This window comes from Oscillospiraceae bacterium MB08-C2-2, assembly GCA_035621215.1.
In the GTDB taxonomy this organism is placed as follows: Bacteria; Bacillota; Clostridia; order Oscillospirales; family Ruminococcaceae; genus WRAV01.
The window spans coordinates 1,556,757-1,614,427 of record CP141729.1; the positions used below are offsets into that span (position 1 = coordinate 1,556,757).

Here is a 57,671-nt window from a genome sequence, read left to right on the forward strand (position 1 = left end):
TTGCAGCGCCGTATCCCCGCAAATCAGCAAAACGGAAGGCTCCTGTTCATCGGCAAAAACAGCAAAAGGTAGCCCAGCCCATAGGAGCTGAACCACCACCAAAGCGGCCGCTAATATTTTAAGCCTTTTCACAGGGGTTTACCTCCTGCCTGGTTTTGGGGAAAGAACGAGCTGCCAAGCAAAGGCCTCTGTTCTATTTCCCATTTTACGAAAAATTCAGTTTGCTTCCGTGATCCCACCACCGGAATCATCCCCGCCGTATTTCCGCAAGAGCCAGCAGGGCAGTGAGATTATCAAAGGAATAGGCCTGTTCGGTAACTGGGTCTGCAAAGCCGCCGTAAACCGCACTTTTAGGGTCGGTAACCTGAAAGGTCAGCATTCGCTCCAAGGCCGCCTCTGTAAGTTTTTCCCTACCGGTCTCTTGACCCAGCAAAACACACAGAGCATAGACAGCCGTGGATTCCATCTGCGTGGCTGGTTGCCCATCCGGGGTATAGCGGCCATAAAGAGGCCCTGACGCCAGCTTCTGCTCCAGCCAATCCAGTGTTTGCTCCCGAACGGCCCCCACCTGCGCCAGATGAAGCACCGTCAGCAGGCCTTCCGCCATGTGTAGCTCACCCTGCTCATAGATCTTTTCCCCTATCCGGCAGCGCAGGCTGTAAAAGGGGAATTCATCCCCCAGATAGCCTTCACGCACCAGCTTTTCCATACTGGAACGGGGCTTTTTCCACGAGGAATCCTCCTCAGCCAGAAGCTCCATTGTGAATAAATCCGCATAGCAAAGGGTGCTTTGCTCACTGGCGGCCTTATACTGCTCATCGTAAAAATCCCGCACAATGCCACCCTGCACGTTGGTTTGATAAAATCTGCGGCCATACTCCTGCGCCAGCTGGGTGAATTCAGGCCGGGAAAAGGCCTGGCCCCCCTCCAGCAGCCCTCGGATGATGCGCAGATCATCCACCGCTGCATTGACCGGGAAGGCTTCCCCCTTTTCTCCCAGACGGTAAGAAAGCAAGGTCCCGGAATCTAGATGGTTCTGCACAAAGGAAAGTGTCTCTTCAAAGGCGGCCTGACGGCCAACCCGGCTGTAATACAGCAGCAGCAGCCCTTGTGATTCACTGAGCACCTCACGACCCCCAGCCAGCTCACCATTGGAGGCAATGGGCTGGAAGGTGGTATACACGCCGCCTTCTGCCATCATATGGTTTTCCACAAAAGCAAGGCAGAGAGCTTCTGGGCTGCCGGGAGCTGCCTCACCGGCCGGAGAAAGAATAAGCGAAGCATCAACCGCCGGTTGACCGCAGCCTGCCACCAACAGGCAGAGCAAAGCCAGAGAAACCGCAAGCCCGCTGGGGCGGTGCTTTTTCACTATATATTTCCTCCTCCCACCAATACAGCTTCCTTCTCTGCCACAACAACCTGAGGCTTGGCCTTGCTCTTGGCAGTTCGCCGGGCAATCCAAGGAATCAGCACAGAAGCAAGCAAAACATACAGAGTAAAATCCGAAGCTACGTTATACAGAAAAATATGCTTGGATAAATCCGCATCACCGGCGCCTACAATGGAGGTGCCGATCTGGGAAAAGCCCATAAGGATAGCACAGGCCAAAACCGTGGTTCTCCACCGCTTGGTGAAGCTGACACCGATGGCAACCGCCACCCAAAGAATCATAAAGCCCACGGTATGGGGAGTAAACGCTTCTTTTAGGCTGCTGTGAAGAGTAAAAAACTGTGTTTGGGCTGCGGCTGCCTTTCCGGCATTCCGTTGGTAATTACCAATCACCGCCGGGCGGATCGCGTTGGCACTTTGTGCGGAATAATCCAGCATTTGCAGAAGCTGGCCGGGGTGTGTTATGTAATAAGCTGAAATGGAGACAAATCCATAATGGGAATAAAACCGCTCCTTCAGCTCTTTACTTTCCACATCCGCAGCCGGGTAACGTTCAAAATAAATGGTCTGATCCACAAGGGAATATTGAGGGTCCATATCGAACTCCTCCAAAACCGTCTCCGGGTTCTCGGAGGTCATCATCACCCCACGAGTCATGGCATGGTACTGATTGATATAAACAAACTCCTGGGGAATCAGCGCATATACGGCCCAGCCGGTAAAACACAAAAGAACCGCTCCAAATGCTGCTACTTTCGAAAAAAGATTTTTCCGCAGCCAGCTGCCGCCTTTTTCCTGGGAGAGCTTGTATCCACTGTGCCCCAGAGCCATCAACAGGCTGAGAATACCCAAAAGAAAACCAAGGGGAGCATTTTGCTGCTTGGCCGAGGTCAGCACAACACCGCTGACCAGAAACACACCCAGCATTAAATAAGGGTTATAGCGCTTCTGCTCCAACAGCAGGGCGCTTGCCATAGCGGTCAGAAAGCTGACCAAAACCAGCCCCTCCGCATAAAAGGAATTGAAATACACAGCATAACCTGTATCAGCAAAAAAGTATACGGCTAATGCCGCTATGATGTAGCCATCCCGCTTTTTCTGCCCCCAAGAAGCCCAATCCACCAGCATGTAAATGGCTAAAAGTGCCCACAGAGCCATGGGCAAAGCCAAAAAACGGATATCAAAAACATTGTCCCCGCCAGTCAATAAATTATCCAGCGCCATGGCACCTTTAATGAAGGGGGTCTGGGAGGAAAGAAGGCTTTCGCCCGATTCGTTGAAATATTCATAGCGGCCAAAGGTCTGGCTGAAATAGTTAAAATACGCATCATCCTGATGCTGATCCAGCTTATAGAGCCCGTTGCCATGAATCATACGAAAAAAATCGCCGTTATCCGCCATGCCCATAGGCCAAGCAAACAGAGCCAGAGCAAGGATAACCGCAGCCACCAGAACCGCTGCTGCCGCCGGAGAAGGAAGAACACTTTTAAACTTGCTCACGCATCTACCTCATTTTTAAAATTTAAAATATTAAAAAAATTGTAGAAAAATGTCGAATCTCTAGTGCTTCACTATTATATCTTACTTTCGAAAATAAAGCATCCACCAAAGTACACTTGATTGGTCTTTGATTTTTTTAATCTTTTGTATGAAATACTGGTTTTACTTTTTTTGTTTTTATAAAAGGATTTTTACATCATATAAAGTTGACAAACCAAACCTAAAATGGTACTTTTTTGAAAAAAGTATATATGAGGTTCAGTTAATATTTTAAAGGAGCTGATTTCCATTTTTCCCCTAAAGACCATGCTTGTGTTTGGCACACGGCCAGATGCAATCAAAATGGCCCCCCTGGTGACTGCCTGCCGCCAAAACCCCGCAATTGAAACAATTGTATGCATTACCGGCCAGCATAGGCAAATGCTGCATGAAGTCTTAGATAAATTTGGAATTTTGCCAGATTATGACCTAAACATTATGCAGCCCGGCCAAACGCTCACACAGATCACCTCCCGCATCCTGACCGGCTTGGACGATGTATTCCAAAAAGTTCGCCCAGATGTGGTGCTGGTGCATGGCGATACTTCCACCGCCCTTTCCGCCGGGTTAGAGGCTTTTTATCATCAGATTCCGGTGGGGCATGTGGAGGCCGGGCTGCGCACCGGCAACCCCTGCTCCCCTTTCCCGGAAGAAATGAACCGCGTGCTTTTGGGCAACCTTGCCTGCCTTCATTTTGCCCCCACAGACCGCAATCGGGAGAATCTTCTGCGGCAGAATGTACCGGGCAAAATCTTTGTTACCGGCAACACAGCCATTGATGTTCTGCGTTATACCGTTTCTCCCGGTTATGTTTTTTCTCAGCCTATACTCAACCAGCTGGATTACAGCCGCCCCACCATTTTGCTCACTGCGCACCGCCGCGAGAATCTTGGGGAGGGGATGGAGAGTATTTTTGCTGCTGTGAGGCGGTTGGGGCAGGATTTTCCCGAAATTCAGTTTATTCTGCCGGTGCACCTTAACCCTGCCGTAGTGAATTTGGTGGAAAAAGAATTGGGCAGCTGCGATTTTATCCACCGCACTCAGCCGCTGGATGTGTTTGATATGCACAACCTGATCAGCCGCTGCTATATGCTGATGACCGATTCCGGCGGCTTGCAGGAGGAGGCCCCCTCCCTGAAAAAGCCGGTTCTGGTTCTGCGGGAAGAAACCGAGCGTATGGAGGCCATTGAAGCAGGAACCGCCATTCTGGCCGGAATCGGTGAGGAATCCGTCTATGCCTGCGCTGCACGCCTGCTGACCGATCCACAGGCTTATTCAAGAATGTCCGGCGCCGTCAATCCCTTTGGAGATGGACATGCCGCCGAAAAAATTGTCGCCGCTTTGCTGGAGGCGTGTGTTTCGAGACACACCCGGAAGCAATAAGAAACATGGCTTTGCAATCTTAAAAAAGAGCTTTCATCGAAGTGTTTGCTTCAATGAAAGCTCTTTTTGCCTATGGGGAATACGTTGCCAGAGAATCTTAGATACCCGCTGCGGCTCCGGGTATTTTTTTGTTTTTATCCCTTCGAATGTGCACTTCTCCCACGATCAACAGCAACAGCGGTATAATAAGCTGGAAGGGCAAGGCATAGTACCCGTAGTAATCCAGAAACAGGAACATATCCATGGTGTTCTCATAAAGAATGCTGCACAGCGCAAGAGACAATATACCCACAGGCAAAACCACCGTTTTGTAATCTTTCAGGTTAAACAAATGGCTAACCCCCTCCGAAGTGGCCCGCAAGCAAACGGATATCTTTACAATACCCGCCAGCAGCATATTGGAAGAAATAGCCCCTTCCAGTCTTGCCAGAAAATCCCCTATTTCCATGACACGTGCCGTGATATAAGAAGGAAAAAAGCTGATGGTCATTACACCACGGCCCACCAAAACAATATTCCTAAAAAACACCAGCAGAAAAACAACAGAACACATGGCCAACACACGGAAATACACCTTGTATGTTTTTCCCTTGGGGATTGCATGACCGATATACAAAAAAATGATAGTTTCTCCATATGGATAAGAAAAAGTCTCAAAGCCAGTTTGTGCAATTTGTGCCGGAGAGTGCTCCATAATAGGCAAAATATCATCAAACCGCATTTTTCCAATGGAGGCGCTAAAGGTTATAAAAACCACAAACAACACGAAAAACACCATGATAATCGACCATTTCCCAATGGTATGAATTCCGCTTCTGGCCAGATAAACCGTTGTCAGGATCAGCAGGATCATAATGGGGAGCTGAGGGGTTTCCGGCAGAGAAGATATTTCGACAAACTCTGTCAGATTGCGCAGAACCAAAGCTGAAAGATGAAGAGAATACCAAATAAAAAGAACAGAAACGGCCTTCCCTCCTATTTTGCCTAACAACAGCTCCAAAATTTGAAAAATATTCTTTTCCGGAAAGAGCTGTAAGATGCGGGCATATAACCAAAAAACAGGAATGGCAATAAAGGTTGCCACTAAAATCACCAGCCAAGTATCCTGTACCATCTTGGTGCTGATGCCCATAATCACACTGCTCCCTATATTAAACAGCATAATAACAAAGATCGCTTGATTTAAAGAGAGTTTTTCACTTTGCATGGTTTCATCCTTTCTGATCCCTTTATCGGTCACTTGAGGCGGGTAATAGGCGAAACAGCATCAAAAAAAGCAACAATGAGATCCGATGGAGAAGGTATATCAACCTCCAGAGAATCCAACACCAATATGCTAAGGCCAACCAGCATAATCGTGGCGTAAATAATTTTATGGCGCTTGTCGGTCTTTTTCAACACTGTAAGGCTATCGTATAAAGCGGCGGCCAAAACCAGAAGCAGAATGATGATAATCAGTGAAATCCCACCTTACTTGTTGAATGAAGAGTTTATGATATTCACCTTGGAAGCAACCTTCACCTCCACGGTGGGGTAAATTTCTTCCCACTGGGGAGCAAGCTCATGCCAAAGGGGAAGATCGCCTTTATAGATCATTTCGCCAAAACCCAGCACATCGGTATTCAGTTTGTGCTGCAGGATATCGGCCACTTCTTTGATGTTGCTTTCAATTTTCCGTGCAGCAGCGCTCTTTATTTGCTCAACGACCTGTTTATCCATCACATCCAGATGGCTGCGGTTTTCATCAATTGACACATTGGTTTCTGTCTCAATATACACGGTAATAAGACCCTGCTCGTAGGAGTAGGATTTTTTTGTGTTGTTTTTAAAAATTTCAAGTGTCAGGTCATCCCCGGGCATTTCATCCGACAAAGAAAGTGTGATTACGCCCCGATTGAGTGTATCCTCGGCAAACAGCAGCCCTCTGGATTGCTGCGGGGTTAAGAAGCCTACCAAACGGCTGCCCTTTATCACAGCCGACCCATTAATCTCGTTGATTTCGCCTTCGTCGCTCTTAACCTTGCGAAGCACGGGAAGAACCGCCGACTGGCGGGGAGAATTCAATGCATTGTAAATCTCATACAGCTGGCTATGGGTTGACAGCCCGGTGACATCCCGGTCTTCACGAATAATATCGTGGGCTATGGAACTCATGATACCGTTCATTTTATCCGGACCTTTTAATATTTCCGCTGCTGTTTCCTCCTGCGAAATGGCAACACACAGGGTCTCCCGGCACTCCGCATCTCGCAGGAACCAATCCAATATCGAGGAAATATCCATCTCCATTGCCAGATCCTTGCTGAGAACCAGAACTTGGGAACAGCCGAAAAACAGCTTATCCGCTTCTTTGTTTTTTGCATTTCGGGCCGTATCCATCAGCGTTTTCCCCTGCGAACGGATAATTCGGCTCTGGATATCACTGCTCATGTCGGAGGAAGATTTATTGGCTACCTCATAGCTGATATCAAAGAGATTGTTTTGCTTATCAAAATCAATGGCAATGCCAACCACAAGATTCAACTGATCAAGGCTTCTATAGTTCCAGCATCCGCTTAGAGACAATGTAAGCAACAGGCTAAGCAGAACAATGAGCAATCGCTTAGCCATTGCCGTCACCTCTCGATTGCCGGGTTCGGTTTTTCGTAATCTCTCGGGGGCGCTCAATCATAAACGGCCACGGTGCGCGGATAAAAATATCCTTAACATGCTGAAAATGAAAACCGCCCTCAATGGTGACCTGTTCAACTCCAAATGAGGTCAGGTTGGTGATGTGAATAATAATGACGGAAAACGCAATGGTAAAGCCAAAGAACCCAAACAGTGAAGTCAGAAACAAAAAGAAAAAACGCCACAAAAGGATGGGTGCGTTGAGCTTGGGTACCAAAAGCCCTGTGATGCCCGTGGCCGCTACAATAATAATCATGGGTGCAGCAACCAAACTGGCTTCTACCGCCGCCTGCCCGATTACCAGCGCACCCACAATGCTCAGTGCCTGACCGATGTTGGAGGGCATACGAATGCCTGTTTCACGCAATATATCAAACACCAGCAGCATCACCACAGCCTCCAAGGCGGCGGGCAGCGGCACCTTTTGGCGTTCCAGAGCAATGCGGATCAACAGCTCAAGGGGCATCATCTCCTGATGAAACGCCACAATGGCAATATAAAAGGAGGGGATGGTAATGGTAAGCAAAAAGGCACAGAATCGCAGTATGCGGGCAAAAGAGGTGTAATAATAGCTTAGGTAATAATCTTCACTGCTCTGAAAATTCTCAATGAACAAATAAGGGATAGTCAGCACCATGGGCGATCCATCCACAAATATGGCAATGCGCCCCTCCAGCAGCTTACCCACCACAGTATCTGGCCGCTCGGTATAGCCTGTTGTACGAAAAGCGCTCCAGCGTTTATCCCGAATCAGCTCCGTGATATAGTTGGAATCCAACACACCGTCAATATCAATGTTATCCAGCATTTGCAGAATGTTTTGAACAATCCCTTTATCTGCCAAACTATCAAAATAGCATACATACACAGAGGTCTTGGTGCGCTTACCCAACACCAGCCTTTTTGTTTTCAGATCGTTGGTATGCAGGCGGCGGATAATCTGGGAAATATTCTGTATCAGACATTCTGTAAACCCTTCCCGAGGCCCTACCAGCACCTTTTCATTATCCGGCTCGCTGATGGCGCGCACGACAAAGTGTTTGGTATTCAGCACAAACGCCTGATCACAGCCCTCGGCAAAAAGGACTGTATTGCCGCACATAACCCCTTCTACCACATCCTTATAGCAGCCTGCTGTTTTGGTTTCGCCAACCTGTATGACTCTCTGCAAAAGTGTCTCCGGGGATACACGGATATCATCCGGAACATGGCACATGAGGGGCCTTATAATATTGCTGTTAATGATTTCCGCATCGACAGAACCTTCACAAAACACAAGAAAACACCGCAGAGGTGTTTTTCCCCCGCTTTCAACTTGCCTATACTGAATAATATCCATACCACTGAAAAGCTGATGGCTGATGGAAATATTATCATCCAGCGAAGCGCATACCTGCTTTTCTTCCAGAGGGGCATTCCACTGGTTCACTTTTTCCTCTATAATCTGTTCTTTTTCTTTGGATGATTTTTTAAATAATTTGAACATGGATTCTCCTTTGAAAGTGAGTTTTGCATTTTACCCATAAAAAAACTAGTCATTGAGTCAAATTGATCTAACGACTTTAGTGTGGTGCAATTTCCCTCTATTATTCCCATGAGTATGAAGAATAAGTGCCCTGAAACCTGTATTTTTTATTGGAATTCTTAAGATTTAAAAGGGGTTTTCCAGGCAAAAAATCAATTGAATATTTCAAATATACAATTTAACAGCTATGGCAATAATGGCTAAGCTGAAGCAAGAATACTATTGAACAGAAGAGGCCGCTATATAGCAAAAAGCCCGCTTTAGAAGAAATTCTAAAGCGGGCTTCTTTTGTGTAAACCGGATATCCCCTTGATACACAACCCAAACTGAGGCTGTTCTTTCGCTGCCGAGGGCCCAGCAAGGTGGATCAATCAAGCAATGACAGTATACGATCCGGTTCATTTGCAAACAAGCCCACAATCGGAATATCAATGTTGTTTTGCCCCAGCATTTTTTGCAGCTCTTCTATAAAAACACCGGGGTGGTTTACCAACCGCACACTGGAAAGCACCTGATCGAGATCACATCGTCCTGAGAAATCGCCGCCCCAACCCTTGCCAGTGCAGGTGTATTTCACACCACAGCTGGGGCTGCCGTCGATGCCTACAATCCCCAAAACACAAAACTTGTCAGGATGAGCCAGATATTCCTGAAGCTGATAAAGAAAGCTTTGCAGGCTTTCACATACCCGCTGGCGGAAAAAAGGGTTGTCAAATTGGTCGCTGACATGTCCCCAACGAATAGCACCATACATCAAAAATTCCGGGCAAGGCAGCTGAACAAACTGAATTCCCTTATCCAAAGCCTTTTTGACAAATAAAAGCCGCAGGGCTTCTTCGCTTTCAATCTCTTCCTGATTATACAGCTCCACCTTAGAAGCTGTGTTTAGAATACAATGGCTGACAAAAATAATCTTTTTCATCCCTAAGCCCCTTTTACAGTTCCATAATTTGTGATTTTCGTTATAAATTCAGCTTACCGTTTTTTATTATTGTATCATTTTCAGTGTTATTTTGAAATATATTAGTAAAGAAGAAGCAACAAATAGTTGGTATGTTTTTTATTAATGTATACAAATTTTAAAATTGGTACCAATAAATTATTGACTTATACCAAATTTAGTGACTATAATTGCATTAACAAGAAAAGTTCCAAAACCGAAAGGGAATGAATCTTATGCAGGAAATACACCCATCCAGCTCAAAGGCGCGGCTTCCGCGTTATATTGCCGTATACAACGCATTATGCGAAATGATCAAGCCGATGCAGCCCGGCGAAAAACTGCCCACAGAGGATGAGCTTATTCACCGGTTTGATGTTTCCCGCAACACGGTTCGGCAGGCTATCCAGCTGATGCAGGAGGATAGACTGGTCTATAAGAAGCAGGGCGCCGGTACCTTTGTAACACGTCAGCCCTTTATGAAAGGCAGCAGTGTTAACAACTATGCCCCTGTGGAAGAGCTTCTGCGCCGCCAGAACATTGACTTCCAGCTGGAGCAAACACATGTGACCTTGCAGGATGTAGATGATTTGGAAAGTGAAATCTTAGGTTTACCAAAAGGTTCCCCCATTTATGTATTTGAGCGAATTTATACCAACACCTCACCGAAAGGTGCTGTTTATGCTTATCTTTTAGACTTTGTGCCTCCCAAAACCATTGCAGCTGCGCCTACGGATGCGGGCGTGAATGAACTGGTTCGTACAGTGGATGAAATGGGCCGCTCGGCCAACTGCATTGTCAGTGCCACCTCGGCGGGCAAGCTCTATGCCGGGATTTTCAAGGAGCCTCCCAGCACCGCACTTTTGCTTTTGCAGCAAATCGTACACGGTGAACGGGAAGAGCTATTGTTTTTCAATAAAACCTACATAAATTCACAGGTATTTGAACTGGCTGTTCAGCTATACCGCAACTGAGTCATTTAAAATTTTTACCTTGTTTTATTCGCACTGCGCCCGGGCTCGTGCGTGTAAAAATAAAAAATGCACATAATTTATTTGAGGGGTGATTGTATGAACAATATTAAAAAAGATTTTAGCCTAATGACGATTCTTTTAATCCCGGTTGCCATTGCACTCAATGTAGTGGGCGGACAAATCGCAGCCGCATTGGCGCTTCCCCTTTATATTGATTCAATCGGCACTATTATGGCCGGTATTCTGGCTGGGCCATGGGTTGGGCTTGTCACTGGTGTTCTGAGCAATGTAATCAACGGTATTTTCCAACCTAACTTTTTCCCCTTTGCCATTGTGAGCGGGATCATCGGTTTGGTATCCGGCTTTCTCTCCCGCAAGGAAATGTTTACCAAGTGGTGGAAAATCGTTGTTTCCATCCTGTGTGTCACACTGGTGGGTGTCATCGTCGGTTCCCCCATTGTTATGTATGTTTACGGCGGAATCACCGGAACGGGCAGCACGTATATCACCGCTTTGATGATGGCTGCGGGGCAAAATATGCTGACCTCTGTCTTTACTTCTCAGGTATTCACTGAAATCGCCGATAAGGGCCTTTCCATTGTTCTTGCTTACATTATTATTCGAGCCATGAGCGACCGCATTCTAGTCAAATATCCGTGTGGGGCACAGTTCATGAAGCATCAGGCAAAGGTTGCCGTTTCTGCCCCATCAGGTGTTGCTCCCACAGCCATTAACGCAGAAAAACTGGATCTTTCGGATGACCAACAATAGCTGTTTGCGCCAGTAGCTTTAGGAGCGCGATGGGTCAGTTGCCGTAAAGGGTAACTGGCCAATCGCTTATCTCCTTATGGGCTGATTAAAGTTTCAATGGAGGGTCACATGGAAACCGCCAGAAGTTATTCCCATAAATTTTTACATAGACTTTACCCCACCACAAAGCTGATTTATCTGCTCCTGTTTTCTGTGCTGGTGCTGTTGGTGCCTGCATGGCAGTATGAATATGCACTGTTTGCCTTAATGGCTTTATTGGCTGCGGCCGGCTCCCACCTGGGAACCTTTTTAAAAAAGGTATGCCATTCGGTGCTGCTGCTGATGGTGTTGATTTTTGTTCTCCAATCGATGTTCCGCTCGGGAACCGATGTGATTTTTTACATCTGGATATTTAGTGTCAAATGGGAAGGCATCCACTTTGCACTGCGCCTTTGCGGTATTCTGCTGGTCATTGCCAGTGCATTCATTCTCTACTTTCAAACAACAGAGGTTCAGGATTTGATATTGGCTCTGGAACAAATGGGTGTATCACCCACTGTTTCTTATGTTATCCTATCCACTCTGCAAATGATTCCCCAGACCAAAAAGCGTTCCGAAGTGATTATGGATGCCCAGCAATCCCGGGGAATTGAAACAAAGGGCAAGCTTTCCACACGTCTCAAAGCCTTTATCCCCATGCTGGCTCCGCTGATATTAAGCTCTTTCTCCGGCATTGAGGAACGGGCTCTTACGCTGGAGGCACGGGCCTTTTCTGCACCATGCAAAAAAACCAACATCCGCACGTTGGTGCACAGCAGACAGGATAAAATCTTGGGGTTTGCTGGCTGGGCTATGATGGTATGTGCGGTGATTGCGAGGGTTTTATTATGGCGTTGATTGAACTGCAGGATTTTAGCTATCAGTATCCGGCAAGCGATGAGTTTTCGCTTAAAAACATTACACTGGATATTCATGCCGGGGATTTTATCGGGATTATCGGCGCCAATGGCAGTGGCAAAACCACTCTTTGCAATGCCATTCGGGGGTTTGTCCCCAGCTTTTATAAAGGGAACAGCTTTGGCAAGGTTCTGCTGGAAGGGAAAGACCTTGCTGAAATTCCGCTGGGGGACTTATCCACCCGCATTGGGTATGTGTTTCAAAATCCTTTTAACCAGATCAGCTATGTAAAAGAAACGGTCTTTGATGAAATATGCTACGGTTTGGAAAATCTGGGTGTAGACCCGGCTGATATGCGCCACCGCACACAAGCCATCATGGAAGAGCTGCGCATCGCACATTTAAGTGAGAAAAACCCTTTCGCCCTTTCAGGCGGGCAGCAGCAGCGTGTGGCACTGGCCTCCATTCTGGTCATGGACCCGGATATTCTGGTGATTGATGAGCCAACCAGCCAGCTGGACCCCTTGGGAACCGAGCAGGTTTTCGATATTTTGGATTTGGTAAAGCATCGTGGCAAAACGGTCATTCTAGTGGAGCATAAAATCGAACACATGGCCCGCTATGCCAACCGTATCGTTGTAATGGAAGATGGCCGGATACTGGCGGAAGGGCCTACCGGCAGCATACTCAGCAGCAAAAAGCTGCTTCAGCATGGCACGCAGATTCCAAGCTATGCACGGCTGGGGCATCTTCTGCGCGAAAATGGGTATGAAGTGGAGAAAATACCCATTACCCACGAGCAAAGCCTTGAGATGCTGCAAGGGATTTTAGCCAAAGGGGCGGTGAACAGTGAAAGTCATTGAATTGCAGGATGTCAGCTTTGCTTACCCCGGCGGATTCGTTGCCGTGGAGCAGGTGAACATGTCCTTCGAAGCCGGTGAATCGGTGGCCATCATCGGCCAAAACGGTGCAGGCAAAACCACCACCGTTAAAATGATGAACAACCTTTACCAGCCTACCTCGGGCACCGTGCTGGTAAACGGCAAGGATACCCGGGAGTTTACAACTGCGCAGATCGCCCGCAAGGTGGGCTATGTTTTCCAGAATCCCGATGATCAGCTGTTCCAATCCAGCGTGGAGGCAGAAATCACCTACGCCCCCCGTGCCAATAAAATCCCGGAGCAGGAGAGCAAAAAATGGATAGACCTCGCCACCGAGCTGTGTGACCTAAAAGACGAGCTGCACACCAACCCCTATAACCTGCCTCTTTCGGTGCGCAAGTTTGTGACCATTGCCTGTGTCATCGCCATGAACCCGGATGTGATTATTCTGGACGAGCCCACTGCCGGGCAGGATTTGCACGGCCTCTCGCTGCTGGCCCAGATGATCCGCCGCCTGCGGGATCTGGGCAAAACGGTGATTACCATCACCCATGATATGGATTTTGTCATTGATAACTTTGAGCGTGTCATTGTGATGGCCAACAAGCATGTTGTGCGGGATGGCGATGTGCGGGAGCTCTTTTGGGATCATGCTGTCATGGAAGCGGCCGCACTGAAGCAGCCCCCCATATGCAGGCTTGCATGGGAACTGAATTTAGGGAAAGGGATTGTCAACCAGCAACAGCTGCTGGAGGCATTAAATAAAAGGTCACTTATCGTATGAAAAAAACAAGTGTGCGCTCGTTCGTTTCAGTGCTTGAGGCTTACGGGATGTACCTGATCACCGGAATTGCCTGCACCTGCATTGGCGCAGCCATTATGGTACTGAAAGAGCATTTTTCCGTTTCTCTGGAACAGGTAGCAGCGCTGGCTTCTGCTTTTGCTTTTGGCCGGGTGATTATGGTGTTTTTCTGCGGCATTATCACCGAAAGATTTGGGGTTCGAACAGCTTTTCGCTTGGGGTTTCTGGCGCTGTCGGTCAACCTGATTTTTATGCCCATCAACACCAATTACTGGGTGGCAATGCTGCTGATGGCCATTGCCGGCGCGGGCATGGGCTTTCAGGATAGCGGATGCCCGGTGGTTCTTTCGGCCCAATTCCCCGGCTCCTACAGCAGTGCCATGAGCGCCGGGCAGGCCTTTTTTGGTGCAGGATGCTTTCTCCCCCCCCTTGCCATGTCCATTTTACTTTCGCTGGGTCTGAGCTGGAAGCTGATGTACACCATCTTCGGCGCACTTGCCTTTGTTTGCTTTGTGGGAACCTTCTTTATGCCGGAAAGCTATCAGAATGCACAGCCAAAGCAAACCTCCAAGCAGCCCCACTCCTCTGTTTCTTTCAAGGGAAATGTTCTTTTCATGGTGTGTCTGTTGGTGGGCATGTTTTTCTATTCCGCCATCGTCAATGTGGTGCACACCTATACAACGGCTTATGTGATGCATTTTGGCGCACCGGAAAATGTTGCAGTCAATGTGCTCACTATGTTCAGCATTGGCGCCATGGTGGGAAGCATTCTTTTCATTCCGATTCTGCGCCGCTTTTCGGCACACAAGATTATGCTGTTTAACAGTGTTGCCACGCTGGTTTTTCTGGGCAGTGCCATTTTAATGGAAAGCCTGACTGTATTCTTTGTGAACTTTACGTTAGCAGGCTTATTCAGTGGGGTGCTCTTTTCGGTGCTGATTACAATTGCAACCGAGGATGCAGGGCCGCACAAAGCACTGGTTGCCAGCATTGTGGGCCTTGTGGGGGGAGCCTCCGATATTTTGACCCCTCTGCTGACTGGGCGCATTGTCAACGCCAGCTCTGTAACAGGGGCATTTCTATACAGCGCAGCCGCCATGGTGATTACAATTATCAGTGCAGCGGCAATGCTGTCGCTGCATAAAAGAACCCAGCATTCCTAAATGGGGAAGTTTTTATTAACCGAGAAGAAAGCAGGTATGTAATATGTCGTATGTACAGTCAAAAGAGGTCTTGAACAGCAAAGGCCAGCAGTACCATATCTGCTGCAAAAAAGGCGATGTTGGCCGCTATGTATTGCTGCCGGGGGACCCCTTCCGCACAGATGAGATTGCACGCCATCTGGAAAATGCAAAGCTGGTGGCACACAACCGTGAGCATAAAACCTGGACAGGTACACTCAGCGGAGTGGCTGTTTCGGTTACCAGCACCGGCATGGGCGGCCCCTCCGCCGCTATTGCAATCGAGGAACTGATTCACTGCGGGGCGGATACCTTTATCCGGGTTGGCACCTGCGGGCGCATCTGTGAAGACAGCTGGGATAAAACTTTGGAAGGTGTTGTGCTGACTGGTGCAGTGCGGGATGAAGGAACAACCCGCCAATACATTCCCATCGAATACCCGGCCATTGCCAACCGCACTGTAACAGAAGCTCTGGTGCAGGCGGCCAAAGAATCCGGGGCCAACTTCACCGAGGGCTTGGGCCAATCCAAGGATAGCTTTTATGGCCAGCATGACCCGGACAGCATGCCCTGTGCAGGCGAACTGCATACCCGCTGGCAGGCATGGGAAACCGGCCATGTTATGGCCAGCGAGATGGAAGCTTCCACCCTGTTTGTTCTATCCTCCATCCGGGGGGCCCGGGCAGGCGCTATTATGGCTTATGAATCCATGACCGAGAACACCATCCAGATTGCCTGCAATGCGATGAAAAAGCTTATTGAGCAGGATAATGGGGCCGGGAGGTAAGCTATGGAAAAGTATTTGATCCGTGGCTGTGATCTGGCCAATTTTGAAACTCTTGGCACACGCCGGGTTGACCTTCTGGTGGAGGGTGCTTTTATAACAAAGGTTCAGCCGGATATTGTTCCAGCTGGGGATGAAACCATCATCGAGGCAGGGGGCAAGCTGCTGCTGCCCGGTTTTGCCGATTGCCACAGCCATTTGCTGCAAACCTTCAGCAAGGGCTATCTGGATGATTACCCCATTGTGGAATGGCTGATCCGCATGTTCAAAATCGAAGAGGTCATGACTGAGGAAGATAATTATTACGCTGTGCTGCTGGGCTGTTTGGAAGGGCTGCGTTTCGGCACAACCAATATCAACGAAATGTGCGGCGAGCGCTATCTGGATTCCACCTTGCAGGCCATTCTGGATTCAGGCATTCGGGCAACGGTGGGTATGAGCCATACCGATATCCCGGAAAACGATGTGACACCCTTGTGCACAGTGGAGCAGGCACTTGCTCAATCACAGGCGCTGTACGAGAAATACCACGGTGTGGCAGGCGGGCGCATCCGCACCTCCTGTGCCCCGGCGGGGATGCCGGCCTGTACCAAAGAAATGATGCAGGCCCTAAAACACTTCACCAAAGAGCGGGGTCTGATTTACCACACACACCTTGCAGAAGGCCCGGTGGAAACGGAAAAAATCCGCAAAAACTTCGGCATGGGTGAAGGCGAGGCGCTATACCACTATGGCCTTCTGGATGAGGGCACACTGCTGGCTCACAGCATTTGGCTGGAGGATGACGAGCTTAGCCTCATCGCCAAATCGGGGGCAAACCCGATATACTGCCCCTGCACCAATCTCAAAATAAGCGATGGAATCCCCAAAATAGGCAAAATGCTTGATTTGGGCATCAATGTTTGCATTGGGTGTGATGGTGAAGCCAGCAGTTCCAACCGGGATATGCTGCTGGAGGCCAAGCTGGGTGCGTTCCTGCAAAAGGGTGCCACACTTCGCCCCACTGTGATGGATGCTGGCACTACCTATAAGATGATGACACAAAACGCGGCCCGGGCACTCAAATGCGAGGATACCGGCGTGGTTGAAGCAGGCAAGCGTGCCGATTTTATTCTTGTGGATACAGCAAGTGATATCCGCCTGAGCAACCAAAACACCCGCCTGAGCAATCTTCTGTTTGCGGGCACTGGCGATGCGGTGGACACTGTATTTGTGGATGGCCGACTAATTTTGCAGGATAAGAAGCTGGTTCATTTCAACCAATCCCATGTGCTTCAAAAGTGCGAATCGCTTTTGGAAAAGCTGGATAAAAAAATTCTCACCATTTAGAAAGGGGAAAAAACCATGAAGAAAATACCTGTCATACTGGATGTGGATACAGGCACGGACGATGCGGTTGCCATTCTGTGTGCAGCTCTCAGCCCCAAAATAGACCTGCTGGCACTCACTGTGGCTTCCGGCAATCAGCCGCTGAAGAACACTGTGGATAATACCTTGCGAATTGTGGAGCTTTCCGGCAAGGATATTCCTGTTTATGCAGGCTGCCCAGAGCCGATGGTGCGCAACCTGATGCCGGGCCGTGCACTGGATGTGCGTATGCAGACAGTGGAAAAAACCATAAATGGCGAGCATATCTCGATTCATGAGCCCCATCTCCCCTTGCCCGCCCCTAAAACCAAAGCACAGGAACAGCATGCATGCAGCTATCTGGTAGAGACCCTTCGCAGCACCAAAGAAAAAATCACCATCATCGCCGTTGCCCCCCTAACCAATATCGGCATGGCCCTGCGTATGGCTCCTGAAATTGCCCACAACATTGAAGAACTGGTGATCATGGGCGGTAGTGTTAACGGTGGCAACCGCACACCCGCTGCGGAAGCGAATTTCTTCGATGACCCCGAAGCGGCTCAAATCGTCCTAAAAAGCGGTATACCCATGCGCATTTTCACCTTGGAAGCCACGGAGATCGTGGAATGCGATCACAAGGACGCCAATGAATTCCGCAAGCTTGGCAAGGTGGGTGAATTTGTGGGCGATCTGATCGATGGATTTATTCACCGCTGCACCCTGTTGGATATCTGCCCCAACCAAGCAGTGGCTATTCACGATGCCATTACGGTGTGCGGTGTCATTGATCCCGACATGGTAACCAATCAGCAAAAAAATGCCTGCGACATTTGCCTGAGCGGCTGGGCCGACGGCAAGCTGGTGGTGGATCGCCGCAACTTTGCCTCCGCCAATGAACCAGTCAGCATTGTGTATGACATTGATAAAGTCCGATGCCTGCAGGCTATGAAAAACAGTCTGGAAGGGAAGATATAGGAACCTTAGGTCAGCGCCGTGATCCTTTTATCTTTTTTGCTGATAAAGCCATATAAAACCGCAGCCGCCCTAATCATAAGGGCGGCTGCGGTTTTCTTTATAGCCTGCAAGGGCGTTGTTTCGTGAGCGATCGGGAATAGCAAGCAATGCCGCATAAAATTTTCAACCGTTCTGCATGTACCTGTTGGAAGAATGCCCGATAAGGCTTGTTAGAATCAGCTGATTATACTTTACTGAATCTAGGAAGGAAGGGTTTTGCAATTTATGGGAGAGCATTTGCTATAGCTGCACAATCAGATCGTGCAAAACCTGAATGGCCTTGGAAAAATCCTCGTATGGTGTATATTCCACGGGGCAATGGCTTCTTCCATCTTTGCTCGGCACAAAAATCATGACAGTGTCCAAAGTCTGGCCGATAGCAAGAGAATCGTGGCCTGCGCCGCTGGCCATTTTCTGGTATGTATACCCATGCCGGAGACAGCTGGCTTCCATCACATCCAGCATAGGGCCGCTCAGGCTGACCGGGGTAATGGTCAGCTTGGTATCCACACCGTAGCTTGCTCCAACCAGCTTGGTCTCAAAATCCAACAGCTTCCAGATATTATCCGCCAGCTCACAGATAATGGCATTGTCTGTGGAACGAATGTCAATGCTGAAATCCACCGAGGCCGCCACAACATTCATTGCGCTTGGCTGCGCCTTCATGTATCCCACTGTTGCTACCGTTCCATCGCCCTTTTCTCTAGCCATATCGCCGATGCGGCTAATTACCTTGCAGGCAATGTCAACAGCATCCTGCCGCATATTCATGGGGGTGGTGCCGGCATGATCCGAGCGCCCGTTCACCGTTACCATATACCGCTGAATGCCAACAATGCATTCCACCAGCCCAATTTCCAGCTTTTTTGCATCCAGCACCGGCCCCTGCTCAATGTGCAGCTCGATAAAATGCCCGATCCGTTGATTTGGCCATGCGGCGTTTTTCAGATTCTCCGGCACAAGGCCATACTCTTTCATGGCGTCATAAACGGATATATCGTTCTTATCTGTATAATGCCTGCATTCTTCCACTGTCATTTGCCCCAGCATGCATTTAGAGCCGAAGTAGCCGGTTCCGAACCGGCAGCCTTCTTCATCCATAAAGGCGGCCACTACATAGTCCGCAGCGAGCTGGATTCCCTCGTCACGAAAAATCCGTGCCAGCTCAATGGCACTCACAACGCCCGCAATTCCATCATAATTGCCGCCATTGTATACCGAATCATAGTGAGAACCCGCCATGATGCACGGAAGAGCACGGTCACTCCCCGGAAGAACCCCGAACAGATTGCCCACACAGTCCTCTTCCACCTCAAGGCCGGCATCCGCCATGATCTCCTTCAGATATTCCGCCGCTTCCCGGGTTTCTTTGGTAAAAGGCATCCGGGTGCAGCCTTTTCCCGGCGTTGCGGTAAACTGCTCTAAATGCTGTAGGTTTTCACGGATTCTTTCGGTTGTATTCCTGGATTCCATGCATCTATCCTCTTTCTGTTGTTTTGTTTCATCTGGGGACAAAAAGTGGAAACAGGGTTTGCTTCCTTACCAAAAGGCAGAGAAGCAAAACCACTGTTCCAGCTAAAGAAATTATACCTGTGCTTCTTGGATTGCCTCGCTGTTGTATATGTCCTTATGGAAGGCGCCGCTTACCTTAGAGGCGATCATACCCACCATAATGTCAACATCCACGTTGATGACAGTGCGGAACATACCGGAGAACCAATCGATGGCAATGAGGATGGCTACAGCCTCTGTGGGCAGACCCAGTGTTGCAGCAAAGAAGGTGTAGGTTACAATCATACCGCCCGGCACAACAATGGTTCCCATGCACATGAGGCAGGCCAGCAGAATGGAAAGCCCCAGCTGAGAGGGGGTCAGAGTCATACCGGTGGCCTGGCTCATAAAGAGAATGGCCAGCACATAGCACTGAACAGCACCGGTGCTGTTCATAGACATGGCAACCGGCCCCACAAAATCAGCCACTTTTTTATCCACGCCGAATTTGTTGACCATATCGTCCATTTCGGTGGGCAGGCATATGGCAGAGGAGGTTGTAGCAATGGCCATTAACGAAACCTTAGCAAATTTTTGGGGCAGCCGCAGGGGGCTGACTCCGCAAAAAGCGGCGGTGAAAGAACCGAACAGCACCATTTGAATGACATCGCCAATCAGCAGGCACAGCAGGAATTTGAGCATAGGCAAAATAACGGTGAAGCCTGTTGTTCCCGCAACATCGGCCAGCAGGAAAAAGATACCCACAGGGGCAAGCTTCATCACAACCGTGATCATGCCCATAACAATGCCGTTGGCCTGTTTCAGAATATCCAGCATCAGAGGGTTTTCGGTTTGTCTGGCATAAGCACCTGCACAAACGCCAAACAGAATGGAAAACACAATGCTGGGCACCATATCGCCGGCGGCCATGGCCGAGAAAATATTGGTGGATACAAAGTTGGTCAGCGTTGTTTGAATGCTGGTGTTGGCAACTTCTGCCGTGGATGCCACAGTGCCGATGTTAATGCCGATTCCCGGCTTCACAATCATGCCCAGTGCCAACCCAAGACCTGCCGCGATCAGGGTAAAGACAACTATGCAAACGAATGTGGTGAAGCCCATTTTCCCAGCGCCTTTTCCCTGAATGCCCGCAAGAGAACCGGCAACAGAGGTCATAACCAGCGGCACAACGGACATTTGAATCAAGCGGATGAAAATGGTTCCGATGAATTTGACATTGCCTGCCCACGGCCCCACCAGACTGCCGAAGATCAGACCCCCAATGGTTGCAAGGATGATCCATGTGGTGAGTGATAGTTTTTTCTTCTGAACGCTCATACTCTTCCTCCTCAATTTAAAAAAGAGCAGTCCTATGGCGTTGTGCTCGCCATTGAGACTGCTCTTTTCCTTATTGCAATTATATTATCGTATCCGAGGCCGGATTTCAATGTGCAAACCGTCTTTTGTTGGCGAATAACGATGTGCACTTCCTACACTTTTGCGGTCTGCTCCTCCGGCAGAATTCGTGTGCCGTCCTGCCCCTCCAGTGCGCTCTGCATATGCTCGATGGAGGTGATCAGCGCCTGCCCTCCGCCAGCCTCTACAAACTGCATAGCGGCGCGTATTTTCGGCCCCATGCTTCCCTCCGGGAACTCCCCCCGGCACAGGTATTCCCGGCACTGTGAAACAGTCATGGAATCCAGTTCTTTTTGGTCAGGGGTTCCATAACCAAGGGCCACCTTGGCAACCCCGGTAAGAATTACCAAGATGTCGGCATGCACAGCGCATGCCACCATAGCGGATGCAAAGTCCTTGTCAATCACAGCCTCTACCCCTTGCAGGTCGCCATCCTTGGTGCGGATAACCGGAATCCCGCCTCCGCCCACGGTAATCAGGAGAAAATTCTTCTCCAGCAGGGCCTCAATGGCATCCCTTTCCACCAGCTCTAAGGGCATGGGAGAAGCCACCACCCTGCGGTAGCCACGGTCGCTGTCTTTCCGCATGCAAAAGCCCTTTTCACGGCCAAGCATCTCGGCTTCTTCCTCATTAAAGAAAGGCCCGATAAATTTCGTGGGGTTCTGAAAGGCAGAATCTTTTTCATCCACCACCACCTGCGTCAGCACGGTGGCCACCTTTTTATCAAGGCGGCGCCGGCTCAGCAGATTCATCAACGTCTGGGAAATCATATAGCCTAAGCTGCCTTGCGTTTGTGCGCCGCAGATATCCAACGGATTTTCGGGTACCGTATGCTTGGCAATGTCGTTTTGCAGCACAATGCTCCCCACCTGAGGCCCGTTGCCGTGTGTGAGAATAATCCGGTCACCGGCTTCCACCAAATCCGCGATGATGTTGCAGCAGTGCACAATATTCTGGTGCTGTTCCGCTATCGTTCCCTTTTGTCCGCTCTGGGTGATGGCGTTTCCTCCGATGGCAATCACAACGGTTCTCATCCGCAGGCCTCCTCTGTTTCTTCTTTTTGCGAGCTGTTCTCAAGGGCTATACGGGCTGCGCACACAATGCCGCTGAGGGTATCAATACCCGAGCTGTGTCCCGTTTGGGCCACAGCCTCCACGCCAAAGCCGAGCTGGTGGCCTGAATCCACGCAGTGATGCAGGCGGTGCAGCTTTTCACCGAACTCCCCCGCCAGCGCACAGCGCAAAAAGGCGGCACTGACTGTATTGGTGCGGCCAAGCTCTCCTTCAAATGCAGAGGTCATTTGCCCAAGCCACGCCTTGCCCGGAGCGCCCAGTGACCAAAACACAAACAGCATTCCCACTAAAAAATCATCCCCGGAGGGAGTCAGCCCGGTACCCAGCCCAACCAGCGATTTTAAAGCGGCTGCAAATTTCTCCTGACCCTGCTTGACACCCGCTTGCAGCTCAGTGAGCTTCTCTGCAAGAACCTGCTCCAGTATGCTTCCACAGGGAGCACCCCCCCCCAGCACCAAATCCCCAAAACCGCCACGCTCTTTATAGTGTGGGAGTATCTCCTCGGCGGCACAGCAAATCCGCAGCAGTGCCTCAAGGCGCAGGATAGACGAAAGCCTAGGTTCCCAGCTATTTCCTTTAAAAGAGAGCCTTTGCGTTCCCAGCAAAAGACCATCCTTCAAAAAGCGGGCCTCCTGCCCAGCGGAAATTTGCTCCATCTGCCGGGAATCCCAACCGTCAGTGACCAGAGAAATCGGTGTTGCGGCAACAGCGACGGCATGGAGGGCATAAAGGCGTTGCTCCACCAGCAGGTTTACCACATTGCCATAGCAGGAATGCACCGTTCCCACAGCTTCCCTCTGAAAAAGTGGATATGCCCTTGTTACACAGCGTAGAATTGTCATTTTACTTCATCAAATCCCAGTGTCTTGGCATAGGCCAAAACGGCCTGAGAAAAGCACTCCAGCGGCGGATTGACCGTTCCTGCACCAATTTGCCCCTGCCCCGCTACCTTGTGTGCGATGCCTGTATTGATGACTGGTGTGATGCCGGTTGCCACGACTTTGCGGCTGTCAATGCCCAGACACGCCCCCTTGAAATTCCAAGTCGGGATGGGAAAGGCTTGGTTGTGGGCAAGGCAGATCTCCTGCATACGGTTGCTGATGGCCAATGCATCCTCAAAGCCGCCAGTACCCACAAACCGGGTAACCGCCGGTGCCGCAATCATGGCCATCCCGCCCACGCCAAAGGTTTCGGTAATAGCAGAATCCCCCATATCCGGGTTGGCCATTTCTTCCTCAAAGCCTGTAAAATACAGCCCTTTGGGCGTGTTGACAGGCCCTGTGAACCACCGGCTGCCCATGCCGCTGATGCGCACGCCGAAATCCTTGCCATTGCGGCTCATAACCGTTACCACCGTGCCGCACTCCACTGTGGCGGCATAATCCATCACCGCTTTGGAGGCGGCCATCATGATGTTAAGAAAAAACTGGTCGGTATCTGCCAGAAATTTGATGACACTGTATTTATCCCCATCGGGAATAGCAAGACCTGTAATCACCGGGGCCATTTCTTTCAGGAACACCAGAGAGGCCGCAATGTTCCGTTGGTGGAATTCATCCCCCATGGCAATGGCACGGCTGACCATGGTGCCAATATTCAGGCCGTTTTCCAGCTTCTGCAACGCCATGTGCAGCACAGGCCCCAGCACATCCCGCATAAAGCGCAGCCGCTGGATAACCGGCTCTGAATAAGCACCAAAGCGCAGCACCTGACCGATCCCCTCGTTCATGGTGCAGTAGGCGCTGTTGCCCCCCGCTGTATTGCGCACATGAAGCACTGGCATATTCGCCGAGGTGATACCACCCATAGGCCCCACAAAGCCTGCATGATGGCAGGGCAGAAAGCGAACTCCACCGCTGCGCAAAAGGCTCCACGCTTCTTCCTCGGTTTCGGCCCAGCCCTCGAACAGCGCCGCCCCCACACAGGAGCCCTGCATGGGATGTGTCATCTCCTCCCATGTCATAGGCGGGCCTGCATGCAGAAGGAGCCGCCCGTGGGAAAATACTTCGGCAGCGGTATGTGCGGGAACCACATCTACTAAGCAGGGGACACTCTGTGTGATCTTATCCAAAACCGCCTGATTCGCCTCCGCAACGGTGCGGTAAGGCCCCTCCGAAAACTCGTAGGCATCCAAAAACTCGATGGCTCGGCGCAGGGTTTTATCCCCCCCGGCAAAGGGCTTCCATTCAAAGTGCACCACATCGGCCCCGGCCGCCTTTAAATCCTTGGCAAAGCCTTTAAGCCCCACATTCACAACACCCGGCTTATGGCGCAGCAGCTCCATCATTACTTCAGAGGGCTGTTCCAAAGGAAGAGCCTGTGGAGCGGGTGTGGAAACAGCCTCTGCATAGTCAGCAGGCTGGCAGCCCGCCAGCCCCAGGGCGGCTTCTGCCGCTTCGGTGTTGCCATACAGCACATGTGCCCCGGCATCTGTGAGCAGCTTTCCCTGCTTCTCAAGCTTTTGGCTATCCTGCTCTGTTCCCAGCAGATTCACCACAAAAGCCACATGGTTTTCCTGTGCCTTTTCCTGCCGAATACGGCGGATTGCCTGTGCCAGTTCAAGAGCTGGCTCTTCGCTTGAGCCTTGCCCCAACACAACATCCAACAGTACGACAGCAGGCTGTTCCAGCGGCAAAACCAGCTCCAGAAGCTTTTCACTCCTTGCGGTAGGGTCCATCATAGGATGGGGCTTGCCTTTGGTATACAGATCGTCCCCCAAATCAAGAATGCGGCAATTTTCCGCATACAGCACATAGCCCTCACGGTTCTGTTTGCCATGGAGCTGCATGCTTTTTTCGGCCAGCCAAGCGGCCTCTTTGGCTAGGGTACCGCCTGAGAAAAGCCCCAAAAGCAGCTGATTACTACCAAGGATAGGCTCACTGTTTTCCTCGCTTACAAGCAAGGGGTTTGCCTGTAAACCGGCAAGAGAAACAGCCGCTCGTGCCAACTGCCGGGTTGTTTGGGTATAGTGAACGCCGCCACAGATTTTTGGCTCCTTTTCTCCAAGGAAAAGCACTACGCAGGGCTTTTTCAGTGAAGCAAGGGCTTTTTCCAGCTCCGCCTTCACCGCCTGTGCCGGGGGCTTGGAGATGATGGCAATGACCTTGGTTTCTTCATCCTGCTCCAGCATACTGATGACCGCCTTCATGGTGATGCCACCCACTGCCTCGTGTAAATCACGACCGCCGGTGCCAATGGCGTGGCTGATGCCGCCGCCAAAGCGTTCAATCATAACCGCCGCTTCTTGAATGCCGGTGCCCGCTGCCCCTGCAATGCCGATGCTCCCCCGCCTGCTGCGGTTGGCAAAAGCAAGCGGAACCCCGCTGAGCACCGAGGTTCCGCAGTCGGCTCCCATAACCAGCAGGCCCTTTGCATGCGCCTCCTCTTTGAGTGCACGCTCCTCCTCTTCCGAGACATTGTCGCTGAACAGCATCACATGCATCCCCAGCTTCAGGGCCTCTCTGGCTTCTTCCGCCGCATATTCACCGGGCACGGAAATCAGGGCCACTTTGCCTGCCGGGTTCAAAGCTTTAACAGCCTCCCAGCTTTTCACCACCGGCAGATTTTCCCCCACAGCCGCCTCCTGCTTACCTTTGCCTGCAAGCGCTTCCCGGACAGCCTCAACAATGGCCTCCGCATTGGCGGCATCCTCTGTATCCACCGCTATGACCATATCGTTGGGCATAGCCTTTGCAAGCTCAGCGCAGTCAAAGCCGCCCCTTTTCATAATTTCCAGATTGGCCGCACTGCCCATCATCACGGTTGCCTTGTTCACACCCGGAAAATGCCCCAGCTTTTTGCTCAGGAGCATAAGCTCCACCGAATCCATGTAGCTGTTTTGCTGAATGATTGTATGTATCATTTATATTCCACCTTCTCGGTTTGCTCAGAAGCTTTTTTGTCACCAATGTAAAACAAGAGCGCACTGACTGCCAACAGCACCGCCGCTATATAAAACCCATAGACCTTGCTGCCCATTTGATCCTGCACATAGCCTGTAATACCCGGTGCAAAAACAGAGCCGCTCATACCAAAGAAATTGAAGATACCAAGGCCGGTGGAGCGCACACAATCCGGTATTTTGCCGGAAACATGGGGAACAATCAGCGGGTCAATAGCCTGCTTACCGCACAGGCCATATAAGGCAAGGCAGAGCAGCAGGAGAAAAACCGATGTGAATTTTGTCAGCAGAAGCAGCATCACCCCGGAGGCCAGCTGCAAAAAGAACATCATCGGCACTCTTTTGTGGCTGAAACGATCCAGCAGCTTCCCCAAAAGCAGCGCCCCCGGTATGGATACCGCCGCCACCACACAGGCATAGATGCTGGCGGTGCTGCCCCTCATGCCTCGCTCTGTTTCCAAAAAAGAGGGCAGCCAGGTTACGATCATGTAGTAACCATAGCAGGTGCTGAAATACAAAAAATAAGCAGCCAGCAGCTTGGGGCTGAAAAAGGTTCGCACACTTACCTTCTGTGCACTTTTCTCCTGCCGCTGTGAGCCTCCATTCCTTTTCAAGCCAAAAACAAACAGCAGCGCTACCAGCAGAACACCTGCCGCTGCCGCAAAAACCATATACCGCCAGTGAATACCCAGCCTTTTTACAAGAATACCCCCGGAAAGGTAACCCGCTATCATACCCACCGCACAGCCGCTGTTAATCAGTGCCGTTGCAAAAAACTTATGCTGTGGGGGAACCCGCTCCCCTGACAGGGAAAATGCGCCGCTGTAATAAGTGCCGGTGCCAATTCCAGCCAACACACTGCCAACAAAGATGGTGTGCAGATTGCTTGCCAGCCCGGTTACCACGATGCCCGCAAAAAACAACAGAAAGCCCGGCACCAGCACAGCCTTTTGGCCAACCCGATCCATTAAAATGCCCCCGGGTATCTGGGCAAGAACATAGGCAAAAAAATACATGCTTGAGATCATCCCGATTTGCAGATTGGAATACTGCCCGATGGCGGCCTGTATTTCATCATAAACCGGGGTGAGCATGGTGCGGTAAATCCAAATCATTACCCAGCCCAGACACAGCAGAGCGACAACCGCTTTCCAATCGTTTTTTTCGTTTGTTTTCATGGGGTTATTCTCCTTTGGAACATACGCAAAGGCACTTGCACAGCCATTCTCTTGCAAACGCTTGCTATTTATGCTTTAATGAAACAGAATCAGCCAGATCAATTATTTGTAAGCAAGCGGGGGGAATCCTATGCCAACCGATATTCAATGGCTTTTGCACCACAGCGGACTCAAAAACCTGACCCTGATGACCTGCCCGGATTGTGTGGATACACCTATAGGCAGTGTCAACATCATGGATAATCCGGAAGTGATTCAGTGGATGAAGCCAAATGAGCTGGTGCTCACCACCGGTTATGTTTTTGCGGATAACCAAAGCTTGCAGGCAGACACTCTGCGGGATTTAAAGGCCGTGAACTGCGCCGCTCTCTGCATCAAAACCAAGCGTTTTCTGGAGGTTGTGCCGGAAAATATGCTCAGGCTTTCCGAAGAGCTGGGGCTTCCCATTATTGAGCTTCCACTGAACTACAGCTTCTCCGATGTATCCAAGCTGGTGAACGACCAGCTTTATCAGGAGCAGTTTCAGGATATTTTTAAAGAACAGGTTTTTTACAATTGCCTGTTCAGCGCTTGCTTTGAAAAAAAGCACACCCGGGAAATTCTGGATATTTTCTCCGACTATCTGGGAAAATCGGTTTTTCTCATGAACGAACAATATCAGTGCGAGTGGTTTTCCCTCTTGGAACAGGATTTCAGCCTGTTTGAGCAAAGTGAAACATTGGAAATTTCCTGTGATGCGCTCCCTTCACGGCCGGGTACCGCAAGTGACCTGGAAAGCTACCCCACTTTCCCCTTTAAGCTCAACGATATCGTTCGCAGTGCCGTGGTTCTGCCTTTTCCGGACAATCGCTATTCCCTGTGCATTCTGGCCGATGAGAACGACCCGCTGCCTATGGATACCCTGCGCCATGCTTTGAAAATCATTACCTTTTCCAGTGTGAGCCTGCCGAAATCTTCGGGGGATTTTCACCGGTATTACGATCCTTTTTTTCAGTTCCTCTTAAACGGCTCCAACGACAACGAGCTGGAGGATACCCTCCTGTGCAATCACTATGGCTTTTCATACACCAAGCCCCGCATCTGCCTGCTGCTCTCCCCCCGCAGTGCCGGCGCCGGATCGATCAGCCAGAAAACAGTGGTGTCGGTTACATCTGCGCTGAAAAGCGCTGCCTGCAAATCGGACTCCTATTTTATTGCATGGAATCAAAACTGCATCTGCATTTATCTGTTTGGAGCAAAAGAGACTCTTGGCACTTTTGCACTGCAAACAGCGGATGCTCTGCTCAAGGAAACCGCCGGCCTCTTTTACATCGGCATCAGCCGAACCGGGCAAAAGCTTCAGGAAATCCCGGCCTCTTATCGGGAAGCCTCCTTTATGCTGCTGCTCTCGGCCAAGCTGCCAAACACCACCGTTTTATATTTTGGGGATTACCTGATCTTTTGGCTGCTCTACCAGCTGCCTAAGGAAGAGCAACAGCGTATCTATGAGGATACGGTAAAGCCCATAGCCGATTACGACCAAGCAGCCAACTCCCAACTGATGCTGACACTGCAAACCTATTTTGAATGCAACTACAACTCCACACTGACAGCAAATAAGCTCTACATTCACCGCAACACTTTTTTAAAGCGCATGGCAAAAATCAAAGAGCTGATCTGCGTTTCGTTGGAGGATGCTCATAATCTGGCCTCCATTTACAGCGGCCTGTGCATCTACATCATGAATCAGTAGCCTGCAAAATGGCTTTATTGCTTTTGGGCGGCGTATACCGCCAAGGCGGCGGCCACTGCTTCTCCTGCCGGGATTTTGCAGCCATTTTGGAGCAGCACGGCTTCCAGCGCACCCAAAAGAAGCAGAATATTGCGTTTCTGGCTGGAATAGCCCATATTGCCGATACGCAGGATTTTCCCATCCAAGGGGCCGAAGGAAGTGGCAATTTCGATGCCGAAATCCTGCAAAAGCTGCCCACGGATAGCCGGGCCGCTTGCGCCTTGGGGAATGACAATGGCTGTAACCACCGGCATTTTATGCTGAACATTGCCAAAAATATCCAGCCCCATGGCGGTCAGCCCAGCGCTGAGAGCCTCATCGTTGCGCTTGTGGCGAGCCAAACGCGCCTCCAGCCCTTCGGTCACAATACAGCGCAGTGCTTCGTGAACGGCATACTGCATGCTGGTGGCCTCGGTATGGTGGTTGAGGTGGCGGGGCCCCCAATAATCCTGCAACTGAGCCAAATCCAGATAATTGCTGGGAATAGGCGCAAGCTTGGCGGCTGTATCCGCCTCGGTGCGAATTCCCTTTTCCACCTGTTTGCGCTGGGCGATGATTTTTTCAATGGCGGCATTGTATGTAACCAGTGCCGAACCGGAGGGTGCAGAAATGCATTTTTGTGTACCGGCAACGCACCCGTCTATCTGCCACTGATCCACCTTCACCTCGGCTCCACCAAGGGTTGCAACAACATCCACCAGCAGCAAGGCGCCATAACGCTTGCAGATTTGCCCGATTTCCTCCAATGGCTGCATCATGGAGGTAGAGGTTTCGCCATGGATGATGGCAACCGCTTTGTAGCTGTGTTTTTTAAGTGCCTCTTCAACTTCCTCGGGGGTGAACACCGTGCCCCATTCCCGCTCCAGCAGGGTAATATCGGCGCCGCACCGCTCCAAAATTTCGGCCAGCAGGTAGCCGAACCGGCCGAATGCGGGAATCAGCACCTTATCGCCCGGGCAGATTGCCGCTGTCAGAACTGTTTCCAGACCGCCTCTGGAAGTGGAATCCACCAAAAAGGTCTGGGGATTGCTGGTTTGAAAAACAAGGCGCTCCATTTCCTGTGTTTCTGCCATAAGCGCCAAAAATTCAGGATCAAACTGCCCCAGAATGTGAGCGGACATGGCTCTGAGCACTCTGGGATCGGTTTCCACCGGCCCCGGTGTCATCAAAGTGCGGGGCGAAGGATTAATTTCTTGAAATAACATATGACTACTTCCTTTCTGCTGTATTGCGGGGTCACAGTGCCCATTGAAATGGGGGGTAGCCTGCAACTCTGAAATATCTATCTATACTAATAAACGATATATCCTTTTACCCGTTTGCGCAACGTATGAACCGCCTATTTTTTTGCAATCAAAAGTAGGCGATATGCACACTTTGGTGCAACAAAAGAAAATGAGAAAAGCTCCGGAGTGTTTTGCCGTTTCAGCAAAGCATTCCAGAGCTTTTTTGTGTGTCGGTAATCCTGTTCAGATGCAAGGAAAGGCCCATCAAAAAACAAAGGTCATAACAATCTTTTTACCTACTGAAGGGTTTATTACCCTGCAAAACACCGCCGGAATAATAAGGCTCTGCAAAAGCGCAATATTCATCCTTGTCTATTTGTGTATTTCAAATCAATCCAGCGATTCTCTACATTGTGGTTCAACAATACCTAAAGTATGGCGCAAAATCTCTTCCAACACCATACGGTCATGAAATCCATAGTCCAATACCAAATCCCCCACACCGCCCACTACGATCTGAATGGTGCGCTTAGGGTGCTTTAGTCTTACTTTGCCCTGATGAATACCCCGCTGGATAATCTGCAAAAGAATCTCGCTTGTAACGGAGCCTACCTTTTTGCGAAAACGATGATTGAATAACTCGAGAATATGTTTGGAATTCTTGCCCTGAAACTTGCGCCGCAATTCTTCGTAAGCGATGTAATAAATCCCGATAAATTCTTCAAACTGCCGCGAAAAATCCACTGTTTCCTGAGCGGCAAGTTCTTTGAGCTGCTGCTCAAATCCAGTAATGTTTTTATCAATGACCGCTTCAATCACTTCATCTTTGGATTTAAAATAATAATAAAACAGCCCTTGTGCCACACCCATTTCTTTTACAATGCGGCTAACAGAGGTATCGGAAATACCGTATTCCAAAAACATTTTTTCTGCAACGGTAATAAATTCTTCCTTCCGCTCATCCAATGCCTTGCTGATACGCACGAAGAACCCTCCCACCAAAAATTTTCAGAATGCGCAGATGCCTGCATCCCTCTTTATCCATGCTCACACATGCCGGAATGATGAAAGCCATCCCAGATAGGATCTAATTTTTTGCTGCATATATTCTGAAGCAGCAATCCCAAGCAACAAAACAGCACAAAGTACCCGCCAAGTGCAAAGATATCCTGTTGCAGCGCACCGTAATTCACACCAAACATGGCCTCCCGCATTGCGTTAACAGAGAATGTAAAGGGAATAACGGTATGTATAGCCTGAAAAAAGCCCGGTGTAACCTGTATGGGAAAGGTGCCTCCCGATCCGCCAATTTGAATCACCAACAAAACAATGGCCAGACCTTTTCCAATATAAGAAAATAAGGATACCAGTGTATAAATAATGGTTCCGAATACTATGCTAGCAAAAATGCACAACATTGTAAACAGCAGGGGTTGATCCATAGACACCCGAAGCAGAAAAATATTGCCCAATGCCACCAAAAGTCCCTGCAAGCTCCCCAGCAAAATAAACTCTAAATATTTGCCCATATATTGATGCCGAGGAGGAAGCCCCGGCACATTATTGCTTTTAGTGGAAAGCACTGCACACAAAATAGTAGCGCCAATCCACAAGCAAAGTGTTGTATAAAACGGTGTTAATGAAGCGCCATAGTTTTCAGAGGGAAACAGCTCATTGGTGTTAACCTCTACCGGTTCAGAGAAAAAGTCGCCTTCCACTTCCGGTGGATTGTTCATCATATCCACCAAACGATCAAGGCCAATTTCCTCGTCAATATCATCCAGCTCATTCGAAAGATTTTCTACCTTTTCCGCAGCATCTGGCCAGCGGTCTTTTATCTTTTGCAGATCTTCTGTGGCCCAGCTCCCCTTTTCTTCGGCAAAATCCAGCAGCTTATCAAGGTTTTTAGTGGATCTCTGCAAATAATCCAATGACCATGAAAGATCGGAGGCAAGCTGTGCCGAATCATCAATATAACTCACCACAGTATCGGTGCGCTGGTCATAATCCTCCAAAATAACACCGTTAAGCTGTTTTACGCTATCAAGGGTATTATCCAGACTGCGTTTCGTACGGTTCAGCTTATCGTTATCGGGCAGGCTGGTGACAGAATCCAGCAAGGTTTTAGTGCTACCCAACATTTTACCGAATTTGGACAAAGCCGTTGACAGCGCAGAGGAGCTTTGTTTGTCTATATCACTGATTTGGCTCATAATCTCGGTAAAAGCATTGTTGATGGCCTTAATATCTTTTGCCACACTCAAAGCATTGCCTTTTACATCATCAAGACTTCCGCCTGACTGCAAATCCTGTAAGCTGGCGCCTGTGGCCTGCATATCGGCTGCCAGTTGTGTTGAGAGTGCTTCCAGCCCTATAAAAAGCTCTGTGCTTTTTTGGTAATAAGCATCCAATGTGCCCTGCAGCTTTTCCAGCTGGCGAATGGCCGATTCGGGAACCTTTTCATTATCAGGAGAGCTTTTAGCTGCAGCGATAGCAAACTGCACAGCATTATCCAGCTCCTGATGCAGGGCAATGACCTTGGTTTTAAGGTTTTCCATTTCTACCGCAGCGGCCTGCACTTTGGCAGCTTTTGTGCTAAACTCTGCGGCAAATGTGCTTACAGAGGCCATATCACCTGTTTGGGCAAAAGTTGCACAGAGCGCTGCCATCTCACCCATAGGCTTTGTCATTTCTGTTACTTGCTTAGAGATTTCGACAGCTGCACCTTTGCCAAAGCCGGATTGTATCTGTGTAAGATCCTTCAGGCTGTTTTGCAGATCATTTAAAGGGGAACTAATCTGACTGCCGGCGGATGCAATATCATCCCCAACGTCATCCAGCTCATCCAGCAGATTGCTGGTGTTGCGGCTGAGAGTGGTAATATTATTGACCAGCTCCTCTTCCGCTTTGCGCAAGTCTTTTATTCGCTGGCTCACCTTGGGCAAATCATTGCTGACATTGTTTGCAAAGTCGGAAGACCGGTTCAAGGTTTCACGCAGCTGGTTTAAATCCTGCTGCTTTTGTTCGATTCCGGTTATATATTCGTTGATATCATCCTGCAAAATATCCAAGCGGTCATTTACTACGGGCATGTGGTCGTTAAGCGCATGCAGGGCAAGCTGCACCCGCTTCAGGTCAATGGTGTTGCCCTCGCTGTCGGTTACAGCTTCCCCTAGCTTTGTGAACACCTTTTCTACTGCGGTTTCAACCACCGACTGGGTAATCTCATTTTTAATGGCATTTACACCTGCATCGGTCATTTTAGGCGCAATGGCGTTCAGCTTATAATTGACAAAGTATTGCAGCTCCGGTTTTTGTGGCTGCTCATCAACCAAAGTACAGAGCTTTTCTGAAAAATCAGCGGGAATAATAATAGAGGCATAGATATTTCCATTCTCGGTATCCTTGATCGCATCCGCACGATTCTCATAAAATACCCAGTTGAACTTATCATTGTCTTCCAGATTTTCTATCACGGTTTTGCCGGCTGTAACTTTGGTGGAAAAAATTTTGGAGCCTGAATCTTCGTTAACCACGCCAATTTTTATATTCCCTGTATTGCCATAAGGATCCCAAGATGCTTTGATATTGACCCATGCATAGAGGGACGGTAAGATGACCAGCGCACACAATAAAAAGATCGTGATGCCGCTATGAAAAGTTTTTTTCCAGTCCGCCCGGAGAATCTTCAGGATGTTTGAAACCATTGTGCCCAATCCCTTTCTCTTTGGAGATGATGATGATTAATTGAAACAACAGCTCTAATTTTATCACTGACTGACTATAAGTCAATACTGAATTTCCACTGTTTTTGGTTATTCCACTCCTATTTCTACATAACAACTAAAACTGACTGATTGTCAAAAGATATTTTTGCAAAGTCTCCTGAATTTTGCAATGAAAGAAAGTCTGCTTCTTTGCAATCATGCAAGAACGAGGCTCGAATTATTCGTGCAGGCAGGTTTATCGATTCAAGCCTATCCCTTGGTAATCAGCACAACCTGCAACTTCATAAACAAAGCGACCCTTGAGCCACTGTTGCAGCCCAAGGATCGCTTTGTCTATTTTTGGTTCCTTTTTATTGTGAAAAGGCTTACTTGTTTACAACGTTCACCGGGGTGCCTGCGAGAAACTGGTTCAGATTATCCACAGCAATATCCATCAAGCGGGAACGGGACTCTTTAGGTGCCCAAGAAATATGGGGGGTAATAATGCAGTTAGGCTGTGCAAGCAAAACATTATCTGCCTGAATTGGCTCAGATGAAACAACATCCAGACCGGCGGCATACACCTTGCCGCCCTCAAGAGCAGCTGCCAGATCTGCTTCCACAATCAAAGGGCCTCGGGAATTGTTGAGGATAATTACACCATCTTTCATTTGGGCGATGCTCTTTCTATTAATCATTCCTTCTGTGCTTGGGAACAGCGGGCAATGCAGAGAAATCACATCCGATTGTGCATAAAGCTCATCAAGAGAAACGTATTCTGCAATTGCACGCCCTGTATCGTTGGGATATTCATCATAGGCCAGCACTTTCATGCCCATTGCTTTGGCAATCTGTCCGGTGCACTGCCCGATTCTGCCAAAGCCGATGATTCCCATTGTCTTGCCGGCAAGCTCAATCAACGGATAATCCCAGAAACAGAAGTCAGGGCTTGCTGTCCAGCGGCCCTTCTTGACAGCGGCGTTGTGGTGCCCAATGTGGTGGCATATCTCCAGCAGCAGCGCAATGGCAAACTGTCCCACAGCGGCAGTGCCATAAGTGGGAATGTTGGTCACTGCAATACCATGCTCTTTTGCCGCAGCAGTATCCACAACGTTATAGCCGGTTGCCAAAACACCAATGTATTTAATATTGGGTGCACTGCTGATCACCTTGGCGGAAAGGGGTGTCTTATTGGTGATCACGATTTCTGCATCACCGATTCGAGAAAGTATTTCCGCCTCATCCGAAAGAGGAGTACGGTCATAAACCGTCAGTTCACCAAGCTTTTCGAAGCCTTCCCAGCTTAAATCGCCGGGGTTTTCTGTATATCCATCCAGAATTACAATCTTCATACTTTTCCTCCCGTTTTTATGGGATACGATGTGATTACACCGTGTGAATTCCATTCCTTACAGCCCTTCAAGGCTGCAACAGTTTTGCCTATTGTATCGGCCGCATTCGTCTTCGAGCAACGACCATGCACGGTTGATTACCCGCTTGGTGGCGGCCAGAATAATATCACCGTCTTCATCTTTCCAAGGCTTCACTTCTATAGAGAGCACATAGGGATTTTGTGCATTAAAGAAGCCTTCTTCCTTAAGCACACGGAAGAAATCCAGCAGTTCGGGGGTATCGTTGGCACTGTTGGGATATCCAAAACGGGGGTGCTGGTCGCCATACGCTTCGCAATCGGGTTTGACCACTGCATTGCCAATATGGAAATGGGTAATGTATGGGCGCAGCGTGCGAATCACGAACTGAGACTTCTCATAGGTGGTTGGAAAATGCGAAAGATCCACCATCAGGCCAAAGTTGTTATGTGTGGTGCGCATATCCGCTGCAAACTGTGCCGCATAAGGCGCTGGGCCAATGAGCACTGCCTTATCCATATCGAAATCGAATACTTCCAGCTCAACAATCATGCCCTTGGTCTTGGCATAATCACAGACAGCCCGCGTGGTTTTCAGCAGCTGGGCATATGCCTGATCCTTGCTTTCCGGCTTCCACTTGCCAGCAAGAAAGGCGATACCTTTGGCACCAAGGTATTCGGCTTCGTCCACCGCTTCAATCAACGTGGCCTCTGCCTTAGCTCGACCCTCTTCATCCAAATCATTGGGGTTCAGCCCGGTGCCAAGCAGCCGAGGCTGTGCACCATAGCAAACCTTTAAGTGTGACTGCTCCAGCAGCTTTTTGGTGGCTTCACGGGTAGCATCGTCCTTGATTTGTGTGATTTCTACCGCATCAAAAAAGTCATCACAAGCAATGGTTTTAAGGGAATCCAGCAAGCTATAGTTTGCCGGCGGATGGCTCATCCACTGAATTGTGCCAACCTGAAAATACTTATGTATTGAATCTTTCATTGTATACTCTTCCTTTCTGAAAAGGGTTGAAAGTACTTTCTTATATCATAAAAGCGAAGCGTTATGATATAATTGGCCATCGCCGTCAGGCGGGCCATTAAAATGAGGTATAATAACCGCTTTGCGGTTATTATATCATGACCAAAGTCTTCATAACATCATTGGGGTGCTGATCAATAAACTTAAATGCATCGTCGAATTCTTCAAAGGGATAACGCTGGGTAACAAAATCTTGGACTTTGACGCTGCCCGCGGCCAAAAAGCGGATAGCATCTGCAAAATCTTCTCGGACATACATCATGTGCCCAACAAGAGAGACCTCCCGGCGTTGAATGGTGGGCATTTCGAACTCAACAGGTGCCTTATAGTTGCCCGTAATGATAATTTGCGAGTTGTTCCGGCTGGCCTCCAACGCCGCCATAAAGGAACCCTTGGTGGCTGCACAGTCAATAATAACATCTGCCTTTTGTGCATGGAAAGTATCTTCAATTGCCTTTTTCAGCCCAATTTCCTTTGTATTGATGCAGTGCTCAATCCCGCAGGCTTTCGCATATTCCAGCTTTTGATCCAAAATATCGGTAATCAGAACTTTTGCTGCACCCAGGGCCTGTGCGGCTTGTGCAGTCAGGTTCCCAATGGTTCCCGCTCCAATAACCGCAACGCTTGCTCCCTTATAGTTTGACCGCTTAACAGAGCCAATTCCCACGGCCAGCGGCTCAACCAAGGTAATCAGATCGAAATCCATGTTATCCGGGCATAAGTGCAGATAGCTCTCTTCCACCGCCACATATTCTGCTGCAAATCCATCTGCATGAACGCCTTTCACTCTCAGATTTTCGCAGACATTAAAACGGCCGGTCTCGCAAGGATAGCATTTATGACACACGATCTGAGGCTCTACAGTGACACGCTGACCCACCCGAAACTGGGAAACAGCGGAGCCCACCTTTTCAATAACCGCCGCCACCTCGTGGCCGGGGATCACCGGATAGGTCATATATTTATGCAGGCCATGGTACATCTGAATATCCGAGCCGCATATACCGATGCTTACAACTTTTAGAAGCACTTCATTGGCTTGGATAGACGGCATTTCGGCATCCTGAAATTCAATGGCATAAGGGCCTGTAAAAATTGCTTTTTTCATAATGAACGGCTCACTTTCTCGCTATGGCTTTTTCTACCGCAGCAATTACTGCTGGAACATCCAAACCATATTTAGTCAGCAGCTCGTTATAAGAGCCACATTCCGCATGAAGATCCTGTAGACCTATAAACTCCTGCACTGCATTTGCACCGCCTGCGGATAAAACTTCGGCTACTGCCCCACCCAATCCACCGATAATATTGTGCTCTTCTGCGGTTACAATGGCTCCGGTTTTGGCAGCGGATTCCAGAATCAGCTCCCGGTCTATGGGCTTAATGCTGAACATATCCACCACACGCACTTCAATGCCCTTTTTGGCCAGCTCCTCTGCCGCAGCAACGGCCTGACCCACCATTACACCACAGGCGATGATGGTCGCATCCTTGCCCTCACGCAAAATCATGCCTTTTCCGGTTTCAAACTTTGTGTCAGCGCTGTAAACAGTGGGGGTAGCATCTCTGGAAAGGCGGATATACATGGGTGCATCGACCTCAATTGCGTTTTTAACCAGCCAGTCGGTCTGGTATTCATCCGCAGCTACAAACACCTGAAAATTGGGCAGGGCACGCATAATGGCAATATCTTCTAATGAATGATGGCTCGGGCCATCATACGCATCGGAAATACCGCCGTAAGCACCCATAAATTTAACGTTCAGCTTGGAATAGGAACCAAATGCCCGTGCTCCAATCAATCCGATGGAAGCGAGAAACACAGCAAAGGTATTGACAAAAGGAATCTTCCCTGTGGTGGCAAGACCCGCTGCAATCCCCACCATATCTGCCTCTGCGATTCCAACGTTAAAGAACCGCTCGGGGATCGCTGCGGCAAACAACCCGGATTTTGTGGAGGAACAAACATCCGCATCCAGCACAACCACATTTTTATTCTCTCTTCCATACTTCACAAGCGCTTCGCCATAAACATCTCTAATTGCTTTTCCCATTATTTTTCACCCCTCAGTTCTGCCATTGCAAGCTTATATTCCTCATCACTAATCGGTTTTCCGTGCCAGATGTTTTTGCCTTCCATAAAGGAGATTCCCTTGCCCTTAACTGTTTCTGCAAGGATGATAGACGGTTTGCCTTTTACGGCTTTTGCTTGATCAATGGTGCTGCAAAGCTCTTCCACATCATGCCCATTGCAAGAGAACACTTCAAAGCCAAATGCTTCAAACTTAGCGGCTACATTCCCCATCGGCATAATCTCATCGGAGGTGCCGTCAAGCTGTACATGGTTGTGATCCAGAATGGCAATTAAATTGTCGGTCTTAAACTTAGCAGCAGCCATACAGGCTTCCCATACAGTGCCTTCATTGAGCTCACCGTCACCCAAAATGGCATAGACAGTGGCATCCTCAATACCGGAAAGCTTTAGACCCAGTGCCATACCAACACAAGCCGAAAGGCCAATGCCGAGTGGGCCGGTGGAAAGCTCCACCCCCGGGGTTTCCAGTGCGCAGGGGTGACCTTGCAGGCGGCTGTTAAGCTGGCGCAGTGTTTTCATCTCTTCCACAGGGAAGAAACCTTTTTCCGCCAGCACCCGATAAAGCATGGGGGCGGCGTGTCCTTTAGTCAGCACAATGCGATCTCTATTTTCCCAAAGTGGGTTCTGGGGATCTACCTTTGCCTTTTCAAAATAGAGCGCAGTTAGAATTTCACACACCGATAACGACCCACCGGGGTGACCGGTCTGGATGGAATGAAGCACTTCGATCAGATCGATACGAAATTTCTTGCAAAGTGCGTTCAATTCATCCCTTTTGGCTACAGATAAATTCATGGAAAGGCCTCCTTAAAAATATGTAATACCTTGTATTGAGGGTGTAGACAAAAGTCTACACCCTTTATGGGGGGCATCCAATGCCCCCCATATTCCCCCCGGATTGCGCCGATCCGGCGCAAAAAGTGGGATCCCTGCGTCGAAGTCAATTCGACTGCAGAAGAATTACGCATCAAAACCATAAGGTCTTCAAGCTAAAGGTAGTTCTGTCTACAGTCTGACCTTGTATTATTTGCCCATTGGCAGCAGGAAGAATTTGCAGCCTTGTTTTTTCTCAAAGCGGTCGAATGCTGTTTCCCACTCGGTAAGAGGCAGCTTTGTATCCGCCAGCGGCTCAAGGGTGACTTTCCCTTCACTCAGCAGTTTGAGGGCTGTACGCCAGCTATGATTCCGTGATCCCAAAGAACCGGAGAAATGCAGCTCCTTGTAGCAAACCTTTTCAATATCAAACTCAATCTTTTTACCGGGAAGCCCAATTTGAGTAAAGTAGCCTCGCTTCTTCATTAGATTGAGTGCACTGTTTACAGCAGGTGCTGCTCCTGAGCACTCCAGCACAACATCCGCGCCATAGTTTCCGGAAAGGCCATTGATAACGTCGGCAAGACTTTCCTGCTGGATGTTCACTGTATAGTCTGCACCCAGCTGTTTTGCCATTTCCAGGCGAGGCGCATCGATATCGGTTCCGCTCATGACCACGGTTGCACCATGGGCCTTGGCAACCTGCATAGCCATCAGGCCGATGGCACCGGGGCCTGAAACCAGCACCAAATCACCGGGAACAATTTTGCACAGATCATAAACGGCGTGGCACACACAGGCCAGGGGCTCACACATAGCAGCGGCGGTATCGGATACGTTGTCGGGAATTTTATGCACACGGCCTGCCGGCACCACGGTATAATCCGCAAAGATGCCGTTATACCAGTATCCCAATGTTTTGCGCTCCACACACAGGTTATAAAAGCCCTCACGGCAATAATCGCACACGCCGCAATAGTGGTAAGCTGTTTCAGAAACAACCCGGTCCCCCACCGAAAACCCGGTGACACCCTCGCCCAGCTCCGCAATTTCACCTGAAAACTCATGGCCGGTAACCACCGAGGGATTGACCGGAATGGCAATGTCACTGTGAAAGATATGCAGGTCTGAACCGCAGATGCCTGCCTCGCTCACTTTGATTTTGATCTGACCAGCCTGTGCCGCAGGCTCTGGAATATCTCGGATTTCCATATTACCGGGGCCGGCTGCATATTTTACTAATGCTTTCATATTTCTTCACATCTGAAAAATCAGGTGCGGTTTCCTCCTTAACAATTATTTTTTGCGAATTTGCCAAGATAAGCCTCGATCACCCGTGGATCGTTCCTCAGCTCTGAGGAAGGCCCGCTGAGAATCACTTTGCCGCCATCGATAATATAAGCATAGTGGGAAATCTGCAAGGCAAGCTTTGCATTCTGCTCCACCAGCAAAATCGGCATATTCTGTGTTTTATTAATTTGAACGATTTTCTCAAACAGCTCTGCAACAACAATAGGCGCAAGCCCCATGGAAGGCTCATCAAGCATAAGAACCCGAGGCCGGGCCATAAGCGCACGCCCGATGGCAAGCATTTGCTGTTCGCCCCCTGAAAGGCTCCAGCCAAGCTGATCCTTTCTTTCCAAAAGGCGGGGAAAAAGCTCGTAGACTTCATCCAGTTCCTTTTGATAAGGCTGTCGGCCAAAAAAGCCATGCCAGTTAACAGTGCCTGTCTCGAGATTGTTGCGTACCGAAAGCCCTGGGAAGATGTGACGCCCTTCTGGCACATGGATAATGCGGTTATTGGCAATGTACCGGGGCCTCTTATCGATAATTTCGCCTTTTTCGTGAACCATAATCGAGCCGGTGCGCCGGATCATCCCAGAAATCGATTTAAGGAGTGTGGTTTTGCCTGCACCGTTGGAACCGATCAAGCAGGTGATCTTACCTTTTTCAACGGTCATGTCGATTCCCTTAAGAGCCTCGATAGGGCCATAATAGGCGTGCAGATCTGTAATCTTAAGCATCCATATCCCTCCCCAGATAAGCCTCAATAACAGCCTGATTGGAGGAAACCTGAGCAGGCCCGCCCGTTGCAATGACCTTTCCAAAGCAGAGCACCACAATATCCTCACAGATATTCATAATCATATCCATCGAATGCTCAATAAGCAGCACCCCGATTCCGCATTCCTTTGCCGCATAGTTAAGCAGTGCCATGACATCGTCAATTTCCTTGTTATTCAGGCCTGCCGCCGGCTCATCCACCAGCATGACTTTTGGGTGCGTGAGCAGAGACCTTACAATTTCCAGCTGCTTTCTCTGCCCATAAGCCAGTGCATTGATGTCGTCATCCCAATCAAAGGTAAAATCGGTGAAACGCATCAGATCGCTGAGTTCATGTTCAAAATCGGCTCCCTTTTTACCAAAATAGCTTTTCAGATAGCCAAACTGATTGGCCAGATCAGTTCCCAGAAGCAGATTGTCTCTAATGCTCGAACGCTGTAAAAAACGAGGCGTTTGAAAGGTTCGCCCAATCCCCAAGCGGGCTCTCATATAAGAGGGAACAGAAGAAATATCCTTCTCATCCAGAAAAAGTGAGCCGCTATCCGGTGTGTAAATTCCGCTGATCAGGTTCATCAGCGTGCTTTTGCCTGCACCATTGGGGCCAATCAGACCGTGCACCTCCCCCGGAAGCACCGAAAATGTAACATCATCAGCCGCACATACGCCTCCAAAACATTTGCATACTTTATCCAGCCTTAATATTGGATTCATGCTTTTGCATCCTCCTTAGCCCTTTTATCCGCTTGGGGCGCTTTGGGGAATAGTTTTCTTTTAATGGATTTTCCAATATTGGAGGTTAGCCCGGCAAGCCCCATGGGCATAAAGATCATCAGCAGAATAACGCCGATTCCATAAATAAGCTGCAAATATTTCTGCATGCCCCTAAGCCATTCGGGCAGCATGGTTACCAGCACCGAGCCTACAAAGATACCGGCCGTATTGTTAACACCACCAAGCATTGCCATAATGATATAGGAGGTAGCCCGCTCAAAGGTAAACATGTCGGAAGAAACAAACTGGCTGTGCATGGCGTAAAGTGCACCTGCAAGGGCCGCCAGCACGCCTGCAATGGTAAAGGCAATCACCTTTGTTTTATACACATGGATGCCCAGCGTCTGCGCTGCAATTTCATTGTCCCGGATAGCGGAAAGCGAGCGTCCAAGCTGAGAGCGGCGAATGCGCTCCACCAGCAGCGCCACGACCAATACAATCCCCGCCAGAACAAAAAACCACTCGTTGTAGTTGGCAGGAGTCCACCCAAAGATACGCAGAGACGCAATGTTTGAGATTCCGTCCGGCCCTCCAAACAGAGGTTTATAGCTGAGATAAAAGGACCACGCAACCTGCACAAGCCCGATGGTTGCAAAGGTGAAGTAAGTGCCACTCAGGCGGAACAATATTAATCCAACGAAATAAGCCAGCGCCGCCGAAACAAGCAGCGTAATGAGCAATGTCAGAGAAGTGCCAACCCAAAAGCCATGCCGACCGGAACACAGGTTGGCAGTCAGATAGGCACCCACACCCATAAACGCAACAGCCGCAAAAGAAAGCTGGCCGCCAAGACCCAGCATGACCGATAAGCCGTAGGTGGCAATGGCATAGATAAGACCCAGATTGAGCACCATCATAGAATAGCCTTCGTTCACTGCCGGAACCACTGCAACAAATATGGCTGCCGCAAGAAAGACCAGGCAGGTCGAGGTCTTTAACTGTATTTTTCTTTTTTTCACGCTTTTCACCTCACGCCTTATCAGCAACTTTTTCACCAAACAATCCTTGCGGTCGAATAAGCAAAACAGCAATCAGCACCAGAAAAACCACTGCATCTTTATATTGCGAGAACTGAACAGTGCTGTAAGATTCCACAAGCCCAATCAGAATGGATCCAAGAATCGCCCCCTTGATATTACCGAAGCCCCCGATGACCACTCCCGCAAAAGCCCGCAGCTGGAGCGACCCCAGCGTGTTGCTCACCATAAAAATAGGGGCAATCATATAGCCGCCTACCGAGGCAAGGGTTACCACTATGATATAGGTTGCCGCCGTCGTCAGAATCGTGGGGATTCCCAGCAGCTCTGCGGCATATTTATCCTGTGCGGCTGCCTGCATCATCCGCCCCGCATAGAGCTTTTCAAAAAGAATAAACACCAGCGTAATGAGAACGATACCCACCAGAATGGTCAATACAAACTGCCATTGGAGGGTCACTCCGTTAAATTTCAGAATAGCGGCCTTTCCCGTTGTTGGATTTTTCATGAGAGGAGGCATAGAACGTGGCAGGCTTCCCCAGATAAGCGTTGCTATCTCTTTGAGCACCATGGCGGCACCCATGGTAGAAATAACGGTAGCAGTGGGATAGGTTGCATTGCGCAGCGGCCAGTAAACGGTGAACATAAACACCACGCCAACTACGCTAAAAATCACCAGGGCTATTGGAATCAGCGCCCAAAGGGGCAGTTTTAAATCCACAGTCAGTGCACAAGTGATGAAGGCACCAAACATGAGCAAATCACCCTGCGCAAAATTCATGACGCCGATGGCACGAATTAAAAGGATTAGACCCATTGCCATCAAGGCGTAGATCATACCCATTGCAAAACCGTTAATTGTCAATGAGATCATTGTATTCAGATTCATTGCATCACCCCATATAATCAAAATTACAAAAGCTTCATTGCCTTTTGGCTTATACTATAAAAACTGTCCGGTATGGAAACAGTATGGCTTGTGTTTTATCCCTGCGGCGATGAGGCATCTGCAATCAAAAGCCTTCATGCGGTTAGCCGCAAACACTGCTTTGAGTCTGCAGCGATTCAGATTTTCCTTGTATGAATCGGGAAGCGGCCTGCATATCAGACAAGAAATCTGCATTCTTTCTATGTAAGCCGGCTGCCGATTGTTTTTCGGGCAGCTTCAGAAGCTGCGGCGAAAGCCGGATATTTCGGGATACAGGCGGTAAGCGAACCGCGTGTATCCCTTTTTCATCAACAAACCAATCTTTTGGGTTCTGTTTTAGGTCATATTCTTAGTGCTATCTGGTCTTAACAGTATCAATCATAACCGCACGCCCTTCCTCATTATGGGTGAGGAACTGGCTGGTGCTGAAGCAGTGATTATCTGCATAGGTGTAGGTAGACATCGCACCTTTATAATCCTTGATTTCTTTCAGCGCATTGTTAATTGCTTCTTTGTCAGTGGTTGTTCCGGCAATTTCGCAAGCTTCCTTAAAGAGCATCATAGAGTCATAGGTGGTTACAGCGGGCATATCCGAATAGGCATTGTAAACGGTCTTATAGTTGGTACCGAATTTTCGGCCTTCTTCCGTGGCAACCTCAACTGTCCAATCGGCCACAGCATACCAACCATCGGAAGTGGAGCCAGCATTTTCACGGCAGACAGCAGAAGCCCAAGAGGAAGAGCCCAGCAGAGGAATATCAAGCCCAGCGGCATCAACCTGCTGGCAGATAACGGCGGCAGGCATCTGATGGCCAATTGCAATCAGGCCGTCAACATCCGAATTTTGAATTTGTGTAATCATGGGGGTAAAATTCTTTTCGTCCACTACAAATCCATACTGGTTGTTTTCTGAAACATCAATGCCAATGTCTTTGAGTGCCGCAAGTGTCTGATCTTTAAGGCCTGTTCCAAAGCTCTCGGTGGAATAGAGAATGGCAGGATTTTTCATTTTCAGGCTTTCTGTCGCCGCTTTTGCAAGCAATACACCCGACTGGTCATCTGTCATACGTACCTGCCATATGTAAGGGTTGTTTTCTTTCGGAATGTTTGCGGAGGAACCGCCTGCAAACATAGGGATTTTTTTCTCCAGCACATTGGGAGAAGCTGCAATGCAGTTTCCCGAATAGGTTGAGCCGAAGAAAGCAACCACCTCGGGGTAATTCATGATTTTGACCATTGCATTAACAGAGGCCTGCAAATTGTCAACCTCATCTTCAACAACAATCTTCAGCTCTTTGCCAAGAATACCGCCAGCTGCATTAATATCTTCCACTGCAAGCTTGGCGCCATTGACTACATACTCGCCCACCATTTTGTTGGTGCCTGTAACTGGTGCTACAACACCAAACGTAACAGTGCCATCAAACTCTTTTGATGTGGCCGGTGCAGAAGAAGCTTCTGCGGGTTTGCTGTTTTCAGGAGCTGGGGATGTGCTGGAAGGAGCTGCAGGAGGAGTGGTGGAACAACCGGTGAACGCAACCAATGCCATTGCCATAACAAATGCGATAATTCTGGTTTTCTTCATTTTTTCCCTCTTTCCTTTTCATGTCGCATATTTTTTATTTCTCGGGCTCCATAAAACCCGATCAATAACAAAGTAATATACCAGCCTCCACGCTGAATGAAATTTTTCTACCCTTGCGCATCTTTACTTTAAAGTTCATTGAGTATAAGCAATAAGAGCATGATTGGAATACTGACCAAAATAGAAAGAGAACTTGTAACGCTTGAAAGTGCTACATCCCCTTTGTTCTTTTCTATAAAGGCCGGTGCCAAAGCCGAAACCGGTGAAAAAACTGCCAAGGTCAACACCTGGCGTATTTCTAAAGAGAAAGGAAGACAAAAATAAATCAAAAGGGAAAATACAGTGGCAGAAAGATATCTTGCTCCCAATGTTTTAGCCGCCTGCCCAATACGTTTTGTATCAAAATTCACCTCCAGCATCATGCCAATAGCAAGCATTGATAAAAACCCGTTTGCACTTCCCACCAGAGAAGCAGCTGAAAGGACAAAGCTTGGAAGGCGAATGCCTGTGAGAGATAAGATCAGCAACAAAATACAAATATTGAATGCCAGCGTAGAAAACATTTTTTTAAAGGCCTTAAACCCACTTTCCTTCTCTGGAGAATCGGAAACAGCAGCTACAATGGCATTTGTTCCTCCTGCGGTCATCATGCTACTGCCCATATTAAACATGCTAATGACAACCACAGCGGATGCGCCAAAGAAATTTTGAACAAAAGGCAGTGAAAATGCCCCGATATTGTAGCCGGAATAATGCAGCATACAAAATGCTTTCTCACTGTCTTCCTTCCCCCGGGAAGCAAAATACCCCCACAGCACCATAATCAGGTTTGAAGCTATCCCCAGCAAAATGACAGCCAGCATCGAAAGATCGATTGAAGCATTGGAGAAGCTGGTAATAAGAGCGGCAGGAAGTGTAATATCCAGCATGATTTTAGAAACCAGCTTATAATCATCTTTTGCAAAGAAGTGTAAGCACTTCAAGAAATACCCCAATAAAATTACGGCTATAAATGCAAATGCCTTTGTTAGCACCGCTGCCATTGCTGTCCCTTTCCAGAGCTCCTGTCCTCATATTACATATGACGTAGGATGTCTTTGTTAAAAAAACATCACTGGTTTACTCAGCTTACTTAAAATGAAATGGTGTGAGGAGAATGCGTATCTATTGCGAATTTCAACCGCAGTCAATCTTGTTACACTTCATCAAATTCATAAGAAAACTGTATGCAAACCAATGATTGTACGTTTCATGGCGTATCGTTTTATAAGCTTGTTATTTATACCGGTTGCCCAAACCCTCCATATTGCGAATGTTGTAACTGAGATGTTTGATCATGGCTTCACAAGCTTGTTTGGGGTCTCGTGCTGCAATGGCTTCCACAATCTCACGGTGGACACTGATGGCTTCTTTTCGTTCCACTTCATACGGAAAAACATTAAACAGCTCAATACCGGTGTGAATAATTGGAATGAGGTTTGGCATGACCAAATTTCTTGTCATTTGTGCAATGCTGGTATGAAAGGCGGCATCTTGTTGAATATAATCTTCGGCATCATCCACCAATTGCTCTATTTCAATGCATTTCAGGCGCAGAGCTTCTATTTCTTCAGGCTGTGCATTTTGAGCGGCTACAGCAGCAATTTCTGGCTCCAAAATACAGCGTATTTGTAAAAGATCAATAGCCAGCTTGTATTTGTCTTTGTAAAACGCCAGCCCCAGAGGGTCATCGACAATGCCAGGAGCCTGAGAGACAAAAGTACCTTTTCCCCGCCGGATTTCCAAAATATTGCGGGATACCAGCAGCTTTACAGACTCACGGATTGTGCCTCTGCCCACTTTTAAATCATCTGCAAGTTCAAATTCATTGGGCAGCTTTTCACCTATCATTAAATTCTGGCTAAGAATCCTTTGTATAATTTGGTCAGCCACTCTCTCAGTAAGTGACTTTTCGTTTTCAATGACGGATTCAAACATACAGGGGTCCCCGATTTCATTTATTTTTTATTTATAATTAAGCTTACGCAGTAACAATACATGTGATGTCGTATGTCTAATATCTATATTAACAAAAATTATTTAAAAATCAATGCGTTTTTATTCGATTCATGTGAATGCATGAATTGTTTTGATCTTGATTGGGGAAATCTCCAATTTATAAAGGCGCGAACTGTTTTTATGCCAAAATTGAATGTAGTTTGTTGTTTAAACTGCGCAATCGCTGCTTGATGGATGAAACGATGCTCAAAATAATTATGATTTTTCCGCCTATGCTCATACCGAGCTATTAAGATGGGTACACAATACAGGCAATTAGAGTTACTATCCATACAAGTGCGAGGCAAATGGCCGCATAAGATATTTGTTTTTCTCCCTTTGTGAGGTCATGTATGTATGTTGATTTTTCTCTTGTGTGAGTGATGCCAGAAAAAAGCAGGGGTTTGAAGTTTATTATAAATGAGTAACCAACGATTGCCACAGCTGAAACAATAAAAAGGTTAAGTGGAATTATATTGAATATGCATAAACAGTTCCAAACAATCCCTATTAATAGCAACAGCAGCATTAGTAAGCGCTTAGTTTTAATTTTCATTTATTTCACCTATTATAAATAACGCGTATTTTTCTTGATTTTAGCATAGATAAAACAAAAATCGTGTATGGGTTCGAACCCTCATACATAACTTGGGTTTGCCCGCGCCGCTGTATTAAGATGTCAAGCCCACTATTTTGTAGTGGAATTGAACTGTCCACCAGCCAAGGCTTCTGGTGGTTTTCTATGGCTTTGAAACTTACCTGTATAAGCCGCTCTTTGCAAAATGTGCCCCTCAGCTGCTCGAAAGAAGTCTTCCCGTTGGGATTTTGTGGGTAACACTAATCGGGTGTCTAATATAAAAACTGTAAAAGTATAGTGGTGTATCATTTTAAATGGTGGTTTAGGCCCTTTGTAGCAATGCTTTCCATACGCTAAGCCTTGCATTGCGCCAACAAGGCTTCCATTGGGGTCACCCTTCGGTATAGCTTTGGGAATAACCGTTAGAATTGGTAAGTTCCAAATAAGCCAATGATTATAGTTTTTGAAGAAAGGATGGGACACATCATCTAGCGTAATTGCTATAGAAATAGCACGTTCATTCACTTCCGTTATATGAATCTCAGGGGAAATGTCCTTTCCTCTTGCGGTATATTCCAATGGGATCCAATCCCCTTCTTTGAAAGCCGGAAAATCAATTTTTAATTGTTTCATACTCCTTCGCCTCACATTGTTCTCATTTTCTTTGCGTCAAAAATCACATAATAGGCGCAGTTCATCCTTCAATTGGATGCATCACGATCCACATTGGGCTGTGTAAAATTTTAATTAGCTTAAAATGGATTCAATGCTCTTCGTCTGCTTCTATTTTACCATACAGTCAAAACCTCCGGCTAAGCCGGAGGCTTGAATAAGCCCTAGAAGGGCACAATACAGACAGTACCCCTAAAGGGGTCCCGAAAGATCTGCCATCCGCATTGCTTTCTCGGGCAACCCCTAAAGGGGTACGTTTTTATGCCTTGGTGTTCTTGCTACCCGTAAACGGGTCAGTGTACTCCTTGAGACTCATCTGATCGGATAGCTCATCTTCCTCCAATTGCTTTTTGATATACTCCTGTATCTGCTTTTTATTCCGCCCTACTGTATCCACATAATACCCTCTTGCCCAGAAATGCCTATTTCCATATTTGTACTTCAAATTTGCATGACGGTCGAATATCATTAAGCTGCTCTTCCCTTTTAGATACCCCATTATCTGCGATACACTAAACTTTGGTGGTATACTGATTAGCATATGGATGTGATCTGGGCATGCGTTCGCTTCTATAATTTCTACCCCTTTTTGATCACACAATTTCCTTAGGATAAACCCTATGTCTGCTTTAATTTCCCGATATATTACTTGTCTCCTGTATTTTGGTGCAAATACTACGTGGTATTGACATCTCCACTTGGTATGTTCTAAACTGTTTATGTCTTTCATTTAAAGACCTCCTCGATTTTTTAGTTAGGTTGGCAGACCTTAACTTTTAATATATCGGGGAGCTTTTTTCTTGTCCATACCTATAAGGTCTTTCTCCACCGGCAAAGCCGGTGGTTCTTAAGCAACGCAAAAAGGGCGCAGTCTCTTCAATAGCCTGCGCCCTTTTTTGGACTTCATATATTGGGTTGTGTCGGTTCAAGGTGTTGCCTCTATAGCGGATGCAGAAAATGCATCCGAATCGGCATAAGTTATTGTTTCTTGTATCCGCCGCATTCTAAGAGCAATTTCTCAAATTCCTGAACCGTAATATCTCTCTTCAGGCTGATGGCAGTTGCTTTGACCTCCTGAAGAAGCTCTTTCTTATTTTCTTCTGAAATCTCATAGCCATAATCTTCGCACCAAATATCAATGTTGGCGTTTCCGCTTTTTTTGCCCATGTATACCTTCGGAATATTTTGCCCGGTCATATTCCAATGGTAAGGCAGCATAATCAGTGGATCAATTTCTCTTGCATTTTTCCATAAGCCAACCGGCATTCCAGTTTCCCAGCCAAACAAGCGGGTTCCCACAACGGACTTTGTCGTGGGAATGGGGAATTTTGCACGATCGGAAACTTCCCTTGAAACCTCAAGAAGCTGTTCGCACTTCACTCCACAGTCAATTCCATACAGAGCATTTAAAGAAAGTACAAGCGGCTCAATGGGGCAGTTTCCCGCTCTTTCTCCAATGCCGTTCACCGTAACATGAGCCACCTCCGCGCCGGCCGCCAGAGCCGCCAGAGTGGTGGCAACGCTCATGCCGAAATCCTCGTGGAAGTGAGCCTCGATGGGTCGTTGGAATTTTTCTTTCAGCTTTTTCACAGTATAGGCGGCACCCTCGGGAGAAAATGCGCCAAAGGTATCCACAAGGGTAATGGCATCCATGTGTCCGCCGGCATCCAAAATGCCCTGAAGTGTGTTCAACAGAAAGTCAAGGTCTGCTCTTGAGCTGTCCGCCGGGAAGAATGTAACAAGCAGCCCCAACTCATGAGCGCGTGCAGTGGCCTTCGCAGCAGCGGCAATGGCTTTTTCTACCGTCCAGCCCATACCGCCCTTGATCAAGTGATTGCTTCCCGGAACCTCCGCCAGCACGCCGTCCACACCGCAGTCCTTTGCCAACTCAATATCAGAGAGAACATTGCGGACAAAGGCATAGGTTTTGGCCTTCAGGCCGAGTTTGGTAATTGCACGTATTGCATCCTCGTCCTCTTTGGATGCAGCCGGCGTTCCAAGCTCTATTTTATGTACGCCCAAGGCATCAATTTTTTTTGCCAGTTCGATTTTATCTTCTTTGGTGAAAACGATACCGGCCTGCTGTTCGCCATCCCGCAAAGTGGTATCTAAAATTTGAATTTTCTCGGGAAAATTCAGTGTTTTGATCGCCTCCGCCTCATAGTTTGCAGGTGCAACCCACCATTTTCCTTCTTCTCTAAAGCCCATTGTATCTTCCTGCCTTTCCTTATTTTACGCATTGGGGTCTGTTTTTTTTACTTTGCATGTTGTGTCCGTAATATACTGGGCAACCCGGGGCGCCACATCGTCTTTTAAAATGGAGTTCATGCCGTTCTCCGGCTCACTGTCGTTTTTGGTAAACCAAAAATGTCCCACATTCGGTACGGCATAGGTTTCGTGAGGAATATTCAGCTTTTTCAGCAGATTGATAAATGCCACCGTCTGTTTTTCCGGCAGAACGATTTCGTCTGCTTTCCCCCATATCATGAAAAAGGAGGTATCAAACAGAGGGCTTCTTACCGCTTCGTGGATGCAGCAAACCGGAGAGGCCTGCTGGTAGAGCGCTTTTCCGGTATGGGGATCACACCCGAACATTTTGTTTATGACAAAATCCGTGCGGGTGGCATTGGTATAATGTGCCCAATCGACAATGTCCATCACACCGTAGGCGCACACCACAAACTTGATCTTAGCGCTGGAACGCTCATTGCCAAAAGCGGCCATAGCGCCCAAATAGGCCCCTGCGGAATCCCCCATAAAGCCAAGCTTTAGCGGATCAATCTTCCAGCTGCCTGCGTTTTGGACAGCAAAATTAATGGCGGCATCCATTTCGCTTATAATGAGCGGATAGGAGGGACGGGAGGGTGTTGCCAGCGTATAATTAACCGCCATCACCGCTATGCCACGGCTGGCCAGATAGGGCCCCCAATCCGCATACATCTCTTTAGAGCCAGCTTGAAAGGCTCCACCGTGAACCGCTATCACAAGGGGAGAATCTTCGGCACCCTCCGGCAAATAGACATCCGCCGTGTGGTGCTCATAGGCTGTTGTTGTGTAAACTATATTTTTTAGCTTTTGGTATCCGATCATAGCGTACCCTTTTTCGATTGCTGCTCCAGCATATAGCAGGCTGTTGCAATCGTATTGATTTTATTTTGCTGGGTATCGGTCCGTGAGGTCATGATAACCGGTCTCTTGGTTCCGGCAATAATAGAGCAGGCATCTTTTTTAGCGTAATGGATGATGCTTTTGCTCAGAGTATTTGCCTCATTGAGGGATGAGGCCACAAGGATGTCGGCTTTTCCCGCAACGGGGCTGTCTATATCCTTGATGGCTGCAAAGAGTTGCGAGATGGCATTGTCCAGGCTGAGGGGGCCATCCACAACACAGCCGCCAATTTGGCCACGCCGGTTCATCTGGGTCAGGATAGCGCTATCCATGGTATCCTGCATTTTGGGGTTTACGATTTCCACCGCACCCAGCAAGGCTACCTTCGGTTCCCGCTTTCCGAACAACTGCGCCGAACGCACCGCATTTTTAATCAAGTCCAGCTTTACCTCCAACGTCAGCTCAATGTTGACGGCACAATCCGTTAAAAACTGCAAATCGTCGTTGTATCCGTCAAACATGGTGATCTGGCTTAGCCTTCCGTGATCAAAAAATCCGTTTTCAGGCTTCAGAATCGCCTTGACAAAGGTGCCGGTATGTACCTGACCTTTCATGGGAATCTCCGCAGCCTGCTCCCGAATCAGGTCCATAACCAATTGGGGAGCCTGACCGGCGCTATCAGCATGGTATACCGGAATGTTGCTGAGGTCGGGAAAATCCGATTCTATGAACCGCTTTATCTCGGCTTGATCGCCTACCAATATGAACTTTGCAAGATTCTCCTTTATTACCTGTGAAACAATACTTAATTCTTCATAGGTGACACCGGCAATCGCAATGGTTCTTAATTTATCCTGTGTCACTTTTGTTCTGATTTCTGCTATGGTATTCATCGTGTGCTCCTTAATACTGCTTGATTAAATTTGTCTGTTCCAAGGCACGAGCTGCACCTTGGGCCAAGGAACGCACTTCGTTGTCATCCGGGTTTACATACAAAGGCGCCATCCACTCCACCATCGGCTTTATATGTCCCATAAACCGTGTTGAATGAGCAAGACCGCCGGTGATGATGATGGCGTCGGGCTTGCCGCTCAAGGCCGCCGCAGCCGCTCCGATCCCTTTTCCAACCTGAAATGCCATGGCTCTAAAAATCAGCTCAGCGTGAGTATCTCCGTTTTGAATCATGGTTTCAATTTCAATGGCATTGTTTGCGTTTAAGTGAGCCTGTGTTCCCCCGCCGCCATTGATGATTTCCTTTAGCTCCTCCAAGGTGAGCTTATTTTTGATGCAAAACTCTGCCCATGCTTTGGCGGGAAGGGTTCCAACACGATCAAAGCCGAAGGGGCTATCCCCATGCAAGCCATTGGTCACATCGATCACTCTTCCGTGCTCATGTGAGGCAACCGAGATACCACTGCCCAAGTGCGTGATGACCAGATTGAGCTGCTCGTAGGTTCTGCCAATGCTTTTCGCATATTCCCGCCCCTTTGCCTTGTGGTTAAGAGCTTGAAAAAAGCTCACTCGCTCAATTTGGGGCAGCCCTGTAATTCTGGCCACATCAATCATTTCATCCACGCACGGTGGGTCTACTGTAAAGGCCGGTATGTTATGCTGTTTTGCAATATCATATGCGATTTGACAGCCCAGCCCGCATGGGTGCATACCATATTTACCGCTTTTAGCATCTTGCAGCATTGCTTCATTGATTTCATAGGTGCCTGATTTCAAAGGCTTTACAACAGGGCCTCTGGAGACAATCGCTGCAAAGTCTGTCAGCGAGAAGCCGCTCTTTTGCAAAAACTGTTCGACCGCCCTACGCCGGTAATCCAGCTGGTTCCACAGGCCGTCAATATCTTTCAGTTCTTGGCTGGGGTGCCTGATGGTCTGGGTAGTCAGCTCCTGCTCACCCAAATAAACGGCCAGCTTTGTGGAGGAGGCGCCTATGTTAATTACAAACAGAATCATTCAATCGCCTTCTTACCCTGTATATTTAATTCCCTTCATGGCATTGCGGATTCTTTCAAAGGCCGCATCCATCATTTGCTCGTCCCCGTTGCACGAAATGCGAACAAAGCGGTCACCATTGGTTCCAAAGGAAATGCCGGGCATCACCACCACCCTTGCTTCCTCTAAAATTTTCATAGAAAAATCAATGGAGCTCATGCCGGTTTCGCTGATATTGGCCATAATATAAAAGCTGCCCTTAGGCTTAATGCAGGAGAGCCCCGGCGTTTCGTTGATCAGCTTTGCGGTGTATGCGGTTCTTCTCGCATACAGCGTATTCATCATATCCACAAAGTATTGGCAGTCCTTGAGGGCGATATATCCGGCCCGTTGTGTAACCGCGTTAACCCCCATAACTGTATCGGTGGAAAGAACCGACAAAGCCGGAACAAACGAAGCAGGAGCCATAATGTAGCCCAAGCGCCAGCCGGTCATGGCATAGGTCTTGGAGAAGCCACCGATGGTAAAGGTTCTCTGGCTCATATTCGGCAGCGTGGCAAAGGAGGTGTGCGTGCCGTCATAAATAAGCGCTTCGTAAATTTCATCGGAAATGACAAACAAATTGTGTTTTTCCACAACTTGTGCTATTTTTTCCATTTCTTCCCGAGAAAGAACAGCACCCGTGGGGTTACCGGGAGAATTTAAAATGACAACCTTGGTTTGGGGTGTAATAGCCTCTTCCAACTGTTTAGCCGTTAAATTAAACCCGTTCTCTTCCTTAACGGGAATCCCAACAAGCTTTCCGCCTAAGAATTTTACCTGATTGATATAGGAGGGGAAGCAGGGGTCGGTTGCAATGACCTCATCTCCGTTATCGATGAATAGGCTCAGGATCATATTGAGTCCCTGAATGGCGCCGGAGGTAATGAGGATATTTTTAGCTTCCCAGTTCAGGCTGTGGTGCTTTTCCCAATAACGGCAGATTTCTTCTTTCAAATCCATATAGCCGGTCATGGGAGGATAATGGGTGTAACCATCCTTCAACGACTGAACCGCTACTTCAATCACTTCTTTGGGAGAGTCAAGATCAGGCTCGCCAACACCAAGGTTAATCAGGTTATTATACTGCATAGTGGCATTGAACATTTTCAGCATAGGTGAGGGCTGCATATTTTGAAATTGAGCACGTAATTTTTCCGTCATAAAAACATCTCTCCTGTTTATTTAATAAAATTGACAAAAAGGGGTTTGGATATCTTATATTCTATTTAAATTGTTTAACGTTGTCAATAGCTTTAATATAGTTAAGAAAATTTCTATCGATGTGACAAATTCATTAACTTATATTTGTGTATAAATGGTTGATGTTGAATATCTGCTCCATTTGATATACAATGGGGATATGAAATCATAAGGGGCTACGGAATGGAAAACGAAATTGTATGCAATATTAAGGAAGCCGCAGAGCAGGTTGGCGTAAGCCCCGGCACAATCCGGAACTGGGAAAAAGACGGCTTGTTTTCGGCCCATAGGAACAGCAGTAACTATCGGATTTACCGCTTTCAGGATATCGAATATTTAAAAAAGCTGAAAAGTTATTCCATTGATCAGAAGCTGAATATTCAAGCCATTAAAAAATTAATGGAAACGGATCTCAGCTTTGTTTATTCGGGGTTTCCTTCTGAGAGCAATTCCAAATCAGGAGACGAAATTTCGGCTTTCTCCATAAAGAAAAAAGAGCTTTTTGAAAAGTGGAAAGGGATCCGGGAGCGCCGCAAATTGACCTTGGAAGATGTCAGCAAGGCAACCGGCATCTCTATTTCCTATTTAAGCCGCATCGAAAATATGAATGCCAATGTATCGTTGGAAATCATTAACATACTGGCAGACTATTATGGCGAAACCTTGACCTATTTTTATGAAACAACTGCGTTTGCGGAAGAATTTATGGTCCGGGAAAAGGAACGCTGCCAGATTGAATCCAGTCTGAAAGGGGTTTGCATTGAATCCCTGATCAACCGAAAAAACACGGTGATGCGCCCCACCATTTTTACGGTATTGCCAAAATCGGGGCAAACCCATTTCCATAGTCACAGGGGAGAAGAGTTTATTTTTGTTCTTGAGGGACAGGTTACCGTTACCCTTGAGGACGATAAAGAATATATCCTCCACCAAAATGACTCGGTGAGCTTCCCCTCGCTTACCAAGCATAAATGGCAAAATACATCCAATCAAATATGCAAGCTGATTTGGGTACATTCGCCCCTTAATGCCACTTAAAACAAAAGCATCGCCCCGTTGAAAGCGGGGCGATGCTTTTGTTTTGTTGGAGAATAAACCACTGGCTGTACTAAGAGGAGGTCTATTTTATGAGCATTTTAATAATGGAGATAATGGCGCCAACCACAAAGACGGCCATGAGTGCATAGTCGTATTTATGCTGGAACACATCCTTTTTGCAGTCCTTCTGGTGTTTAACATAGAGGAAAACCGAAATGGAAAACAGAATGGTAGTCATCATTAAGCGTGACAACCCCGCGGAATAGATGAGCCATAAGCCATAAATGCTGCCTAACACGGCTATGCATTTTTGAACAAGCATCTGCCCCTGGGAAAGGGATGAAAAATCTCCATCCTTCTTAAAAACCACAACGACATAATACAAGCAGCTCAAAAAATACGGAATCATAATCATACTTGCCGATATTCCATAAAAGAACTGGTAGGTAGAGGCGCTGAAATAGGTTATAACCAAAAATATTTGGACAATACCCGTGGAAATCAGCGCGCTATTCACAGGCGAGCCACTTTGATTTTCCTTTGCGAAAACCGAGAGGAAGGTTCCTTGTTTAGCCGCAGTATTTGGGATATGCGAAGAAACAATGGTGATGCCCAAAGCGGCTCCGATTAAGGAGATAATCACGCCCAGGCTGATCAGAGAAGCGCCCCAGTCTCCGACAATTTCCCGCATGATACCACCCATAGAAGGGTTGGGAAGCGCTGCAAGCTGCTCCTGGCTTAAAACACCCATGCTGAGAATTGAGATGAGGATATAGAGAAACAAAACGCCAAAAAATGCTGTGACGACAGCTTTGCCAACATCCCTCATCTTTTTTGCTTTTTCGGATAAAGCAACCGAAGCCTCTATGCCTATAAATGCCCACACGGTAACCGTTGAGGTTGCCCGCACCTGATCAATAAACGGGATGGTTCCATTGCCCCAAAAATTCTCCATAAAAATCTCTGCCTTAAATTTAGAAAGAAGAATGATTGAAACCATGAAAACAAAAATGGGGATAACTTTCGCAATCGTTACCACAACGTTCACAAAAGATGCATTTCGAATCCCCGAACATACAAGAGCGCACAAAAGCCAGAAAAAAATCGATGCACTGATAATGGACAGCAGGTTATTTCCATTACCGAAAGCCGGAATGAAGTGCCCTATTGAGCCGAACAGGAGAGTGGCATACGAAACATTGCATAAAACAACGCTAATCCAATATCCGTATGTCGTCGAAAACCCAACAAAATCCCCCCAGCCCGCTTGGGCGTAAGTAGAAATGCCGCCTACAATCTCCGGTTTGGAACGATTCAAGCCAAAAATGCTTAAAATAAGTCCCACCATTCCGACACCGCAAACCAGCCAACCAACGATGACGGCTCCGGTATTGGCCCCATTTGCTGCCATATCTCCTGCTAATGTAAATACGCCGCTGCCAATTGTCGTACCCATTGAAACTGCGATGAGGCCAACCAGACCTAATTTCTTAGAATGACTATTTCCATCCAAAGCCAACAATCCCTTTTTATAGTTTTCCAAAACCCCTTTTGAATCGACTATATTTGGATGATGACTACT

General features: G+C 48.2%; 50 protein-coding genes (2 of these 50 cut by a window edge). 12 read left to right on the forward strand and 38 right to left on the reverse strand.

What is annotated here, in order from left to right:
• The 3 genes from U6B65_06880 to U6B65_06890 all read right to left on the reverse strand — a co-directional run.
• Nucleotides 1–132 carry the 5' end (the start) of a hypothetical protein gene (locus U6B65_06880; protein WRS28843.1) on the reverse strand. It extends 1,170 nt beyond the left edge of the window, so the window shows 132 of its 1,302 coding nt (coding positions 1–132); it begins with the start codon at nt 130–132; its stop codon lies off the left edge, out of view.
• Nucleotides 133–247: 115 nt separating this feature from the next.
• A complete protein-coding gene (locus U6B65_06885) occupies nt 248–1,369 on the reverse strand; it encodes a hypothetical protein (protein ID WRS28844.1) in 1,122 nt (373 codons plus the stop codon).
• Nucleotides 1,369–2,889 carry a hypothetical protein gene (locus U6B65_06890; protein ID WRS28845.1) on the reverse strand — a complete coding sequence of 507 codons (1,521 nt, stop codon included), beginning with the start codon at nt 2,887–2,889 and terminating at the stop codon, nt 1,369–1,371. The genes U6B65_06885 and U6B65_06890 overlap by 1 nt, the downstream gene beginning before the upstream one ends.
• 342 nt (nt 2,890–3,231) lie before the next feature.
• Between U6B65_06890 and wecB the strand changes: the two genes are divergently transcribed.
• Nucleotides 3,232–4,311, forward strand: coding sequence for a UDP-N-acetylglucosamine 2-epimerase (non-hydrolyzing) (gene wecB, locus U6B65_06895; GenBank protein ID WRS28846.1), 1,080 nt, complete (start codon nt 3,232–3,234; stop codon nt 4,309–4,311).
• A gap of 97 nt (nt 4,312–4,408) precedes the next feature.
• On the opposite strand, the gene U6B65_06900 is transcribed toward wecB, so the two are convergent.
• The 5 genes from U6B65_06900 to U6B65_06920 form a co-directional block, all read right to left on the reverse strand.
• Nucleotides 4,409–5,518 carry an endospore germination permease gene (locus U6B65_06900; protein ID WRS28847.1) on the reverse strand — a complete coding sequence of 370 codons (1,110 nt, stop codon included), beginning with the start codon at nt 5,516–5,518 and terminating at the stop codon, nt 4,409–4,411.
• A gap of 29 nt (nt 5,519–5,547) precedes the next feature.
• A complete protein-coding gene (locus tag U6B65_06905) occupies nt 5,548–5,712 on the reverse strand; it encodes a hypothetical protein (protein ID WRS28848.1) in 165 nt (54 codons plus the stop codon).
• A 69-nt stretch (nt 5,713–5,781) separates the two neighbouring features.
• The gene (locus U6B65_06910; GenBank protein ID WRS28849.1) at nt 5,782–6,921 is read right to left on the reverse strand and encodes a Ger(x)C family spore germination protein; all 1,140 of its coding nucleotides are present in this window, start codon (nt 6,919–6,921) and stop codon (nt 5,782–5,784) included.
• Complete coding sequence (locus tag U6B65_06915) at nt 6,914–8,467, reverse strand: spore germination protein (GenBank protein ID WRS28850.1); 1,554 nt, start codon at nt 8,465–8,467, stop codon at nt 6,914–6,916. The genes U6B65_06910 and U6B65_06915 overlap by 8 nt, the downstream gene beginning before the upstream one ends.
• Nucleotides 8,468–8,873: 406 nt before the next feature.
• Complete coding sequence (locus tag U6B65_06920; GenBank protein ID WRS28851.1) at nt 8,874–9,428, reverse strand: hypothetical protein; 555 nt, start codon at nt 9,426–9,428, stop codon at nt 8,874–8,876.
• 254 nt (nt 9,429–9,682) lie between these two features.
• Between U6B65_06920 and U6B65_06925 the strand changes: the two genes are divergently transcribed.
• The 9 genes from U6B65_06925 to U6B65_06965 all read left to right on the forward strand — a co-directional run bounded on the left by U6B65_06925 (nt 9,683) and on the right by U6B65_06965 (nt 18,037).
• Nucleotides 9,683–10,420, forward strand: coding sequence for a GntR family transcriptional regulator (locus U6B65_06925; protein WRS28852.1), 738 nt, complete (start codon nt 9,683–9,685; stop codon nt 10,418–10,420).
• A gap of 96 nt (nt 10,421–10,516) precedes the next feature.
• Nucleotides 10,517–11,191 (forward strand): ECF transporter S component, encoded by a 675-nt coding sequence (locus tag U6B65_06930; protein WRS28853.1) that lies wholly within the window; start codon nt 10,517–10,519, stop codon nt 11,189–11,191.
• Nucleotides 11,192–11,299: 108 nt separating this feature from the next.
• Complete coding sequence (locus U6B65_06935; protein ID WRS28854.1) at nt 11,300–12,067, forward strand: energy-coupling factor transporter transmembrane component T; 768 nt, start codon at nt 11,300–11,302, stop codon at nt 12,065–12,067.
• Nucleotides 12,058–12,930: an ABC transporter ATP-binding protein gene (locus U6B65_06940; protein ID WRS28855.1), complete on the forward strand. Its 873-nt coding sequence runs from the start codon at nt 12,058–12,060 to the stop codon at nt 12,928–12,930. Before U6B65_06935 ends, U6B65_06940 begins: the two co-directional genes overlap by 10 nt.
• Nucleotides 12,917–13,732: an ABC transporter ATP-binding protein gene (locus U6B65_06945; protein ID WRS28856.1), complete on the forward strand. Its 816-nt coding sequence runs from the start codon at nt 12,917–12,919 to the stop codon at nt 13,730–13,732. The genes U6B65_06940 and U6B65_06945 overlap by 14 nt, the downstream gene beginning before the upstream one ends.
• A complete protein-coding gene (locus U6B65_06950) occupies nt 13,729–14,913 on the forward strand; it encodes an MFS transporter (GenBank protein ID WRS28857.1) in 1,185 nt (394 codons plus the stop codon). Before U6B65_06945 ends, U6B65_06950 begins: the two co-directional genes overlap by 4 nt.
• A gap of 43 nt (nt 14,914–14,956) precedes the next feature.
• Nucleotides 14,957–15,718: a nucleoside phosphorylase gene (locus U6B65_06955; GenBank protein ID WRS28858.1), complete on the forward strand. Its 762-nt coding sequence runs from the start codon at nt 14,957–14,959 to the stop codon at nt 15,716–15,718.
• Between the two features lie 3 nt (nt 15,719–15,721).
• Nucleotides 15,722–17,044: an amidohydrolase family protein gene (locus tag U6B65_06960; GenBank protein WRS28859.1), complete on the forward strand. Its 1,323-nt coding sequence runs from the start codon at nt 15,722–15,724 to the stop codon at nt 17,042–17,044.
• A 15-nt stretch (nt 17,045–17,059) separates the two neighbouring features.
• Nucleotides 17,060–18,037 (forward strand): nucleoside hydrolase, encoded by a 978-nt coding sequence (locus U6B65_06965; protein WRS28860.1) that lies wholly within the window; start codon nt 17,060–17,062, stop codon nt 18,035–18,037.
• 279 nt (nt 18,038–18,316) lie between these two features.
• On the opposite strand, the gene U6B65_06970 is transcribed toward U6B65_06965, so the two are convergent.
• From U6B65_06970 to U6B65_06995, 6 genes are all read right to left on the reverse strand, one after another.
• Nucleotides 18,317–19,549 carry a M20 family metallo-hydrolase gene (locus U6B65_06970; GenBank protein ID WRS28861.1) on the reverse strand — a complete coding sequence of 411 codons (1,233 nt, stop codon included), beginning with the start codon at nt 19,547–19,549 and terminating at the stop codon, nt 18,317–18,319.
• A 111-nt stretch (nt 19,550–19,660) separates the two neighbouring features.
• A complete protein-coding gene (locus tag U6B65_06975; GenBank protein WRS28862.1) occupies nt 19,661–20,905 on the reverse strand; it encodes a dicarboxylate/amino acid:cation symporter in 1,245 nt (414 codons plus the stop codon).
• A 152-nt stretch (nt 20,906–21,057) separates the two neighbouring features.
• Nucleotides 21,058–22,017: a carbamate kinase gene (gene arcC, locus U6B65_06980; GenBank protein ID WRS28863.1), complete on the reverse strand. Its 960-nt coding sequence runs from the start codon at nt 22,015–22,017 to the stop codon at nt 21,058–21,060.
• The gene (locus U6B65_06985) at nt 22,014–22,844 is read right to left on the reverse strand and encodes a DUF2877 domain-containing protein (GenBank protein ID WRS28864.1); all 831 of its coding nucleotides are present in this window, start codon (nt 22,842–22,844) and stop codon (nt 22,014–22,016) included. Before U6B65_06985 ends, arcC begins: the two co-directional genes overlap by 4 nt.
• 50 nt (nt 22,845–22,894) lie before the next feature.
• A complete protein-coding gene (gene fdrA / locus U6B65_06990) occupies nt 22,895–25,918 on the reverse strand; it encodes an acyl-CoA synthetase FdrA (GenBank protein WRS28865.1) in 3,024 nt (1,007 codons plus the stop codon).
• Nucleotides 25,915–27,135, reverse strand: coding sequence for an MFS transporter (locus U6B65_06995; GenBank protein ID WRS28866.1), 1,221 nt, complete (start codon nt 27,133–27,135; stop codon nt 25,915–25,917). Before U6B65_06995 ends, fdrA begins: the two co-directional genes overlap by 4 nt.
• A gap of 130 nt (nt 27,136–27,265) precedes the next feature.
• On the opposite strand from U6B65_06995, the gene U6B65_07000 reads away from it, so the two are divergent.
• Nucleotides 27,266–28,867, forward strand: a complete 1,602-nt coding sequence (locus U6B65_07000; GenBank protein WRS28867.1) for a PucR family transcriptional regulator ligand-binding domain-containing protein — start codon at nt 27,266–27,268, stop codon at nt 28,865–28,867.
• Between the two features lie 14 nt (nt 28,868–28,881).
• Here the strand turns inward: U6B65_07000 and U6B65_07005 are convergent, their stop codons facing one another.
• From U6B65_07005 to U6B65_07115, 23 genes are all read right to left on the reverse strand, one after another.
• Nucleotides 28,882–30,111: an alanine--glyoxylate aminotransferase family protein gene (locus U6B65_07005; GenBank protein ID WRS28868.1), complete on the reverse strand. Its 1,230-nt coding sequence runs from the start codon at nt 30,109–30,111 to the stop codon at nt 28,882–28,884.
• A gap of 411 nt (nt 30,112–30,522) precedes the next feature.
• On the reverse strand, nt 30,523–31,116 hold the full coding sequence (locus U6B65_07010; protein WRS28869.1) for a TetR/AcrR family transcriptional regulator: 594 nt from the start codon (nt 31,114–31,116) through the stop codon (nt 30,523–30,525).
• A 53-nt stretch (nt 31,117–31,169) separates the two neighbouring features.
• Nucleotides 31,170–33,839, reverse strand: a complete 2,670-nt coding sequence (locus tag U6B65_07015) for a YhgE/Pip domain-containing protein (GenBank protein ID WRS28870.1) — start codon at nt 33,837–33,839, stop codon at nt 31,170–31,172.
• 386 nt (nt 33,840–34,225) lie between these two features.
• On the reverse strand, nt 34,226–35,191 hold the full coding sequence (locus U6B65_07020) for a D-2-hydroxyacid dehydrogenase (GenBank protein ID WRS28871.1): 966 nt from the start codon (nt 35,189–35,191) through the stop codon (nt 34,226–34,228).
• Nucleotides 35,192–35,248: 57 nt separating this feature from the next.
• Nucleotides 35,249–36,199 carry a sugar phosphate isomerase/epimerase gene (locus U6B65_07025; GenBank protein WRS28872.1) on the reverse strand — a complete coding sequence of 317 codons (951 nt, stop codon included), beginning with the start codon at nt 36,197–36,199 and terminating at the stop codon, nt 35,249–35,251.
• Between the two features lie 130 nt (nt 36,200–36,329).
• Nucleotides 36,330–37,346, reverse strand: coding sequence for an alcohol dehydrogenase catalytic domain-containing protein (locus U6B65_07030; protein WRS28873.1), 1,017 nt, complete (start codon nt 37,344–37,346; stop codon nt 36,330–36,332).
• Nucleotides 37,347–37,356: 10 nt separating this feature from the next.
• On the reverse strand, nt 37,357–38,292 hold the full coding sequence (locus U6B65_07035; protein ID WRS28874.1) for a transketolase C-terminal domain-containing protein: 936 nt from the start codon (nt 38,290–38,292) through the stop codon (nt 37,357–37,359).
• Nucleotides 38,292–39,128 (reverse strand): transketolase, encoded by an 837-nt coding sequence (locus U6B65_07040; protein ID WRS28875.1) that lies wholly within the window; start codon nt 39,126–39,128, stop codon nt 38,292–38,294. The genes U6B65_07035 and U6B65_07040 overlap by 1 nt, the downstream gene beginning before the upstream one ends.
• 228 nt (nt 39,129–39,356) lie before the next feature.
• Entirely contained in the window at nt 39,357–40,397 is a 1,041-nt protein-coding gene (locus U6B65_07045; GenBank protein WRS28876.1) for a zinc-binding dehydrogenase, read from the reverse strand.
• Between the two features lie 38 nt (nt 40,398–40,435).
• Nucleotides 40,436–41,170, reverse strand: coding sequence for an ABC transporter ATP-binding protein (locus U6B65_07050; GenBank protein WRS28877.1), 735 nt, complete (start codon nt 41,168–41,170; stop codon nt 40,436–40,438).
• Entirely contained in the window at nt 41,163–41,921 is a 759-nt protein-coding gene (locus U6B65_07055) for an ABC transporter ATP-binding protein (protein WRS28878.1), read from the reverse strand. Before U6B65_07055 ends, U6B65_07050 begins: the two co-directional genes overlap by 8 nt.
• Nucleotides 41,918–42,940, reverse strand: a complete 1,023-nt coding sequence (locus tag U6B65_07060; GenBank protein ID WRS28879.1) for a branched-chain amino acid ABC transporter permease — start codon at nt 42,938–42,940, stop codon at nt 41,918–41,920. The genes U6B65_07055 and U6B65_07060 overlap by 4 nt, the downstream gene beginning before the upstream one ends.
• Before the next feature lie 10 nt (nt 42,941–42,950).
• Nucleotides 42,951–43,847 carry a branched-chain amino acid ABC transporter permease gene (locus U6B65_07065; protein WRS28880.1) on the reverse strand — a complete coding sequence of 299 codons (897 nt, stop codon included), beginning with the start codon at nt 43,845–43,847 and terminating at the stop codon, nt 42,951–42,953.
• A 394-nt stretch (nt 43,848–44,241) separates the two neighbouring features.
• The gene (locus tag U6B65_07070) at nt 44,242–45,471 is read right to left on the reverse strand and encodes an ABC transporter substrate-binding protein (protein WRS28881.1); all 1,230 of its coding nucleotides are present in this window, start codon (nt 45,469–45,471) and stop codon (nt 44,242–44,244) included.
• Nucleotides 45,472–45,599: 128 nt separating this feature from the next.
• Nucleotides 45,600–46,232 carry a hypothetical protein gene (locus tag U6B65_07075; GenBank protein WRS28882.1) on the reverse strand — a complete coding sequence of 211 codons (633 nt, stop codon included), beginning with the start codon at nt 46,230–46,232 and terminating at the stop codon, nt 45,600–45,602.
• 514 nt (nt 46,233–46,746) lie between these two features.
• A complete protein-coding gene (locus U6B65_07080; protein WRS28883.1) occupies nt 46,747–47,448 on the reverse strand; it encodes a FadR/GntR family transcriptional regulator in 702 nt (233 codons plus the stop codon).
• A gap of 748 nt (nt 47,449–48,196) precedes the next feature.
• Nucleotides 48,197–48,718: a YbhB/YbcL family Raf kinase inhibitor-like protein gene (locus tag U6B65_07085; GenBank protein WRS28884.1), complete on the reverse strand. Its 522-nt coding sequence runs from the start codon at nt 48,716–48,718 to the stop codon at nt 48,197–48,199.
• Nucleotides 48,719–49,016: 298 nt separating this feature from the next.
• Complete coding sequence (gene tnpA / locus U6B65_07090; protein ID WRS28885.1) at nt 49,017–49,487, reverse strand: IS200/IS605 family transposase; 471 nt, start codon at nt 49,485–49,487, stop codon at nt 49,017–49,019.
• Nucleotides 49,488–49,735: 248 nt separating this feature from the next.
• Nucleotides 49,736–50,965 carry a hypothetical protein gene (locus U6B65_07095; GenBank protein WRS28886.1) on the reverse strand — a complete coding sequence of 410 codons (1,230 nt, stop codon included), beginning with the start codon at nt 50,963–50,965 and terminating at the stop codon, nt 49,736–49,738.
• A gap of 24 nt (nt 50,966–50,989) precedes the next feature.
• On the reverse strand, nt 50,990–51,847 hold the full coding sequence (locus U6B65_07100; protein WRS28887.1) for an alpha/beta hydrolase: 858 nt from the start codon (nt 51,845–51,847) through the stop codon (nt 50,990–50,992).
• Nucleotides 51,844–52,758 (reverse strand): phosphate acyltransferase, encoded by a 915-nt coding sequence (locus U6B65_07105; GenBank protein ID WRS28888.1) that lies wholly within the window; start codon nt 52,756–52,758, stop codon nt 51,844–51,846. The genes U6B65_07100 and U6B65_07105 overlap by 4 nt, the downstream gene beginning before the upstream one ends.
• A gap of 10 nt (nt 52,759–52,768) precedes the next feature.
• Complete coding sequence (buk, locus tag U6B65_07110) at nt 52,769–53,830, reverse strand: butyrate kinase (protein ID WRS28889.1); 1,062 nt, start codon at nt 53,828–53,830, stop codon at nt 52,769–52,771.
• A gap of 12 nt (nt 53,831–53,842) precedes the next feature.
• Entirely contained in the window at nt 53,843–55,012 is a 1,170-nt protein-coding gene (locus tag U6B65_07115; protein WRS26130.1) for a pyridoxal phosphate-dependent aminotransferase, read from the reverse strand.
• A 222-nt stretch (nt 55,013–55,234) separates the two neighbouring features.
• On the opposite strand from U6B65_07115, the gene U6B65_07120 reads away from it, so the two are divergent.
• Nucleotides 55,235–56,089 carry a cupin domain-containing protein gene (locus U6B65_07120; protein ID WRS26131.1) on the forward strand — a complete coding sequence of 285 codons (855 nt, stop codon included), beginning with the start codon at nt 55,235–55,237 and terminating at the stop codon, nt 56,087–56,089.
• Nucleotides 56,090–56,171: 82 nt separating this feature from the next.
• Here U6B65_07120 and U6B65_07125 read toward each other — a convergent pair whose 3' ends face one another.
• Nucleotides 56,172–57,671: the 3' portion of a basic amino acid/polyamine antiporter gene (locus U6B65_07125; protein ID WRS26132.1), read on the reverse strand. The gene runs 66 nt beyond the window's last position; only the last 1,500 of its 1,566 coding nucleotides appear in the window; its start codon lies beyond the right edge, outside the window — the gene reads right to left on this strand; its stop codon occupies nt 56,172–56,174.

Coding starts and splice junctions, on each gene's coding strand:
- U6B65_06950 (WRS28857.1), top strand. CDS start 13,729: ATGAAAAAAACAAGTGTGCGCTCGTTCGTTTCAGTGCTTGAGGCTTAC.
- U6B65_07065 (WRS28880.1), bottom strand. CDS start 43,847: ATGAATCTGAATACAATGATCTCATTGACAATTAACGGTTTTGCAATG.
- wecB (WRS28846.1), top strand. CDS start 3,232: ATGGCCCCCCTGGTGACTGCCTGCCGCCAAAACCCCGCAATTGAAACA.
- U6B65_07005 (WRS28868.1), bottom strand. CDS start 30,111: ATGTTATTTCAAGAAATTAATCCTTCGCCCCGCACTTTGATGACACCG.
- U6B65_06955 (WRS28858.1), top strand. CDS start 14,957: ATGTCGTATGTACAGTCAAAAGAGGTCTTGAACAGCAAAGGCCAGCAG.
- U6B65_06910 (WRS28849.1), bottom strand. CDS start 6,921: ATGGCTAAGCGATTGCTCATTGTTCTGCTTAGCCTGTTGCTTACATTG.
- U6B65_06995 (WRS28866.1), bottom strand. CDS start 27,135: ATGAAAACAAACGAAAAAAACGATTGGAAAGCGGTTGTCGCTCTGCTG.
- U6B65_06920 (WRS28851.1), bottom strand. CDS start 9,428: ATGAAAAAGATTATTTTTGTCAGCCATTGTATTCTAAACACAGCTTCT.
- U6B65_06960 (WRS28859.1), top strand. CDS start 15,722: ATGGAAAAGTATTTGATCCGTGGCTGTGATCTGGCCAATTTTGAAACT.
- U6B65_07020 (WRS28871.1), bottom strand. CDS start 35,191: ATGAAGATTGTAATTCTGGATGGATATACAGAAAACCCCGGCGATTTA.
- tnpA (WRS28885.1), bottom strand. CDS start 49,487: ATGAAAGACATAAACAGTTTAGAACATACCAAGTGGAGATGTCAATAC.
- U6B65_06970 (WRS28861.1), bottom strand. CDS start 19,549: ATGGAATCCAGGAATACAACCGAAAGAATCCGTGAAAACCTACAGCAT.
- U6B65_06940 (WRS28855.1), top strand. CDS start 12,058: ATGGCGTTGATTGAACTGCAGGATTTTAGCTATCAGTATCCGGCAAGC.
- U6B65_06935 (WRS28854.1), top strand. CDS start 11,300: ATGGAAACCGCCAGAAGTTATTCCCATAAATTTTTACATAGACTTTAC.
- U6B65_07100 (WRS28887.1), bottom strand. CDS start 51,847: ATGATCGGATACCAAAAGCTAAAAAATATAGTTTACACAACAACAGCC.
- U6B65_07080 (WRS28883.1), bottom strand. CDS start 47,448: ATGTTTGAATCCGTCATTGAAAACGAAAAGTCACTTACTGAGAGAGTG.
- U6B65_07075 (WRS28882.1), bottom strand. CDS start 46,232: ATGCTGCATTATTCCGGCTACAATATCGGGGCATTTTCACTGCCTTTT.
- U6B65_07025 (WRS28872.1), bottom strand. CDS start 36,199: ATGAAAGATTCAATACATAAGTATTTTCAGGTTGGCACAATTCAGTGG.
- U6B65_06915 (WRS28850.1), bottom strand. CDS start 8,467: ATGTTCAAATTATTTAAAAAATCATCCAAAGAAAAAGAACAGATTATA.
- U6B65_07015 (WRS28870.1), bottom strand. CDS start 33,839: ATGGTTTCAAACATCCTGAAGATTCTCCGGGCGGACTGGAAAAAAACT.
- U6B65_07055 (WRS28878.1), bottom strand. CDS start 41,921: ATGAATCCAATATTAAGGCTGGATAAAGTATGCAAATGTTTTGGAGGC.
- U6B65_06930 (WRS28853.1), top strand. CDS start 10,517: ATGAACAATATTAAAAAAGATTTTAGCCTAATGACGATTCTTTTAATC.
- U6B65_06965 (WRS28860.1), top strand. CDS start 17,060: ATGAAGAAAATACCTGTCATACTGGATGTGGATACAGGCACGGACGAT.
- buk (WRS28889.1), bottom strand. CDS start 53,830: ATGATTCTGTTTGTAATTAACATAGGCGCCTCCTCCACAAAGCTGGCC.
- U6B65_06900 (WRS28847.1), bottom strand. CDS start 5,518: ATGCAAAGTGAAAAACTCTCTTTAAATCAAGCGATCTTTGTTATTATG.
- arcC (WRS28863.1), bottom strand. CDS start 22,017: ATGAGAACCGTTGTGATTGCCATCGGAGGAAACGCCATCACCCAGAGC.
- U6B65_07115 (WRS26130.1), bottom strand. CDS start 55,012: ATGACGGAAAAATTACGTGCTCAATTTCAAAATATGCAGCCCTCACCT.
- U6B65_07035 (WRS28874.1), bottom strand. CDS start 38,292: ATGGGAAAAGCAATTAGAGATGTTTATGGCGAAGCGCTTGTGAAGTAT.
- U6B65_07085 (WRS28884.1), bottom strand. CDS start 48,718: ATGAAACAATTAAAAATTGATTTTCCGGCTTTCAAAGAAGGGGATTGG.
- U6B65_07000 (WRS28867.1), top strand. CDS start 27,266: ATGCCAACCGATATTCAATGGCTTTTGCACCACAGCGGACTCAAAAAC.
- U6B65_06925 (WRS28852.1), top strand. CDS start 9,683: ATGCAGGAAATACACCCATCCAGCTCAAAGGCGCGGCTTCCGCGTTAT.
- U6B65_07045 (WRS28876.1), bottom strand. CDS start 40,397: ATGAAAGCATTAGTAAAATATGCAGCCGGCCCCGGTAATATGGAAATC.
- U6B65_07120 (WRS26131.1), top strand. CDS start 55,235: ATGGAAAACGAAATTGTATGCAATATTAAGGAAGCCGCAGAGCAGGTT.
- U6B65_07070 (WRS28881.1), bottom strand. CDS start 45,471: ATGAAGAAAACCAGAATTATCGCATTTGTTATGGCAATGGCATTGGTT.
- U6B65_07030 (WRS28873.1), bottom strand. CDS start 37,346: ATGAAAAAAGCAATTTTTACAGGCCCTTATGCCATTGAATTTCAGGAT.
- U6B65_07050 (WRS28877.1), bottom strand. CDS start 41,170: ATGCTTAAGATTACAGATCTGCACGCCTATTATGGCCCTATCGAGGCT.
- U6B65_07040 (WRS28875.1), bottom strand. CDS start 39,128: ATGAATTTATCTGTAGCCAAAAGGGATGAATTGAACGCACTTTGCAAG.
- U6B65_06975 (WRS28862.1), bottom strand. CDS start 20,905: ATGAGCGTTCAGAAGAAAAAACTATCACTCACCACATGGATCATCCTT.
- fdrA (WRS28865.1), bottom strand. CDS start 25,918: ATGATACATACAATCATTCAGCAAAACAGCTACATGGATTCGGTGGAG.
- U6B65_07095 (WRS28886.1), bottom strand. CDS start 50,965: ATGGGCTTTAGAGAAGAAGGAAAATGGTGGGTTGCACCTGCAAACTAT.
- U6B65_07105 (WRS28888.1), bottom strand. CDS start 52,758: ATGAATACCATAGCAGAAATCAGAACAAAAGTGACACAGGATAAATTA.